This window comes from Pontimicrobium sp. MEBiC06410 (assembly GCF_053601615.1).
In genome coordinates this window covers 1-57,671 of sequence record NZ_JBSHNT010000125.1, presented here as the reverse complement: position 1 = coordinate 57,671, position 57,671 = coordinate 1, and the positions used below count along the sequence as shown (strand labels likewise).

Annotated in this window: 56 protein-coding genes; 37 read left to right on the top strand and 19 right to left on the bottom strand. The window is 35.1% G+C overall.

Going from position 1 to position 57,671, the window contains the following annotated elements; all coding sequences use genetic code 11:
• Positions 1-69: 69 nt before the first annotated feature.
• Positions 70-384, bottom strand: a complete 315-nt coding sequence (locus tag ACVC08_RS01770; RefSeq protein WP_452600763.1) for a S41 family peptidase — start codon at positions 382-384, stop codon at positions 70-72.
• A gap of 419 nt (positions 385-803) precedes the next feature.
• Here ACVC08_RS01770 and ACVC08_RS01765 point away from each other — a divergent pair, with 419 nt between their 5' ends.
• From ACVC08_RS01765 to ACVC08_RS01740, 6 genes are all read left to right on the top strand, one after another.
• The gene (locus tag ACVC08_RS01765; protein WP_452600762.1) at positions 804-1,118 is read left to right on the top strand and encodes a DUF6660 family protein; all 315 of its coding nucleotides are present in this window, start codon (positions 804-806) and stop codon (positions 1,116-1,118) included.
• A 125-nt stretch (positions 1,119-1,243) separates the two neighbouring features.
• Entirely contained in the window at positions 1,244-5,677 is a 4,434-nt protein-coding gene (locus ACVC08_RS01760; RefSeq protein ID WP_452600761.1) for a CusA/CzcA family heavy metal efflux RND transporter, read from the top strand.
• Between the two features lie 20 nt (positions 5,678-5,697).
• Entirely contained in the window at positions 5,698-6,942 is a 1,245-nt protein-coding gene (locus ACVC08_RS01755) for an efflux RND transporter periplasmic adaptor subunit (protein WP_452600760.1), read from the top strand.
• 113 nt (positions 6,943-7,055) lie between these two features.
• Positions 7,056-7,472, top strand: a complete 417-nt coding sequence (locus tag ACVC08_RS01750; RefSeq protein ID WP_452600759.1) for a Fur family transcriptional regulator — start codon at positions 7,056-7,058, stop codon at positions 7,470-7,472.
• 10 nt (positions 7,473-7,482) lie between these two features.
• On the top strand, positions 7,483-9,489 hold the full coding sequence (locus ACVC08_RS01745) for a heavy metal translocating P-type ATPase (protein ID WP_452600758.1): 2,007 nt from the start codon (positions 7,483-7,485) through the stop codon (positions 9,487-9,489).
• Between the two features lie 16 nt (positions 9,490-9,505).
• Entirely contained in the window at positions 9,506-9,922 is a 417-nt protein-coding gene (locus tag ACVC08_RS01740; RefSeq protein WP_452600757.1) for a Fur family transcriptional regulator, read from the top strand.
• A gap of 192 nt (positions 9,923-10,114) precedes the next feature.
• Here ACVC08_RS01740 and ACVC08_RS01735 read toward each other — a convergent pair whose 3' ends face one another.
• The 17 genes from ACVC08_RS01735 to ACVC08_RS01655 all read right to left on the bottom strand — a co-directional run bounded on the left by ACVC08_RS01735 (position 10,115) and on the right by ACVC08_RS01655 (position 29,711).
• A complete protein-coding gene (locus ACVC08_RS01735) occupies positions 10,115-10,915 on the bottom strand; it encodes a M90 family metallopeptidase (RefSeq protein ID WP_452600756.1) in 801 nt (266 codons plus the stop codon).
• A 19-nt stretch (positions 10,916-10,934) separates the two neighbouring features.
• Positions 10,935-11,147 carry a heavy-metal-associated domain-containing protein gene (locus ACVC08_RS01730; protein ID WP_452600755.1) on the bottom strand — a complete coding sequence of 71 codons (213 nt, stop codon included), beginning with the start codon at positions 11,145-11,147 and terminating at the stop codon, positions 10,935-10,937.
• 22 nt (positions 11,148-11,169) lie between these two features.
• Positions 11,170-13,428, bottom strand: a complete 2,259-nt coding sequence (locus ACVC08_RS01725; protein ID WP_452600754.1) for a heavy metal translocating P-type ATPase — start codon at positions 13,426-13,428, stop codon at positions 11,170-11,172.
• A 106-nt stretch (positions 13,429-13,534) separates the two neighbouring features.
• Entirely contained in the window at positions 13,535-14,101 is a 567-nt protein-coding gene (locus ACVC08_RS01720; RefSeq protein ID WP_452600753.1) for a helix-turn-helix domain-containing protein, read from the bottom strand.
• 255 nt (positions 14,102-14,356) lie between these two features.
• Positions 14,357-16,159, bottom strand: coding sequence for an efflux RND transporter periplasmic adaptor subunit (locus tag ACVC08_RS01715; protein WP_452600752.1), 1,803 nt, complete (start codon positions 16,157-16,159; stop codon positions 14,357-14,359).
• Positions 16,160-16,163: 4 nt separating this feature from the next.
• A complete protein-coding gene (locus ACVC08_RS01710; protein ID WP_452600751.1) occupies positions 16,164-16,880 on the bottom strand; it encodes a PepSY domain-containing protein in 717 nt (238 codons plus the stop codon).
• Position 16,881: 1 nt separating this feature from the next.
• Complete coding sequence (locus ACVC08_RS01705; RefSeq protein ID WP_452600750.1) at positions 16,882-17,469, bottom strand: DUF2911 domain-containing protein; 588 nt, start codon at positions 17,467-17,469, stop codon at positions 16,882-16,884.
• A 6-nt stretch (positions 17,470-17,475) separates the two neighbouring features.
• Complete coding sequence (locus tag ACVC08_RS01700; RefSeq protein WP_452600749.1) at positions 17,476-17,958, bottom strand: YybH family protein; 483 nt, start codon at positions 17,956-17,958, stop codon at positions 17,476-17,478.
• Positions 17,959-17,978: 20 nt separating this feature from the next.
• Entirely contained in the window at positions 17,979-18,530 is a 552-nt protein-coding gene (locus tag ACVC08_RS01695; protein WP_062054150.1) for a potassium channel family protein, read from the bottom strand.
• A gap of 530 nt (positions 18,531-19,060) precedes the next feature.
• Complete coding sequence (locus ACVC08_RS01690) at positions 19,061-20,101, bottom strand: T9SS type A sorting domain-containing protein (RefSeq protein ID WP_452600748.1); 1,041 nt, start codon at positions 20,099-20,101, stop codon at positions 19,061-19,063.
• An 81-nt stretch (positions 20,102-20,182) separates the two neighbouring features.
• On the bottom strand, positions 20,183-20,755 hold the full coding sequence (locus tag ACVC08_RS01685) for a DUF3347 domain-containing protein (RefSeq protein WP_452600747.1): 573 nt from the start codon (positions 20,753-20,755) through the stop codon (positions 20,183-20,185).
• 20 nt (positions 20,756-20,775) lie between these two features.
• Positions 20,776-21,228: a heme-binding domain-containing protein gene (locus ACVC08_RS01680; protein ID WP_452600746.1), complete on the bottom strand. Its 453-nt coding sequence runs from the start codon at positions 21,226-21,228 to the stop codon at positions 20,776-20,778.
• Positions 21,229-21,924: a DUF3347 domain-containing protein gene (locus ACVC08_RS01675; RefSeq protein WP_452600745.1), complete on the bottom strand. Its 696-nt coding sequence runs from the start codon at positions 21,922-21,924 to the stop codon at positions 21,229-21,231. It abuts the gene before it with no gap.
• A gap of 28 nt (positions 21,925-21,952) precedes the next feature.
• Complete coding sequence (locus tag ACVC08_RS01670; RefSeq protein ID WP_452600744.1) at positions 21,953-24,238, bottom strand: multicopper oxidase domain-containing protein; 2,286 nt, start codon at positions 24,236-24,238, stop codon at positions 21,953-21,955.
• Positions 24,239-24,240: 2 nt separating this feature from the next.
• Positions 24,241-25,458, bottom strand: coding sequence for a TolC family protein (locus tag ACVC08_RS01665; RefSeq protein WP_452600743.1), 1,218 nt, complete (start codon positions 25,456-25,458; stop codon positions 24,241-24,243).
• Positions 25,455-29,192, bottom strand: a complete 3,738-nt coding sequence (locus ACVC08_RS01660; RefSeq protein WP_452600742.1) for an efflux RND transporter permease subunit — start codon at positions 29,190-29,192, stop codon at positions 25,455-25,457. Before ACVC08_RS01660 ends, ACVC08_RS01665 begins: the two co-directional genes overlap by 4 nt.
• A 102-nt stretch (positions 29,193-29,294) precedes the next feature.
• On the bottom strand, positions 29,295-29,711 hold the full coding sequence (locus tag ACVC08_RS01655; protein ID WP_452600741.1) for an HYC_CC_PP family protein: 417 nt from the start codon (positions 29,709-29,711) through the stop codon (positions 29,295-29,297).
• A 568-nt stretch (positions 29,712-30,279) separates the two neighbouring features.
• Between ACVC08_RS01655 and ACVC08_RS01650 the strand changes: the two genes are divergently transcribed.
• The 31 genes from ACVC08_RS01650 (at position 30,280) to ACVC08_RS01500 (ending at position 57,045) form a co-directional block, all read left to right on the top strand.
• Complete coding sequence (locus ACVC08_RS01650) at positions 30,280-30,735, top strand: HYC_CC_PP family protein (RefSeq protein ID WP_452600740.1); 456 nt, start codon at positions 30,280-30,282, stop codon at positions 30,733-30,735.
• 177 nt (positions 30,736-30,912) lie between these two features.
• Positions 30,913-31,494: a helix-turn-helix domain-containing protein gene (locus ACVC08_RS01645; protein WP_452600739.1), complete on the top strand. Its 582-nt coding sequence runs from the start codon at positions 30,913-30,915 to the stop codon at positions 31,492-31,494.
• 72 nt (positions 31,495-31,566) lie between these two features.
• Positions 31,567-32,139, top strand: a complete 573-nt coding sequence (locus ACVC08_RS01640; protein WP_452600738.1) for a WG repeat-containing protein — start codon at positions 31,567-31,569, stop codon at positions 32,137-32,139.
• A gap of 96 nt (positions 32,140-32,235) precedes the next feature.
• A complete protein-coding gene (locus ACVC08_RS01635) occupies positions 32,236-32,664 on the top strand; it encodes a c-type cytochrome (protein ID WP_452600737.1) in 429 nt (142 codons plus the stop codon).
• On the top strand, positions 32,664-33,848 hold the full coding sequence (locus ACVC08_RS01630) for a porin (RefSeq protein WP_452600736.1): 1,185 nt from the start codon (positions 32,664-32,666) through the stop codon (positions 33,846-33,848). The genes ACVC08_RS01635 and ACVC08_RS01630 overlap by 1 nt, the downstream gene beginning before the upstream one ends.
• A gap of 21 nt (positions 33,849-33,869) precedes the next feature.
• Positions 33,870-34,175, top strand: coding sequence for a hypothetical protein (locus ACVC08_RS01625; protein WP_452600735.1), 306 nt, complete (start codon positions 33,870-33,872; stop codon positions 34,173-34,175).
• 327 nt (positions 34,176-34,502) lie between these two features.
• Positions 34,503-34,724 carry a heavy-metal-associated domain-containing protein gene (locus ACVC08_RS01620; RefSeq protein WP_452600734.1) on the top strand — a complete coding sequence of 74 codons (222 nt, stop codon included), beginning with the start codon at positions 34,503-34,505 and terminating at the stop codon, positions 34,722-34,724.
• Between the two features lie 20 nt (positions 34,725-34,744).
• The gene (locus tag ACVC08_RS01615) at positions 34,745-34,963 is read left to right on the top strand and encodes an SHOCT domain-containing protein (RefSeq protein WP_452600733.1); all 219 of its coding nucleotides are present in this window, start codon (positions 34,745-34,747) and stop codon (positions 34,961-34,963) included.
• 18 nt (positions 34,964-34,981) lie between these two features.
• Positions 34,982-35,260, top strand: coding sequence for a DUF5676 family membrane protein (locus ACVC08_RS01610; RefSeq protein WP_452600732.1), 279 nt, complete (start codon positions 34,982-34,984; stop codon positions 35,258-35,260).
• A 17-nt stretch (positions 35,261-35,277) separates the two neighbouring features.
• The gene (locus ACVC08_RS01605) at positions 35,278-35,988 is read left to right on the top strand and encodes a lycopene cyclase domain-containing protein (RefSeq protein ID WP_452600731.1); all 711 of its coding nucleotides are present in this window, start codon (positions 35,278-35,280) and stop codon (positions 35,986-35,988) included.
• A 10-nt stretch (positions 35,989-35,998) separates the two neighbouring features.
• Positions 35,999-36,517, top strand: a complete 519-nt coding sequence (locus ACVC08_RS01600) for a hypothetical protein (protein ID WP_452600730.1) — start codon at positions 35,999-36,001, stop codon at positions 36,515-36,517.
• Positions 36,518-36,546: 29 nt separating this feature from the next.
• On the top strand, positions 36,547-37,008 hold the full coding sequence (locus ACVC08_RS01595; RefSeq protein ID WP_452600729.1) for a universal stress protein: 462 nt from the start codon (positions 36,547-36,549) through the stop codon (positions 37,006-37,008).
• Between the two features lie 17 nt (positions 37,009-37,025).
• Complete coding sequence (locus ACVC08_RS01590) at positions 37,026-38,417, top strand: NAD(P)/FAD-dependent oxidoreductase (protein ID WP_452600728.1); 1,392 nt, start codon at positions 37,026-37,028, stop codon at positions 38,415-38,417.
• Positions 38,410-39,723, top strand: coding sequence for a Na+/H+ antiporter NhaA (nhaA, locus tag ACVC08_RS01585; protein ID WP_452600727.1), 1,314 nt, complete (start codon positions 38,410-38,412; stop codon positions 39,721-39,723). Before ACVC08_RS01590 ends, nhaA begins: the two co-directional genes overlap by 8 nt.
• 1 nt (position 39,724) lies before the next feature.
• The gene (locus ACVC08_RS01580) at positions 39,725-40,735 is read left to right on the top strand and encodes a type II glyceraldehyde-3-phosphate dehydrogenase (protein ID WP_452600726.1); all 1,011 of its coding nucleotides are present in this window, start codon (positions 39,725-39,727) and stop codon (positions 40,733-40,735) included.
• A gap of 11 nt (positions 40,736-40,746) precedes the next feature.
• The gene (locus ACVC08_RS01575) at positions 40,747-41,808 is read left to right on the top strand and encodes a class I fructose-bisphosphate aldolase (RefSeq protein ID WP_159612831.1); all 1,062 of its coding nucleotides are present in this window, start codon (positions 40,747-40,749) and stop codon (positions 41,806-41,808) included.
• Between the two features lie 11 nt (positions 41,809-41,819).
• Positions 41,820-43,178, top strand: coding sequence for a dicarboxylate/amino acid:cation symporter (locus tag ACVC08_RS01570; RefSeq protein ID WP_159612833.1), 1,359 nt, complete (start codon positions 41,820-41,822; stop codon positions 43,176-43,178).
• Positions 43,179-43,182: 4 nt separating this feature from the next.
• Complete coding sequence (locus tag ACVC08_RS01565) at positions 43,183-44,157, top strand: ATP-dependent 6-phosphofructokinase (RefSeq protein ID WP_452600725.1); 975 nt, start codon at positions 43,183-43,185, stop codon at positions 44,155-44,157.
• 2 nt (positions 44,158-44,159) lie between these two features.
• Positions 44,160-45,428 (top strand): MgtC/SapB family protein, encoded by a 1,269-nt coding sequence (locus tag ACVC08_RS01560; protein ID WP_452600724.1) that lies wholly within the window; start codon positions 44,160-44,162, stop codon positions 45,426-45,428.
• A gap of 1 nt (position 45,429) precedes the next feature.
• Entirely contained in the window at positions 45,430-46,425 is a 996-nt protein-coding gene (locus ACVC08_RS01555) for a 2-hydroxyacid dehydrogenase (RefSeq protein WP_452600723.1), read from the top strand.
• 29 nt (positions 46,426-46,454) lie between these two features.
• Positions 46,455-47,285, top strand: a complete 831-nt coding sequence (locus tag ACVC08_RS01550; protein ID WP_452600722.1) for a universal stress protein — start codon at positions 46,455-46,457, stop codon at positions 47,283-47,285.
• Between the two features lie 3 nt (positions 47,286-47,288).
• A complete protein-coding gene (locus ACVC08_RS01545) occupies positions 47,289-48,149 on the top strand; it encodes an ATP cone domain-containing protein (protein WP_452600721.1) in 861 nt (286 codons plus the stop codon).
• Positions 48,146-49,528 carry an MBL fold metallo-hydrolase RNA specificity domain-containing protein gene (locus ACVC08_RS01540; protein ID WP_452600720.1) on the top strand — a complete coding sequence of 461 codons (1,383 nt, stop codon included), beginning with the start codon at positions 48,146-48,148 and terminating at the stop codon, positions 49,526-49,528. Before ACVC08_RS01545 ends, ACVC08_RS01540 begins: the two co-directional genes overlap by 4 nt.
• A 5-nt stretch (positions 49,529-49,533) precedes the next feature.
• Positions 49,534-49,935 carry a hypothetical protein gene (locus ACVC08_RS01535; RefSeq protein WP_452600719.1) on the top strand — a complete coding sequence of 134 codons (402 nt, stop codon included), beginning with the start codon at positions 49,534-49,536 and terminating at the stop codon, positions 49,933-49,935.
• Between the two features lie 7 nt (positions 49,936-49,942).
• Entirely contained in the window at positions 49,943-51,445 is a 1,503-nt protein-coding gene (locus ACVC08_RS01530) for a thymidine phosphorylase family protein (RefSeq protein WP_452600718.1), read from the top strand.
• 8 nt (positions 51,446-51,453) lie between these two features.
• Positions 51,454-52,347: a ribose-phosphate pyrophosphokinase gene (locus ACVC08_RS01525; protein ID WP_159612851.1), complete on the top strand. Its 894-nt coding sequence runs from the start codon at positions 51,454-51,456 to the stop codon at positions 52,345-52,347.
• A complete protein-coding gene (locus ACVC08_RS01520) occupies positions 52,344-52,994 on the top strand; it encodes a hypothetical protein (protein ID WP_452600717.1) in 651 nt (216 codons plus the stop codon). The genes ACVC08_RS01525 and ACVC08_RS01520 overlap by 4 nt, the downstream gene beginning before the upstream one ends.
• 7 nt (positions 52,995-53,001) lie before the next feature.
• On the top strand, positions 53,002-53,295 hold the full coding sequence (locus ACVC08_RS01515; protein ID WP_452600765.1) for a phosphoribosylpyrophosphate synthetase: 294 nt from the start codon (positions 53,002-53,004) through the stop codon (positions 53,293-53,295).
• Between the two features lie 18 nt (positions 53,296-53,313).
• Positions 53,314-55,413 carry a copper-translocating P-type ATPase gene (locus tag ACVC08_RS01510; protein WP_452600764.1) on the top strand — a complete coding sequence of 700 codons (2,100 nt, stop codon included), beginning with the start codon at positions 53,314-53,316 and terminating at the stop codon, positions 55,411-55,413.
• A gap of 6 nt (positions 55,414-55,419) precedes the next feature.
• Positions 55,420-55,782, top strand: coding sequence for a DUF1304 domain-containing protein (locus tag ACVC08_RS01505; RefSeq protein ID WP_452600716.1), 363 nt, complete (start codon positions 55,420-55,422; stop codon positions 55,780-55,782).
• A 6-nt stretch (positions 55,783-55,788) separates the two neighbouring features.
• On the top strand, positions 55,789-57,045 hold the full coding sequence (locus ACVC08_RS01500; RefSeq protein ID WP_452600715.1) for an MFS transporter: 1,257 nt from the start codon (positions 55,789-55,791) through the stop codon (positions 57,043-57,045).
• A gap of 285 nt (positions 57,046-57,330) precedes the next feature.
• Here the strand turns inward: ACVC08_RS01500 and ACVC08_RS01495 are convergent, their stop codons facing one another.
• The gene (locus ACVC08_RS01495) at positions 57,331-57,528 is read right to left on the bottom strand and encodes a TlpA family protein disulfide reductase (protein ID WP_452600714.1); all 198 of its coding nucleotides are present in this window, start codon (positions 57,526-57,528) and stop codon (positions 57,331-57,333) included.
• Positions 57,529-57,671: the final 143 nt, after the last annotated feature.

Sequence of the window (57,671 nt, the reverse complement as noted above, 5' to 3'; positions counted from 1 at the left end):
CTACAGCTTTATGTTTAAATTCTTTGGTGTAAAAATTTCGTGGTTTTGACATTGTTATTTTATTAAAGTTTATAAATATATAAACTCGCTTCTTACTGTCCTGTCAAATATAGCATGTCCACTTTTTTCTTGAGCAATAAAAGAATACAGTAACCCTGATACTTCAACGTCTCCTCCTCCATTAAATCGTAAATCTATAATTAAGTTTTCTGCTTGTTTGTTTTTAACATCTTTAAATACTTCTTCAAACTTTCTTTTTAATTTACTGTATAAATTAGCAGTAGGATCCTCGATCCAATTAAAGGAGTTTAACTGAAAATAATAAGTTTTATTTCCTTTATTGAAATAAGTATTTATTTGGTTGCCTAATTGTTTTTTATGCAACGGATATACACTATTAAATTTTTCTTGAAGTGTCTTAAAATCATAACCAACAATTATTTTTTTTACAGGAAGTTATGAAAGACGAGTTGTTAACGGCATAGGGCATAATTTGCCGCAGGAAGCACCAAGGGAATTCTTCAAAGCAATCAATAAATTGATGCTGAACAATACTTAAAAAAGTCTGATTGAATAATTTGAAACCAGATTATCCGTTTTGAAACTAAGATTTACGTATGTAAGAGGTGTTGTCTTTATTACTTTAGATCTATCCGTAATGATTATCAAGAATATCAAAAAAATATTTCTTAGTCTGTAATAGTTTATTCAATTCTTTTGGATGTTCCTGCTATTTAATACATTTTAGAATTAACTTAGATTTTGCACAACTTGTGCATTTGTTAATTTCGTATCTTTGTATTGTGAAAATAGCAACACTCATATTATCCTTTTATATACTATCACTAAATGCTGTCCCATGTAGTGATACTGGTATACCTGCAAATGATTCTAAAGTAGAATTTGCTATGGATGTAGATATGGATCATTCGCACAATGATGTTACAGATTCTTGCTCTCCATTTTGCACCTGTCACTGCTGCCATGTACATACCATAGATTTTAGACTATCAGGATTTGAGCCAATCGTTATGGACTTCCCTTTCGAACCCATTATCCATTTCGATAACATAGGCAAAGAATATACCCACTCCCTACTACAACCACCCCAGGTTTAATTCAGTTTTTAGGACAACTACATCCTTTTTAGACCCTTCTGCCCGATAGGTCTGAACTTTCATTGCGTTGATTTTGCCCCATGCAAACTTCAGCGAAAAGTTTAACTGAATTAATTTTTTTCATAATGATCAATAAAATCATTTTATTCTCCATCAATAATAAATTTATTGTTGGACTACTGACATTGGCGCTTATCATAATCGGTATTTGGTCCATGTCTACCGTAAATCTGGGGTCGGTGCCAGATATCACAAACAACCAGGTACAGGTCATTACCGTATCTGAAAACCTTGCTACCGAAGACATTGAGCAATTCGTGACCTATCCCGTGGAACTGGCCATGGGCAACTTGCCCAATGTAACCGAAATCCGTTCCATTTCCCGTTTTGGACTTTCCGTAGTGACCATCGTCTTCGATGATGACATGGGCATTTACAAACCCAGACAATTGGTACAGGAGAAGCTGAACGAGGTTAGGGAAAGCATCCCAGAAAAATTCGGGAATCCTTCCATGGGACCGATTACCACTGGTTTAGGAGAAATATACCAATATACCATAAAACCAAAAAAGGGCTTTGAAAGCAAATACTCCCCTACCGACCTACGTACCATCCAGGATTGGATCGTAAAACGCCAAATGACACTCTTGGATGGTGTTGTGGAGGTCAACTCTTTTGGTGGCAACATAAAACAATACGAAATAGCCATAAACCCCGAAAAGCTAAATGCCATAGGTGTTTCCATATCCGAGGTATTTGCTGCTTTGGAAAGGAACAATGTCAATACAGGAGGTGCCTATATTGAAAAAAGCAAAATGGCAAACTTCATTCGAGGGGAAGGACTCATAAGGTCTTTGGAGGATATCAAGGCTATTTCCATCAGGAATGAAAATGGCCTACCAATTACCATAGGAGATGCTACGGAAAAAGTTCAATTTGGAAGCCAGGTTCGTTATGGAGCCTTTACCCAAGATGGTCGTGAAGCCGTAGGTGGAATGGTATTAATGATGAAAGGAGCAAATCCTAACAAAGTTATTACCAATGTACAAGAACGAATGCAAAACGTTGAAAAATCACTACCCGAAGGATTAGAAATTAAACCGTTTTTAGATAGAAGTAATTTAATAGAAAGAACCACTAGTACTGTAACCCAAAACCTTTTAGAAGGTGCTCTTATCGTCATTTTTGCATTGGTCTTTTTGCTAGGGAGTTTAAGAGGCGGATTAATTACAGCTACAACAATACCACTGTCATTACTTTTTGCCTTTATCTTAATGAAACAATTTGGAGTTTGGGCAAATTTAATGAGCTTAGGAGCTATTGATTTTGGAATTATTATAGATGGTGCTGTAATTATTATAGAAGGAACGGTCTATGAAATTCAAAAACGGATACGTTCTGGCAAACTCAAATTCAATCAAGAGATTATGGATAAGGTCGCTTATGATGCAGGAAGCACTATGATGGGATCTGCCTTTTTCGGACAAATCATCATTCTTATTGTTTTTGCTCCTATTCTTTTCTTAACTGGTATTGAAGGAAAGATGTTCCGTCCAATGGCATTCACCTTTGGATTTGCCATGATTGGAGCTATTTTCCTCTGCTTAACTTACGTCCCAATGATGTCTGCTTTATTTATGAAACCTGTTAAAAACAAAAATAATTGGTTTGGTAAATTTGAAAGCTGGTTGGAAAGCATCAGTGATAAAATTATAGGAAGCATCCAAAAAGCCTATTTGCCACTTTTAAAGGGTGCGTTAAAAGCAAAGACCCTAGTTGTTGGGGCTGCTGTGGCTTTACTTATCGTTTCAGGGTTTATATTTTCAAGAATGGGAGGCGAATTTGTCCCTCAATTGGATGAAGGGGACCTTGCCATGCAAGCCTTATTACGACCGGGAACAGGGTTAACAGAAGCTATTGATGTATCAAACAAAATAGAGAGCATACTCATTGATAACTTTCCTGAAGTAAAAACAGCTGTGGCGAGAATTGGGGTAGCCGATATTCCTACCGATCCTATGCCTATGGATATTGCCGATATGTTCATCATCCTGGAAAAAGATATGGACAAATGGACGTCTGCAAGTTCAAAAGAAGAATTAATAGATAAAATCAAGGATAAACTAGATAGTGAACTTACAGGTGTAAACTTGGTGTTTAGCCAACCTGTAGAATTGCGTTTTAACGAATTGCTAACAGGCGTTCGGGAAGATGTTGCTGTAAAACTATATGGTGAAGATTTAGAAGTACTTTCCCAAAAAGCCGAGGAAATGGCAGCTATTATCCAAACCGTTCCAGGTGTTGGGGATGTAAACGCAGAACGCACATCAGGTCTACCACAAATGACCGTAAAATTCAAACGAAAAAAGATGGCACAATACGGGCTCGACATAGAGAAAGTAAACGATTATATAAGTGCGGCATTCGCTGGTGGTAATGCAGGTGTTATTTTTGAAGGAGAAAAACGCTTTGATATGGTTATCCGATTTGATGAAGAACACCGCAAAAGTATCGAAGATTTACGTGCTTTATATGTTGATTTGCCCGATGGCACCCAAGTTCCCATCAAAGAAGTAGCAGACATAAGTTATGTACCAGGACCTATGCAAATATCTCGTGACAATACATTTCGCAGGACTTACGTAGGAATAAATGCAAGAGGGCGTGATGTGGAATCTGTAGTAACCGATATTCAACAGAAGCTAGATGCGGAATTAAACCTTCCACCAGGCTATTATATTACTTATGGAGGGGAATTTGAAAATCTCGTACGTGCTAAAAACCGGCTAACCATTGTTGTACCCATAGCACTGTTTTTAATCTTTGTACTCTTATATTTTGCCCTAAAATCTTTTTCACAATCCATAATGATATACATCGCTATCCCACTGGCAGCTATTGGCGGCATATTTGCCCTGTGGTTAAGGGATATGCCATTCAGTATTTCGGCAGGCGTAGGTTTTATAGTGCTATTTGGAGTTGCCGTACTCAACGGGTTGGTACTTATAAACCGATTTAATTCCTTAAAAGAAGAAGGTGTAACAAGCATACGAGAAAGAATATTAACAGGAACCAAAGAAAGAATACGACCAATTATGTTAACAGCAACTACAGATATTTTAGGTTTTATGCCTATGGCATTTTCATCATCGGCTGGTGCCGAAGTACAACGACCATTGGCTACTGTAGTTATTGGAGGTATGTTAACGGCGACTTTACTAACATTAATTGTACTTCCAATTTTATATACATTCATTGAAAAAAGAGGAGAAAACAAAGGTAAAAAGAAGCTTTCATCATTAAAACCAAGTACTATAACTACCGTTTTAATCATAGGATGTGTATTGAGTTTTACTATTCCTGTTTCTGCTCAAGAAATTACATTGGAAAATAAAATAACCCTACAGGATAGTCTGCCAACAATAAGCTTAGAAAAAGCCAAGGAAATGGCCTTTACCAATTACCCAAGTTTAAAAGCCGCAAAACTTGGAATTGAAGGCGAAAAAGCGATGCGAAAAACAGCCTTTGATTTTGGAAATACCCAAATATTTACAGGAAAGGAAGAAGTAGGCAATGGAGATAAAGGCACATTCAACACCATTGGAGTGCAACAGCAAGACATCAACGTGTTTGGAATTGTTCCCAAATTAAAGTTGCAAAAGGAACGTATCCATTTAGCAGAAAATCTTGTAAACTTAACCGCCCTAGAAGTGGAACGCGAGGTAAGTAGGTCTTGGGCAAATGTATATACAAAACGAAAAACATATTTAGTATATAAACAAATGGATTCCGTTTTTCAAGATATTGAGAGAGCGGCCAGAATAAGGTATGAAACCGAAGCCTCTTCGAATCTAGAATATTTGGCAACATCCAATCAAGCCAATGAGGTCAAAATTCAAAAAGAACAGGCTTTTAGGGAATACAACAAAGCATTGCAACAGTTAAACCAATGGTTTGCCAGTGATACGTTCTACAGTGCACCAAATGCTTCATTGGAATCTTTAGAAGCTCCGTTTGATTATAGCGCGACATCCTTGGAGAACCATCCGCTACTTCAAGCCTCAAAGCAGCAAATACAGGTAGCCAAGGCATTTACCAGGGTACAAAAATCTGAATTTTTGCCAAAGTTTCAGGCGCAATACGGCAGACAACAAATTAACGGGCAATCAGGATTTTATCAATATCAAGTAGGGGTACAAATTCCATTGTTTTTCGGTGCCAATTTAGGAAGAGCGCAAAAGGCAAAAATTGACAAAAAAATAGCAGAAGAGAATTTTTATACCGAAAAGCTAAAGGTAAAAACAGCCTATGAAAATATGCGGGAAGATTTTATAAAATGGAAAACGTCGTGGGATTATTATAAAAACAAAGCACTACCATTGGCCAAAGAACAGCAAAGAGGTACCATATTGGCCTTTAAGGAAGGAGCCATCAACTACGTGGCTTTCTTACAGAATATCCGAGATGTTATCCGTATAGAAATAAGTGCTTGGGAAGCTTTTAACAGCTACTTGGACAGTCGTTACCAACTCGAATATTACCTAAAAAATTCTAACTAAAATTTAAGACAAACAATAAGATGAAAATACAAATAATAAAGATTTTAATGTTAACTCTTGTGTTAGCCCTTTTTATGGGGTGCAAGGAAGAGGTTAAGCAAAACGAAGACCAGAAGCTTTCCAACACAGAAGAAGCCCATGACCATAAAGAAGGAGAAGAACATGAAGAAAGCGAAGAAGGTTCTGGAGAAGAAGGTGAAGCAGTGCATTTATCCGAATTAAAATTCAATAGCTTAGGCATTAAAGTTGGCTCTTTACCAACAAAATCGCTTTCGGGTGTGGTTAAAGCTAACGGACAATTGGAGGTCCCACCTCAATATGAAGCTACAGTAACTGCCATTTTGGGCGGTAACGTAAGTGGCATTAAAGTCATAGAAGGTGATAAAGTGCGTAAAGGACAGACCTTAGCATACCTTTCCCACCCCGACCTGTCCCAGATCCAAACCAATTATATTAAAACCTTTAATAAGATGCAGTTTTTGGAAAAAGAATACGAACGCCAAAAACGATTATATGAAGAAAAGGTTGGTTCAGGGAAGACGTTTCAGCAAACAGAAGCAGATTATCTATCGATTAAAGCAGAGGTAAAAGGCTATGAATCGCAGTTACGACAATTGAATATAAGTCCCTCAAAAATAAGGAACGGTGAAATTTACGAATATGTTCCTGTAACAAGCCCTATTGCAGGTTATATAGAGAAAGTAAAAGTTCAAATGGGGCAATATGTAGCACCACAGACTCCTATGTTTGCAATTGTGGATAATGAGCATATTCATGCGGATTTGATGGTCTTTGAAGAGGACATCCATAAAGTTAAAAAGGGGCAAAAAATTTCTTTCACATTAGAATCGGTGTCCAATAGCAACCTTACAGGTGAGATCTATTCCGTAGGAAAACAATTTGAGCAAAACCCAAAAGCAGTGCACATACATGCCGAAATCGATAAAAAAGAAGATTTCCTTATCCCCGGAATGTACATCAATGGAAAAATAAGGACTGGTGAGGCACCAGTGATGGCCTTACCAGAAGACGCCATTATAGAAGAAGGCGGAAAGCCGTTCATTTTTACAGCTCAAAAACATTTAGAAGACGGAGAAGTTGAATGGGAGTTAAAACCGATTGAAGTCCGCACAGGAATAACCGAAGATGGCTGGGTGGAAATAAAGCTACTGGAACCTCTTTTGGAAAACACGCAGGTAGTATTCAACAATGCTTACTACCTGATATCGGAAATGCAAAAAGGCGAAACATCACATAGTCATTAATAAAATATAAAAATTGATTTTGATTATTTGGTAAGGGTCTGTTCGATAGCTTTCCATAGAGAAATAAACAACAGACCCATTTCAAAAAATCATTACGGATAACAACTAATAAAATGGAAAAAATAGCAATAATACTTGAAAATAAAGAGATTCGTCCCACAGCAATGCGGCTATTAGTATATCAGTTATTAGAAAAAAAAGAGAATGCCTTAAGCTTGGGTGAACTGGAAAAAAACTTTGACACCTCAGAGCGAAGCACCTTATACCGCACTATAAAAACATTTGAAGACAAAAGTATTGTACACGCTATAGAAGATGGCACAGGTATTATAAAATATGCTATTTGCAAAGACCAATTTACATCTAAGGAAAATAACGACCTGCACCTACATTTTAGATGCAACACATGTCAAGAAACGGTTTGTTTGACGGATTATAAAATCCCGCAAATCAATCTACCGAAAGGTTATGAAGCAGAAGACATGAATCTTATTGTAAAAGGTATTTGTGAAAAATGTAATATGAATTAAAAATTAAAGTATGATAAACAATAACGAAAAACATCACAAAGAAGGAGGGCATCATCATGACCATGGTGGTATTTTTGGAAAAAACACGGAGCTCTATTTTGCAATTTTAAGTGGTATTTGTTTAATCACAGGATATTTACTGGAAAAATATGGAAGTACTTCAAGCAGTATTCCTTTTGGATTATATATTTCAGCTTACTTTTTTGGAGGGTATTTTACCCTAAAAGAAGCCATTACAAAAATCTCAAAAGGTGAGTTTGAAATTGATTTTTTAATGCTCGTAGCAGCGGCAGGAGCAGCTTATTTGGGAGAATGGGCAGAAGGTGCTTTGTTACTGTTTCTTTTTAGCTTGGGGCATGCCCTAGAAAATTACGCTATGGGAAAAGCAAAAAAATCCATTGCAGCCCTTACCGATTTAGCCCCTAAAACCGCATTGTTGAAAAAAGGAAAGAAAACCGAAGAAGTCGCTATCGAGACCTTAAAAATTGGAGATATCATTGTTATTCGTCCTAACAGTAAAATTTCGGCAGATGGTATTATTGTTAGTGGATCAAGTAGCATAAATCAGGCACCTATTACGGGAGAGAGCGTTCCTGTAGATAAAAAGTCCATAGAAAACCTTGATACAAATTATGAGAACCATAACAATATCCCCAAAGAAAGCCGAGTGTTTTCAGGAACCATAAATGGAAACAATGTTTTAGAAGTAAAAGTTATTAAAGAAGCACAGGACTCTACCTTAAGCAGATTGGTAACCATGGTTCAAAATGCACAAGAGCAAAAGTCGCCTACGCAATTGTTGACCGACAAATTCGAAAAAATCTTCGTGCCTTCGGTTATCCTGTTGGTCATCCTACTCAATTTTGCCTTTCTAGTCATTGATGAAACTTGGAACGAAAGTCTATATCGCTCTTTAGCGGTCTTAGTAGCAGCAAGCCCTTGTGCATTAGCCATTTCAACACCATCGGCAGTACTAAGTGGGGTGGCCAGGGCAGCCCGTGGAGGGGTTCTGATAAAAGGAGGGCGTCCGTTGGAAGATTTAGGTTCTTTAACTGCCTTGGCATTTGATAAAACGGGGACTCTTACCGAAGGGAAACCAAAATTGACCGATACCATTGGTTTTGACGGTACCAAAAAAGAAGACTTACTAAAAGTAGCTATTGCCGTTGAAGAATTAAGTGACCATCCATTAGCCAAAGCAGTAGTTAGAGATGGGAAAATGAAATTATCCCCAGATGTGAATATCCCCAATGCGAGTAATACAGAAGCTATACAAGGGAAAGGCATCAAAGCAGAATATCAAGGCAAACTCGTTTACATTGGTAATCTAGAGCTGTTTGATAATATAGACAATGGTGTTCCGAAAGAAGTGGTTGAAAAAGTACATTCATTGGAAGGAGAAGGAAAGACAACAATGTTGATAAAACTTGGAAATGAATTCATAGGCATGTTGGGGTTAATGGATACGCCTAGAGAAAAAGCAAAAGCAACCTTAGTACAACTAAAGAAAATAGGCATCAAAAAAATGATTATGCTTACAGGCGACAACCAAAAAGTAGCAGATGCCGTAGCCCAAGAAATAGGATTGACTGAAACTAGGGGAAGTTTACTCCCAGAAGAAAAGGTTGAAGCTATAAAGCAACTGGCTTTGCAAGAAAAGAGGATAGCGATGATTGGTGACGGAGTAAACGACGCACCTGCCATGGCAAACAGTACCGTAGGCATTGCCATGGGAGCTGCCGGTAGTGATGTGGCATTGGAAACTGCTGATATCGCATTAATGGCAGATAAATTGGAGGTTCTGCCTTTTGCCATTGGCTTAAGTAGAAGCGCCAAATCCATAATAAGGCAAAATTTATGGATAAGTCTTGGAATTGTAGCCCTACTTATACCATCTACCATTATGGGATGGGCAAGTATAGGAATTGCCGTAGCTATCCACGAAGGTTCAACCTTAATTGTAGTTATTAATGCATTACGATTGTTAGCGTATAAAAAGAATAAAGAAAATCGTTGAAAATATTTACACTAAAATGGATGAGAACAGCGAAATATTAATAGATAAGGGTATTAAACCTACTAAAATGAGAATTGGCATTCTTCAATTCTTAATGTTACAAGATACCGCCGTTGGTTTACAAAATATAAGAGCAGCTTTCTTAAAAAACAGATTTCCAAAAAAATTAGCAAATAGGACAACCTTTTATAGAGTTGTAAAAAAATTTGAGGAAAAAGGCATAGTTCATCGAATAGATGATGGTACAGGAACAATAAAGTTCGCCATTTCCAAAAAAGAAAACGATATACATTTGCACTGTATTAATTGTAATACCACTAAATGTTTAGAAAACCAAATATCAAAAGAAAGTTTACCAAGAGGGTACGAAATAGCCGAAATCAATATGGTTATTAAAGGTTTTTGTAAAAAATGCCAAAAAAAGAACAATTAGGAATAGTTTTAAACAATTTATAATTAATTTTTTCGTACCTAAAACATATTCAATCAAACCACATACTGAATATCTTGAATCCTTTCAAATCTTTCTTTTTACCATAACAGAATTCTGTACAAAAAAGAATCTATAAATATGAATCAAATAAAAAAATCCTAATAGATTTTTTTATTTGATTCATATTGACCTTTACACTTTTGTTATCTCACTTTTACTTTCTTTAATTAGTTTTTGGTTAAAACATAAAGTAAGCATTTTATAAATTTTAGGATGCTTCTTTTTAAGTAAATCGGGACGTTCAAAAAAATATTCTGAAGCTACAGCAAAAAACTCAGCTTGATTAGTCCCTCCATATTTTCGAATATCGGAATGATTGTTATTTATCGCTTCCATTTCTTTATGAATTAAATTTAACCAAGGTATTGCGTATTGATGTTCTAATAGTCGTTCTGGTATACCGTCTGTTCTATCGTCTAACTTATCAATTAAATGAATAAATTCATGTATACCAGTATTGCTCTTATCGGTTGTGTTTTTAAAGCCATGATACAATGCTTTTTTAGACAGAATCATTTGCTTCTCAAACCGTCCATTCCCGACTACTCCGCCAATATTACGCGTTTTATCCTTAGCTCCAAATTGCATATCCTCATTAAAATTATCTGGATATAATAGTATTCCACTTAAATTGGTGTAATGCCATTCTTTAAAGCCAAAAACAGGTATTACTGCACTCGCAGCAATTAAAACTTTGTCTAATTCTTGCAATTCAAATTGTACACCATCTATATAGACTTCGCCTAAAAATTGCATCATTCGTTTCTGAAAAGTTACTTGTTTTTCAGTTGAAAGATTACGGTAGTAGAGCACATTATCCAACAACAATTCGTGCCAATGCTTTGGGAAAGGTTGCACCTTTTGTCTCTGTGCTTTTCTATAAAAGTGGACAACCAAAAGAAGAATGACACTTAAGAGAATAACGTAACTCATATTAATATATTTAAAGATATTACTCTAAGGACTCTGCCTTAAATCCTACTTTTTGCAAAGTAGCTTTTACATCTTCTTCTGAGGCACCATCACTTTCTACTGTTAGAATTTTATCTGGATTGGTAGTATCAACTTCCCAGCTTTCAACACCATCTTGTTTGTTAAAAAAAGGGGTTACTTTTGATACACAACCACCACAATTGATATTTGTTTTAAATTTTAAAGTTTTCATAATTTTGAATTTGTAATTTTTATTAAAGTTTTACGCGTTTAAGCCTTAAGCTATTTAGAACAACAGATACGCTACTGAAAGCCATTGCCATTCCTGCTATCATTGGGTCCAATAAAAATCCATTTACGGGATACAAAACGCCTGCTGCAATTGGAATACCAATGAGATTGTAAATAAATGCCCAAAATAGATTCTGACGTATACCCAAAACAGTTCTCTTTGACAGTTCCAACGCTTTGGGAATGGATTGCAAATTGGAAGTTATCAAGGTCATTTTGGCAACGTCCATTGCAATATCAGATCCTTTTCCCATTGCTATACTTACATTGGCCTGTGCTAAAGCGTGGGAATCGTTGATACCGTCACCTACCATAGCTACTATTTTTCCATCTGCTTGTAATTTCTCAACAAAAGCGGCTTTTTCAGAAGGCATTACACCACCTTGGTAATTGGTAATTCCTACTTGTTTCGCAACAGCAAATGCCGTTTTTTTGTTATCACCTGTAAGCATATAAACCTCAACACCGCTTTCTTTAAGTATTTCTATAGCCCTTTTTGAAGTTTCCTTTATTTTATCTGCAATGGCGAGTATCGCTAAAACTTGTTCTTCATTACCAAAGAAAATAACCGTTTTTGCCTGTTCTTCTAGACCTTCTGCTGTTTGCTTTAAAAAATCATCGATTTGAATATTCTTATCATGCATTAGCTTAGCGTTTCCTACATGATATTTTGAACCGTTTTCTGTTTCAGCTTTTACTCCTTTTCCTGTAATACTTTCAAAAGACACAACTTCAACTTTTTCAATATTTTCATCTTTTAAATGTTTAACTACTGCTTCTGCCAAAGGATGTTCGGATTGTGCTTCTATTGCCAAAAGTACTTGCTCGTATTTGTCGTTATTTTCGAGTTTATCGTTCCAAAATATATCCGTCACTAAAGGTTTTCCTTCTGTAATTGTCCCAGTTTTATCTAAAATAACTGTATTTACTTTATAACCGAGTTCTAAACTTTCAGCATCTTTTATAAGAATATTGTTTTCGGCGCCTTTACCAATTCCTACCATAATGGCAGTAGGTGTCGCTAAACCTAAAGCACAGGGACAGGCAATAACCAATACTGCCACTGAAGTTAATAAGGCTTGAGAAAATGCATTTTCGCCACCAACAAACATCCAAACAATAAATGTAATAATAGATATACCCAATACAATAGGAACAAAAACACTAGCAATTTTATCGACCAGTTTCTGGACAGATGCTTTACTTCCTTGAGCCTCTTGAACCATTTTAATGATTTGAGATAGTAAGGTTTCTCCACCTACTTTTTCGGCAATAAATTGAAAACTTCCTTTTTGATTTACTGTACCTGCATATACTTTATCGTCCTTTCTTTTTTCTACAGGTATGGGTTCGCCTGTAATCATACTTTCATTTACATAAGAACGTCCTTTAAATACTTGACCATCTACAGGAATCTTATCTCCAGGACGAACTAAAATTGTTTGACCTACTTGAACTGAGGTAATAGGAATTTCTTTTTCCTCTTCATTTTCAATAATTATCAATGTTTTTGGCTGTAAACCCATCAACTTTTTTATAGCAGAGGATGTATTTGATTTTGCCTTTTCTTCCAACAGTTTACCTAAGGAAATAAAGGTTATAATTACCGTAGCTGCTTCGTAATATACGTGAGGTTCAACACCACGTTTTAACCAGTACTCAGAAAAAAAAGTATTAAACATACTAAAAATGAAAGCAATCCCTGTACTTAAGGCCACTAAAGTATCCATATTTGCTTTACCGTGTTTAGCCTGTTTGAATGCATTAATAAAAAAGCTACGTCCAAACCAAAAAAGAACAGGAATGGTCATTACCAAAGAGCTCCATTTCCCAGGTTCCCAATTCATAAAGAACATTCCTAATATAAAAATGGGAAGTGTGAGAATGGCAGACCAAATAGTACGATTCTTTATATCTTGATACTTTTTTTGTTGAAGTTCTTCTTGTATTTCAGAAGGGTTATCGGCATCAATAATCATATCATACCCCACTTCACGAAGTACTTTTTGAAATTGATTAGGGTTTAACTCCTTTTCATATTCCACAAGAACAGAACTATTTGCAAAGTTTACATTAGCACCCAATACACCTTCTGTATGTTTCAGTACAGATTCAACGCTAGCTGCACACGATGCGCATGTCATTCCTATAACTGGGAATGATTTTTTCACACTTTGTTTAAAGCTTTTTTCTTTAGCTTTAAAAACGTTAGAAGTCTCCATAATCTATTTTTAATTTGTGCATTACAAATATCCAGATTAAAGGATTTTAATACGTTGTGTTATTTGCTGAATGATTTGTAAAATTTACTTGTTTCTATTTTTACAACTAAATGTCATCTAACGATTTTCTGTTTTGTGTACTACTCTTTTTAAATTGTGTAGGCGTCATTCCCGTTACTTTTTTAAACTGATTGCTTAAATAGGCAACACTACTATAATGCAATTTATAAGCTATTTCGCTTAGGGTTAACTCATCATAGACTATGAGTTCTTTAACACGTTCAATTTTTTGGTGGATAATATACTGCTCAAACGTGATACTTTCTACCGATGAGAATAGGGAACTTAAATATTTGTAATCTAATTTTAGTTTATCACTAACCAAATTTGCCCAAACAATATCACTTTCATCATTAGAATAGTGAATGGCATCAACTACAAGGTTTCTCATGCTTTCGATGAGCTGACTCTTTCGGTTGTTTATCAAACTAAATCCTTCTTTTTTAAGTTCAATAGACAATGTATCTATTTTCTCTTCTCTAAGTGGTAAACTCAATTCTACTTCGCCTAACTTTATATTTTTGTATGGTAGATTCAATCCATGTAAAATCTGTGATACAGAGGATATACATCTTGGACATACCATATTTTTTATATGAATAATATAACTCATTTTTTGTTTAAAATAGCTTCAGCCCAGCTTTTGAAAGGGAATAGTAATATGCGGCTATAGCAGCAATTATAAATATTATAATGATAGCTAGTATACCTATAATTTTATCTTTTCTTGAAATATTACTTTTTACTTGACGCTTGTTCTTTTCGGATTTTCTTCTATTTCTTCTACTTTCACTCTTCATCAATTTTCTTTAAAACTTAAAAGCTTTAAAATTTTTATTAAGACAGGCTATTTAAATCAATGTTTGCTTTATTCTATAGTCGCTTTTACTTCACCACAGGTTAACATGGCTTCTCCGTAATAAGGGTTCCTAATTTCTTTTTCTAAACTCAACCAGTATGCGCCCTTGTTATTATCTGCCATTGGGCAGAATTCGCTATATACTTTTTGGTTAATTCCAAAAAGCTTTACACTGCTTATCATATGAGCGGAAAGATGTTTAAAATGTCCTCTTTGTGTTGTTATTTCCAGGCTATTTTCAATAGCATTGGCTGAAGCTTTCAATTCCTTTTGAATAGTCATCCAATGGTTATGTGCTTTTTCATCAGATAACAATTTCATATCCACTTTTTTCAATGACTGGTTTATTTGTTTTCCTACTAGTTGGGAGCCATTGGCATCATCATTAACCAAGGCATCTTTTAAAAGGATGTAATCATCGAAAACCTGTTTTAACTGTTTTTGAAATTTATTAGACACATCAATCCTTTCGTTCATTTCTGAGTGATTGGTTTTTTCCATTTTATCTCCTGCATTATCACCTTGCATTCCCAAATGCCCTTCGTGACCAGTCATAGTTTTGCCTCCTTCTGCATTCATCATAGATTTTTTACCCTGTAATTGAGCTGCTGCATCCACGGTAAATGTCCCATTAGTTACTACTTCATCTCCGTTTTCAAGTCCTTCTAGAATGGTATAGTTCTCGCCATTGGCATTGCCTAACAAGACTTCTCTCATTTCAAAAACAGACTCATTTGGTTTTGTTTTAACATATACAACAGAACGTTCTCCTGTCCACATAACGGCTGTAGCAGGTACTGTCACTATACTTTTAGAGTTAGATTGAATTCCTCCAATTATCCCTTCAACAAACATCCCTGGCTTAAACTTGTCTTTTTTATTATTTAATACAGCTCTTACAACTATAGTTCTGGTCGCAGAATTTAATAGTGGGTCAATGAATGAAATTTTTGCATCAAAGACTTCATTACGGTAGGCGTTTGTGGTTATTTTAATTGTCTGTCCTTCTTTTAGTAATGCAATTTGATTTTCATAAGCATCAAATTCTGCCCAAACGGTATTAAAGTTTGCAATCTTATATAGTGGTTGACCTTGCTTTACATAGTCGCCTTCTTCTACCATCTTATGAGTTACTGTTCCAGAAACCGTGGCAAATACAGGAAAGTATTCTTGTACCTTACCTGCATTTTCAATGGTATTAATTTGCTTTTCTGAAAGCTTCCAAAGTTTCAATTTATTACGTACTGCCTTATAAAGTTCGGGTTGTGATTCTTTTAGTGATGAAGCGGTTAGTAGTTCTTGCTGTGCTGCAACTAATTCTGGCGAATAAATGGTTGCCAAACGCTGACCAGCTCCAACACGTTCTCCCGTAGAATTAACGTATAGTTTTTCAATTCTTCCTCCAAAATAGGTTACTTGAACGGCATTGGATTCTTCATTAGTCATAATCTTACCAGATAACTTTAAAGAATTATCTCCCATTTGTCCTTCTCCCACAACGGATGTTTGGATATTAGCCAAAGCCATTGCATTTTCGGTCATTTTAATTTCGTTGGCATTAAGACCGTCTGCTCCAGTTTCAGCGGGAATCAAATCCATTCCGCATATAGGACAGTCACCAGGTTCTGGTTGCATTATTTGTGGATGCATTGAACAGGTCCACATTTGATTAGAAGCAATTTCTTCCGAATGATTATGGTCGTCTGTAACCTTGTTTGTTGCAGTATCAGCAGAACCTCTACCGAATATTAGAAAGCCGCCTAAAAGGCCAACAATCAACGCAACGCCGATATAAATGGTGTTCTTATTCATAATGTTATTTTTTATGTTTTGTCTTTTTTATTATTTTTCTAATAGTAGGCGAACTTGTATACCACAGTAAAAATCCGCTGAGTACTGTTATTAATCCTAAAAGTGAAAAAGCTCTTAGAATTATTGTGTTAAAATTATCTCGCCCTTGATAATCCATCGTGTGCGTCATCCATAGAAAATCAAACCAACGCCAATCTCGATGGCGTATTGTTTGAAAAGCTCCATTTTCAATTGCCACGTAAGCTTTAAGATTTTCATCAGCTCTATATGAAATCTCATAAACTGGCAGAGGCTTTCCTCTGTATTCGTGATGACCATCTACAGATTCAATTCTTTGTATTTTGTCTAATTTTAAGTCAGCCAACATATACCGCTCTGCTACTTTGATTGCTTCCTGTTCGGTAATTCCATTCTTTTTATTGCCTGAAACCGCATTGTACAAATTGTTCTCATTTATCCAATAATAGGGTTCGCCGGCTATTTCCAACAGTTCCAAGTTTTGAATTGGTTCTTTTAAATTTAGTTGAGCAGTACCTAATAAATTATTAAAGGACGTTTGTTTTGGTTTCTCCTTTTTAAATTGGTCCCCGTGAATCTCATCAATATCCGTCCAACTAAAGTATATCCCACTAATCGTCCACATTAGGAATTGAATACCTAAAAAGAGACCCAAATAACGATGTGCTTTTCTTATTTTTAATGCTGTATGTCTATTTACCATCTTATTGGTTTAATTTGAAAGGAACGCTAATTGTCACCTTTTCCCAAGCAAGAGAAATAGTACCTTCTGTTTCACTTAACTTATTTACTTTATATTCTAAATGCTCCGTAATTTCATCTGAAATAATTGGTGTCACCTTAAATCGTATTACATCATCTTTTTCATCATAATCATCTTTTCCATGCTGATTCCAATTTTTATTAATCATTATAGTCCAATCTTCTTTTGATGGAATTGTAAAAAACCCATATTTACCTGCAGAAAGTTCTTTTCCATCGATGGTTAAATCTTTATTAGTTTCTAACCAAGTGGCCATATGTGCACCTGCTTGCCAAACATTATCGTAACCAACTAATCCACCGAAAATAATTCGCCCCCTAACTCCGGGCGATGAATAATCAATATGAATATGCGCATCACCAACCATTGCCATAGTTGAAGTATGTGGACTTAATACTTTCTTTGGTGGCTTCGATGAAGTTTGAGTTTTTGGTTGCTCTAGAATTGTTTCAGTTTTTTTCGTTTCTTGCTTACAAGACACAAAAAGAAACGTGCATAATAATAGGGTAAAAAGAATACGTAGTCTCATATGATTTTATTTTTTATTTCTTGAAGAAGAATGTGTTTTGATGATTTTCCATTCACCATCCATTTTCTTTAAAATTGAAGTTGCTACCCCTTTTTTCTTAATAGTTCGAGAATTCCCCTTATCATCTGGATTTAAGACAATAGTATAGATATATGTTTCTGTAGTAAATGCATAGGGTACATCTACTTTCACATCAATCTCATAATCTGAAAAAGTAAAGCTTTTAAAATGCCCCAATTCTGGACCTAGATGATGTTCTATATAATGCATATAAGAACCTTCTACACCTCCGGATTCAAATACTTTAGAATCTTCGGTAAACAACTCAAATGTTCCTTCGGTCGTTAAGTTTTGTAAAGCGTTCTTGTATGATTTCATTACTTCGATAACGTCTTGCTTATCTGTCGTATCCTTACTGTTTTGTGCATTGGTAAAATTGACTGTTGTAATGAGAATAGTTATTAGTGTAATTAATTTAAGTACTTTCATAATTATAGTTTTTAAAAGGGTTATTTGTTAACGTGTATTCTATTAATATTGGCAATACCAAAAACCAAAACAAAAAAGCTCAAGAATACTTCCATCATTACCAAGAGTTTACCAGAAATTGTTAATGGTACTATATCACCAAAGCCAACTGATGAAAATGTGATTAAGCTGAAATACATAAACTCAAAGAATTGCATAAAAAATGAGCCATTAAGTGATGTGGCAGATTTAAAGTTTTCAGAATTTAGCACGTACAGCGCTTGATAATCTGCTGAAAACGAAAGGATAATCAAAACAATTAATACAGCAAATAATGTAAGAACATGTGTAAGTTGATGACTTTCGCCTATTATTTTGCTTAACTGTATAAAAGTGAGCCTCACAATAAAGACCGTTTTGACTAAAGCCAACACAACAATTAAAAGAGGTAGAAATAAGCTATCAGGATTTTCATTAGCCCATAATGCATAACTTAACGACAAAGCAGTAACAACACTAGCAGTGAGTAATACTTTTTTAAAAAGCTGTTCATAAAAGCCTGTATTTTTTGATGTGTTTGTTATGTCTTCCATATTCACTTTATTAATCCTCTAATCAAATAATTGAAGTGCCAACGCACCAACAGTTATTATAATCAGTATTGCATATATTATATAATTGAACCATTTTTTAACTACAGATTTCTCTTCTTTGCGATGGCATCCGTCTTTGCAACAATTTTTCATTATTTTATTTTGTTATCGTTACATTTTTAAATAATACCTGAAAATGAGAGTTAGACAGTATTCCATCAATCAAAAAAATAAGTCCTTCTCTCAAATTCAAGTATCTTCCACTAAACTTCTCTTTTTCAATTATCTTGTGCCTGACACGGGAAGGAACTAACACTAACCATCAACATTGTTTTCCTTCCCACGACAGGGCTTTTACTATTCCGAAAAAACACCTTTCTTCTTACTGTTAACTAACGTTATGTATATGAAAAATAGCAGAGCAAAAATGCTTTTATTTTCAGTTTAGCAATAAAATAGTAGAAAAGCACAAACTTTGTAGTTTGCACTTAACTGCTATTTTTTTATACTTTGTTAACAAACGTTGTGTTTTATTCTTTTAAAAATTTAATTGTATCTCCTCCATTTTCAAATTTTAAGAAGTATAATCCATTAGAATAGTTCCTAACGTCAATCTTTTCATTAGTATTAATACTTCCTTTTGAAATGTCTGAACCAATAACATTATAAATTCTATAATTTTCTGATTTAGTCAATCCTTGAATTTGTATATAATCAACCGAAGGATTTGGAAATATTTTCACTGATTTTTTAATGATAATATCATTAGTCGATAAAGTACTTAAAGTTAATTTTGAAACTGTACCAGTGGTTTCTGCAATGTATAGTATGTCGTTGTCAATAATTAAATGCCACGGTTCTTCTACAGTTACAACATCAGTTGTAGTAGGTGTGGTTGCTGTGATGTCAATTTTAGAAATTTTATTTCCATCAGATTCAGCAATATATAGGTCATTTCCGTTGAGTACGATTCCAGTGGGGTAAGATAATCCCGTTACAACATCAGTTGCAGTAGGTGTGGTTGCTGTGATGTCAATTTTAGAAATTTTATTTCCAAGAGATTCAGCAATATATAGGTCATTTCCGTTGAGTACCATTCCAGTGGGTCCATTTAATCCCGTTACAATATCAGTTGCAGTAGGTGTGGTTGCTGTGATGTCAATTTTAGAAATTTTACCTCCATATTCAGCCATATATAGGTCATTTCCGTTGAGTACGATTCCATCGGGGGAAGATAATCCCGTTACAACATCAGTTGCAGTAGGTATGGTTGCTGTGATGTCAATTTTAGAAATTTTATTTCCATTATACTCAGCAACATACAAGTCATTTCCGTTGAGTACCATTCCACTGGCTCCAGATAATCCCGTTACAACATCAGTTGCAGTAGGTATGGTTGCTGTGATGTCAATTTTAGAAATTTTATCTCCATTAAACTCAGTAACATACAAGTCATTTCCATTAATTTCCAGTCCATTAGGGAAAGATAATCCCGTTATAATATCAGTTTGTGCAGTAATATTAATGTAATTTAAAAATAGAATTGTCGTTAATAAATAAATTTGTTTCATTTTGTAAATAATTTAATTGTTGATATTTGGTTTTAATGTTTACTAATAAACCAGTATGATAGATTGATCCCTATAAAGTTTCTATTGAATAGTCTTTTGTACTTTACCACATTTAAGCATTCGACTTCCGTAATACGGGTTTCTAACTTCGTTACTTGTACTTAACCAAGCACTACCCTTATCATACATTGGGCAAAACTGCTGGTAAAGCGTATTCTTGGTACCAGCTATAGCAACCATATCTGTTATGTCTTTACTTAATGTCTTAAAATGTTCTCTTTGATGACCTATTTCACTTTTTGAAATATGCTCCGCGTGTTCTATAGCATCTTCAATGATATCTGTCAACTCTTTTTGTTCAGCTGAAGTATAATTTGACTTATTAAATGCTTTTAATGATAATGCTAATTTAGAGCCTACTGTAGCTGCTTTTTTAGAATCATCAGCTACCAATGCATCCTTTAAGTTGAAATAATCACTTAAAATCGCTTCAAATTTTATATCACTTTTCTTATTCATCATTTTACTGTGCTTCATTCCATCATTGTGCTCACTCTTTTTTTCCTTCTTACCATGGTCATGATTATGTTGTGCATTGGTTAAAGAAACTGTCATCAATAGCATTATCGCTATACTCATTTTTAAATTTTTCATCTTTTTAATTTTTATATTATTTATAAACTATCTTTTAATTGTGTTATCCAACTGATTATCTCTTCTTTCTCGGATTCTGAAAACATTGCTTCTTTATGAATCAAAGTGTAAGAATCTAAAGGCATTTCACCACTTTCAATCTGTTTAATAATAGACCTTAGTTTACTTACTTTTCTTCGATTTGAAAGAGAATCCCACTCATTAAAGTTTAACTCTGCTTTTCCCTCTTCAATATGGTCTTCTAGAAACCAAGCTATTGGCTGAATTTTATTGTACCAAGGATATTTTGTGTTGTTACTGTGACAATCATAGCAAGAGACTCGCAACCTTTTTTGAATGGGTTCTGGAACATTATGCACCAACATAAAATCGGTTTTAGGCGTAACGTTACTTTGGTTGTAATCTACAGGCATAAATTGTATGCCTACAAAAGCAATCAACAAGATTATTGCTATGATTTTTAATACCTTCATTTAGTTAATTTCTTTCTCTACTTTACCACATTTTAACATTCTACTTCCGTAGTAAGGGTTTCTAATATCTTTACTTTTACTCAACCAAGCTGTACCGCCATCGTACATTGGACAAAACTGCTGGTATAACGTGTTTTTTGTCCCTGTAATGGCAACCATATCGATTACATCTTTACTTAATGTTTTAAAATGCTCTCGCTGGTGGGTAATATCGCTTTTAGCAATATGTTCTGCATGCTCTACTGCATCTTTAATAATATCATCTAAATCTGCTTTTTGAGTGTCTGATAAATTTGAAGCAACATTAAGATTTTTTATTGTTGTTGCTAGTTCTCCACCAAGTTCTTTGGCTTTAGCATTATCATCTGCAACTAGAGCGTCTTTAAGATTAAAGTAGCCATTTAATACCGCTTGCGAACTACCATCACCACTCATTGCCATATCTTTTTTATCTCCTTTGTGATGACCGTCATGGTTATCGTGATTCATTTTTGAATGATCCATATCTTTTTTCTCATCGTTGTGAGCACCGTCATGATTGTCATGATTCATTTTTGAATGATTCATATCTGCATTCATCTCCGAATGGTTTTTATGTGTACTACTTTGTTCTTTTTTGTTGTCTTTACAAGACATTACTGTTAAGGTTAAAAATGCTATTGCAACCATACCTAATGTTAATTTTAATTTTCTCATTTTGTTTTAATTTATAATTTGTTAATTGTTAAAATCGAGCTAATAATCCACCACCCCAACCATATCTGTTGTTGTAGTTTCCTTGAATTGAAAAATTACGTGAGAGGATGTATGAAAGACCTACCAACCATTGGGTTTCACTTTCAAAGGATTTATTATCCTCTAAATCATTGACCCATCCAAAGTCTGCTCTATATTCGTATTCGCCTTCCAGAAAAATTCTTGGAAAAATCAATAACTCCCTATCCAGACGTATTCTTGGGCGTAGCTGATTATCCATACTCACATCTACATTGAACCTGTAAGGTGTAAAGTACTTTACACCTATAAGACCAACTGTGTTGAACTTATCATAGGAGTCAGGCACTTCGGTTTCGAGATTAACACCTACATAGAGACGTACCCAATCATTGAGATATCTATTGTAATTTACTTCGGCTTCGAGATTTTGATTGTAATCGAACTCTGTTCTTAATCCAAATTCGTTACGGATATTACTAGAGGTTAAAAAAAGCTCATTAAAGTTTGACCCTGCACGAACCAATCCCCACGAATAATAAAGATCTGTTTCATCTACTAGTTTTTGCGCAGGAAATTCTTTCATCCTTTCGTCTCTTGGTGTATCATAACTAAATACCCTAGCCATACCTCCCATCATATGATATAGTACATGACAATGAAAAATCCAATCACCAACTTCTTCATTATAAAATTCTATGACCACTTTTTGCATCGGTGGTACATTAACAGTATGTTTTAATGGCGAACGTTCTCCATTTTTATTTATCACCCTAAAGTAATGTCCATGAAGGTGCATTGGGTGATGCATCATTGTTAGGTTGTTCAATGTTATTCTAGTAACCTCACCGCCTTTAATTTTAATATTATCTGTTTCTGACAATGGTACTCCATTCATACTCCAAACATAGCGTTGCATATTTCCAGTCAGGTTCAACAAAATGTCGTTTACGGGTAAGTTAGCTTTGAATGCGGTATTTTCCTTTGCCGTCAAAAAATCATAATTGAAATAGGTTTTACGTGTTCTGTAATCAAAAGACGCGGTATCTTTCTGCATCATAGACATATCGTGACCCATATGGTCATTTGTCTTCATTTCCATTGGATTACCCATTTTACTATCTTTCATAGTCATTTGTCCGTCCTTCATATCCATCTTCATTCCATACTTTTGCATTAATAACTCTGGTGTTTTCTTCTTTTGATTTCCTATTATCGCAGGCGCTCCCATCTTCATGTCCATTTTTGCCATTTGCTTCATCATTTCGACTTTGTTGGGTCTATCGATTACCGTCGCAGAAAAAAGTTCTCCATTTCCTAAGCGAATTGAAGTATTACCAGAACCATCCTGAGCTGTAGCAACAATTTCTATAGCTCCTTTTGGGATAGTGATTATTACATCATACGTTTCGGCTATGCCAAATAGAAATCGGCTTTTGGATACCGGTTGTACGTCAATACCATCACTAGATACCACCATCGGGTTTCCGCCACCAAAATCCAACCAATAATAGGTAGAGGCCGATGCGTTGATGAAGCGAAGACGTACTTTTTCACCTGGCTTGAATTCTGGATACTCCGCCATTTTTTTACCGTTGGACAAAAATGTGGGATAATAAATATCTGAAATATCTGCTCCTTCCATACGATCTCTCCAAAATTTGAATTGTGCTCCTAATGCCCCTTCTTTAATTACTCTACTTAATGGTACTGATGTTCCTTTCTTTACCTGATACCAGTCATTACCTCTTTTTAGATTCCTTAAAACATTCAATGGTTTTTCATCGGTCCAATCTGATAACATCACGACCAAATCTTTATCATATTCCAAGGTTTTTTCTTTTGGGTGAATGATAATAGACCCATAAACACCCTTTTGCTCTTGTAACATCGTATGGGAATGATACCAATACGTACCCGATTGGTTGATTGGAATTCTATATTGAAAAGTGGTTCCTGATTCAATTGGTGGCGTATTTAGATATGGAACGCCATCGTAAAAATTTGGAAGGATTAAGCCATGCCAATGTACTGATGTTTCTTCATCCATTTTATTGATTACATTAATGATTGCAAGATCACCTTCCTCAAATTCCAAAACGGGCCCAGGAATACTTCCGTTTATAGTCATGGCTTTTGCAGTAACATCCCCAAGTGTCATTTTATTTTCTTCAATGGTAAGGTTGTACTCCTTAACAGGTCTACCTTCTTCTTTTCTATCTTCTCCGTTTGTACCTACTTGAGCAAAAGTAAAAGAGGTAAATAGTAATAATATGATTATATTTATTGTCTTCATTTCTATTGTGTTAAGTAATTAATCAATGCATATTGCACATAATACCCTTTAATGGATTCAATAAGATTTATTTGAAATTTTAACTGTAACTCTTGAACATCTAAAACGTCATTGAAATCTATAGTTCCTGTTTCATAGCTTTTAATCAGGATTTCTTCAGCATCATTCGCTTGCTTTAAATTGTCTGATTGAATATTGAATTTTATCCTCGCATTCGTTCGATTGTATTTTGCATCTGCTAATAATGTTTCTAGTTTATTTAGCCTATCTTCTTTTTGGGACTGTATTTGTAACTGCTTCAATCGATTCTGTTTTGTTATAGACTTATACTTATTGTTGAAAATTGGAATCGAAATGGAAACCATAGGCATTACAATGTCCTTTCCGTTGTCAATAAAACTCATATCTGGTCGCTCTGAAACTGGTACGTAATCTAACCCAAAACCAATATTAGGAGCACTTTCTTTCTGGTTTAACAATTCTGATTGTTCAATCGATTCGTACAACTTGTCATACTTTAACAATTCAGGATTTAACTGAAGAGTTTTGGCTGATATTAATGCATCCTCATCTGGAATGAACATCTCGTCAACAACAATTATCGTAATAGTTTCATCACGATTTAAGAGATTGTTGAAGGCCACTTGTTCAGCAAGATAATCTTGCTCCAACACATCTTTTTTCTGTAAAAGCTCATTTTGTCTTATTTGAAGACGCAATACATCTACTGCCGATGCCTTACCAACTTCTACCGAAGTTAATGCCAAACGTTCATAAGTTTCTAAAAGCTTAATATTTTTATCTAAAACACGTTGTTTTGCTCTAATGGCATACAGCTTGTAATAAGATTGAGATACCGCTAGAGCAAGTTTTCTTTTTGCTATCTCTATATCTACAAACTGAGCTTCTGCCATTGAATTGGCATAATTTTCTCTAGCTGCAATGGTTCCAAACCAAGGTAACATCTGCTTAACTGAAAAACGTGCGCGTTGCGCTCCTGTCCGAGTTTCAGGCTCACTTACAAAATAGCCAGCACTTATTTGAGTATCTGGTAAGGTATTGGCTTCATTAACTTTTTCCTCTGCTATGTTATAGCGCAACTCGAAAGCTTGAATTTCGGGGTTGTTATCTTGAGCTTCCTTAATATAAGTTGCTAAGTCTTGTGCATTTCCTTCCGCTAAAGCGAAAAAAAGGATTCCTATTAATATTATATATCTCATTTTGTAGCTCGTTTTAATTGAAATTCTTGTTTCCAGCTAAATAATACTGGTACAACAAATAAAGTCACCAAAGCAATAAGCATTCCTCCAAAAGATGGGATAGCCATTGGTATCATTATATCACTACCACGACCTGTTGAAGTAAGTACAGGTAATAAAGCAAGTATGGTTGTCGCCGTTGTCATTAAACAAGGACGGATACGCTTTTCTCCAGCCTCTATTACCGATGCTCTAATTCCTTTCTTGTCTTTAGGCTTATTTTTTTCAAAGGTTTGTGTTAAATAGGTTGCCATTACGACACCATCATCGGTTGCAATACCAAATAGAGCAATAAAACCGACCCAAACGGCAACACTTAAATTAATGGTATGCATTTGGAAAAGGTCTCGTAAATTTTCACCAAAAAAGTTAAAGTTTAAAAACCAATCCTGACCATAAAACCAGATCATTAAAAATCCTCCGGCAAAGGCAACAGCAATTCCTGTAAACACCATTAATGATGTCCCAACAGAACGAAACTGGAAATAAAGAATAAGAAAAATAATTGCCAATGCTAGTGGTACTACTACACCCAGGGTTTTTTCTGCTCTTAATTGATTCTCGTAAGTTCCAGTAAAACGATAGTTAATGCCTTTAGGAACGATAAGTTCGCCACTATCAATTTTAGATTGGATAAGGGCTTGTGCATTCTCTACTACATCTACTTCTGCAAAACCATCAAGTTTATCAAAAAGCACGTAACCTACTAAAAAAGTATCTTCACTTTTTATTACTTGCGGTCCTTGTTCGTATCTAATCGTAACTAATTCGCTTAATGGTACAGGAGTTCCTTTTTCTACAGGAACATAAATGTCTTTTAAATCATTCGGGTTGGCTCGTAGTTCTCTTGGATAACGTACACGAATGCCATATCGCTCTCTACCTTCAACAGTTTGTGTAAGTACCATACCCCCAATAGATACTTGAATAACTTGCTGTACCTGTTCTATGGTAATTCCATATCGTGCCAGTCGATCTCTGTTAATGTCTAAAAGTAGGTAAGGTTTCCCAACTATTCGATCTGCAAAAACGGCTTCTTCCTTTACTCCTTCAGCCTGTTTTAAAATGTCTTCTAGTTGAACACCAAAAGCTTCAATCTCATTTAAATCTTGACCTTTCACCTTAATACCCATAGGCGCACGCATTCCAGTTTGAAGCATAACCAAACGCGTTTCAATAGGTTGTAATTTTGGCGCTGAAGTAACTCCCGGCAGTTTTGTTACCTTTACAATTTCTTTCCAAATATCGTCTGGGGATTCAATTTCTGGTCTCCAATTTCTATAGTATTCTCCGTTATCATCTGGTATTAGTTGCAAACGGTGAACCAAAAACGGGTCTTTGGTCATAGAAACATCATATTCAGCCTCTTCATTAATTTCGCTATTAGGGTTTACTACTAAACTTCCATCCTTTAAAACAAATAATCCATCTTCATTGACTTTAAATCGTTGTCTTTCTCTTTTATCATTTAGGATGTATTCCGACTTGTACTGAATCACATTTTCATACATTGATAATGGAGCAGGGTCTAATGCTGATTCTGTACGACCAGATTTACCTACAACGGTTTTAATCTCTGGTATACTGGCTACTGCCATATCCAATTGTTGTAATACGCGTTTATTTTCTTCGACCCCAGCGTGAGGCATAGAGGTTGGCATTAAAAGAAAAGATCCTTCATTAAGTGATGGCATGAATTCTTTGCCTGTATTACGCATAATTAATACTCCAAAAACAACTATGGCTGTCGGTACCGAAAGAAATAATAACTTATTACGTAATGCCCAATTTAAAATTCGTACATAATATTTTCTAAATAGTGTAAACACACCTAGTAAACCAAAACAGATTAGACCTACAAAGATTAAGTTTATAAATATGCTGCGATCGACTCCTAATGGTCGCCAATATTCTGCTAATAAAAAAATGATAGCAAAGGCAGATACGAATATGTTAATAGTATTAGCACGTTGTGAAGTAATCTTTTCCTTTAAAGAAAGAATACCTACTACTCCAAAAGCACTCAATATTAAACCAAGAGGATATCCTAATATTAATGCTAATATCCCACCAATAATCAATACCCCATTTAATATAAAACTAAATGATTTTTTTACACTTCGTTTCTTAAAGAAATAGGCTGCAAACGGTGGTATTAAAAATAACGCCACAATTAGTGAAGCTGTTAAGGCTGATGTTTTAGTAAATGCCAATGGACGGAACAACTTTCCTTCGGCTCCAATCATTGTAAATACAGGGATAAAACTTATAATAGTAGTCATTACCGCAGTAAGAATAGCACCAGACACTTCGGCTGTGGCATTATATACTACTGTATTCATTGGTAGGTTCTGGTCATTTTCATCTATATGGCGTAGCACATTTTCGGAAAGAATAACACCTACATCTACCATTGTACCAATAGCTATGGCGATACCAGATAAAGCTACAATATTGGCATCTACATTAAATAATTTCATTGATATAAAAACCATCAATACAGCCACAGGCAGTAGTCCTGAGATTAATACTGACGCCCTTAAGTTGAAAACCATAATGATAATAACAAAAATGGTTATCAAAATTTCTAGAGTCAATGCTTCATCAAGAGTCCCTAATGTTTCCTGAATGAGTTCAGTTCTATCATAAAAAGGAACAATAGTCAATTGTGATGTCCTTCCGTCACTCAAGATTTTTGATGGTAAACCAGAACTTAGTTCTTTAATTTTTTCTTTAACATTATTAATAACGGCCATAGGGTTGGCTCCATAGCGAGCAACCACAACACCACCTACAACCTCTGCGCCTTCTTTATCTAAGAGACCTCTTCTTGTTGCAGGACCGTGAGAAACTTTAGCTATATCTTTCAGGCGTATAGAAGTAAAATCTTCTGAGGTGACTACTGCATTTTCTAAGTCGGAAATAGATTTGACATATCCCAAACCTCGAATTAGATATTCTGCCTGATTAATTTCTAATGTTTGCGCACCAACGTCTTGATTACTTTGTTTTACAGCTTTAACAACCTCGTTCAATCCAACTTTATACTGTTTCATCAATTCAGGATTGACATCCACTTGATATTCTAAAACGTAACCACCTATTGATGCTACTTCTGAAACACCACTTGCTGAGGATAGTGCATATTTCACGTAGAAGTCCTGAATACTTCTTAATTCTTGTAAGTCCCAACCACCGGTAACATTTCCGTTTTCATCACGACCTTCTAATGTATACCAGTAAATCTGTCCGAGACCTGTAGCATCAGGACCTAGCGCGGGGTTTACTCCTTCTGGTAATAATCCCGCTGGTAGTGAATTTAATTTTTCTAGTATACGACTTCGACTCCAATAAAATTCTATATCCTCTTCAAAAATGATATAGATGCTCGAAAAACCAAACATTGAGGAACTACGTATGGTTTTTACCCCAGGAATTCCTAACAAGGAAGTAGTAAGTGGATAAGTGATTTGGTCTTCAATATCCTGAGGAGAACGTCCATCCCATTTGGTAAATACGATCTGTTGATTTTCACCAATATCAGGTATGGCGTCTACAGCTACAGGGTTACGTGGCATAGAACCAGTATTCCATTCGAAAGGCGCATTTACAACACCCCACGCCACAAATAAGGCTAGTAACAAAACTGCTACTAATTTATTTTCTATTAAAAATTTGATGCTTTTATTTAGCATATAAATGAATTTTAAGTAATTAAAAATTTGGTCTTAAAACAAAAGACAAGCAGTTTAGTCCAAACAAGTTAATGTTGGACTACAGTATTAATTACTTAAAAATCAAATAAGGAAAGTTTGGTCTAAAATTTGAACGTCCCTGACCAAAGGAGGAGGAGAATAATTTTTAAAAGCAATATTTTCCGTTTGTTGTTCTGCAAACAGATTTATGTATGAATAGATGAAAGCAGCAACTAATAGTTGTTGCTCCTTATCTAATTTGTCTAAAGAAATTTTCAAATCATCTTGACCATCAACAACCAACTGCTCATCACTACAACAGTCTTTCTTACTGATATCACACTCTTTTGAAGATGTTTTTTGTTGAGTTTCCATACCACAAGACTCAACTTTACCAAGCACCGAAGTATCTACTAAAACATCACCACAATAATGGCTTTCAATTGTGAAAGACATTGTTGTGGCAAACACTAAAAGTGCCATACAAAAGGATGCTATTTTATATAAATACTGCTTCATTGATTTTGCAAATTTACAAAAAAAATCAACACTTTAATTTTGTTTAACAAAATTTTAAACTCTTTATATAAATAAAATACTTAGAAACTGTTTACCAAATTGATTAAATACAATAATATTCTCTACAAACTCTTTAATTTCTATATTAGGTTACCGTTATCAAAATTAGAAAACACATCTTCATTAACATTTATAAATACTTTCAATGATATGCAAATACAGCTCCATCAAACCCTCTTTTATTTAGAAGAAACTTTAAAACAAGGGGAGGTTTTTAAGTTTTACTTTTTGATAAAAACCTATGGAAAAAGTTTCATATTTAAAAAGGTAAGTATAGTCATTTTAGGGATTTATGAACCATACAATTGCAATTGCTAAAATTATATTTAATATTTTCTTTATAAATTAAGTAATTAATTCTATAAACATATCAATCTGTACTCAATTATAATCAAATATCATATTTCTATTTAACCTTTAGATTTATATTTGTATGAATGCGATTTTGCTTAACACTCATAAAAACACTAAAATAAACTTGTTGATCATAAAATATTATTTTATTTAAATGTTAAACAAAATTTATTACATTTGTAATGTGAAAACATTTTTTACTAAAATATTGTCTTTCTTTTTGGCAGCATTTATATTGCTGTCGACCATATCTTTTTCAGTAAATATGCATTTTTGCTGTGATAACTTAGTGGATATGGCTTTTTTTAGTAAAGTACAAACCTGCAAAGAAAAAGTTCAAAAAGAAGATAGTTCTTTAAAAAAATGTACCTCTTTACAGGAAAAAGAGTGTTGTGAGAATCAGACTGTTCTTATAGAAGCAGCTAGTGATAGCTTCAAAAAATCAACTACAGTTCTAGAATTTGATAATTTAGTTTTCTTAAAAACATTTATTTATTCCTACATCAACCTTTTTGAAGGACTAGAAAAAAACATGGTTCCTTTTAAGTACTATGTCCCTCCCTTGTTTTCCAAGGATATATATATTCTACACGAGACTTACTTAATTTGATTTTCTACATCGCAGTAAAAACCCTTTGACTGCACAATTAATTATAGTCAAAGCATAGCTATTGGCTATAAACTGTTGCACCCAATTTCCAACAACATTATTTACGCATTATGCAGTAAGCGTGCATTTACATAATTAGTTATTGAGTGACATCTTAATAACAATACCTTTTTAAATATGATACAGCCAAAAGAATTTTGGATTAAAAACATGGTATGTAGTCGTTGCTTAAAAGTAATAAAGCAAGAGCTACAAGAATTAGGAATAACTGTCCTTTCTTTAGAACTAGGGAGACTTTTAGTAGAAGCACCTGGAATAAGCGATACACAAATTAACCAAGATGTCGCTAAAGTACTTCATGCAAATAACTTTGAGATTGTTAAAAGTGAAGAAGATATGCTTGTTGAAAGAATAAAAATTATTCTTATTGAACAACTTGTTGAACTTCCATTAACCCTAAAGATTAAGACTTCGGAACATTTATCATCAACCCTTCACCGAGATTATAAAGCATTGAGCAAACTGTTCTCATCTAAGGAAAAGACCACCATTGAAAAGTACTTTATACGATTAAAAATTGAAAAAGTAAAAGAACTCATTCAGCTTAAACAACATTCCTTTTCTGATATAGGCCACTTATTAGATTACAGTAGTGTAAATCACTTATCTAGGCAGTTTAAAGATGTGGTTGGAATAAGTATGACAGATTATAAAAACACAGAAAATTGGAAGCGGAATAATTACGATGAAATTATATAGATAAAAAAGAAAGTTATGCAGATAAAAACCTGCAACAACCTCTAGTTTTATCAAATTAAAAACTCATTCAAAATGAGAACAATCCTCCTCACATTATTAATTATCCCAATGCTAGGATTTGGGCAAACCTTAGAGCATATTGACTTTATCTCCCCTTTTCACGACGGTCTAGCAGCTGTAAAAAAAGGAAATGAATGGGCATTTATTGATCAAAACGGTTCAATAATTATTGACTTTAGAGGTGATTTGATACAGACCAAAACAGACGAGGGCAACTATCCTGTGTTCAGTAATGGTAAATGTATTATAACACATCAAAAGGATGGTATACTCTATTATGGCTTTATTGACAAAAAAGGAAAAACAAGTATCAAACCACAGTTCCTAAATGTCTCGAATTTTCAAGGTAACAAGGCCTTAGCATTAATAGTTCATAAAGAGACCATAGGTTACAATGATATCTTAAAAAAAGATGTGGTCAACTACCATTATTATGAAGTGGTCATTGATGAAAACGGAAATGTTATAGACCATCTAACTCAGTTAGCTATACATATTCCTCCAAAATATACTAAAAGTAAAACTCCACCAATCATCACTTCTAAATTTATTTCAGACAGTCTAATTTATAGTAAAGAGCAATGACAACAAATGGAACTTAAAAAAGATACCACGTTGAATCCTATTCTAGTCGAATCTTAAGATATTTAAAAAAACAGTAACACACTAAATCATAATCAAATGAAAACAAAAAAGCTTTTTTTCAGCATAACTCTACTGGGGTTAATTTACCTCTTGACAGTAGGGTTTATTAATTCTTCTAAAAGAGAATATACCTCAATAGAGCAAGACAAATGGGTGGCTCCAGCAAGTGCTGATAAAATAAAAAACCCATTGAAAGGCGATGCAAAAGCTACTGCATCAGGTAAAAAGATATATAAAATGCTATGCTTTGTTTGCCATGGACCTAAAGGAAAAGGTGGTGGTATGGCAGGCACAGGACTTACACCAAAGCCAGCAGACTTAACCAGCGACACTTTTCAATCACAATCAGATGGAGCAATCTTCTGGAAGATAGAACAAGGACGTTCACCAATGCCCTCATATAAAACTTCAATCCCAGAGAAAAAACGCTGGGAACTTATTAACTATTTAAGAACCCTAAAATAATGAAAAAGACACTAGTATTTATTGCAATTGTTGTTTTGAGCTATTCCACTTATAGTCAAACATATAACAATTTTAAAATAGACAGCACTAAAACCTCCGAGCCATTTAAACCAAGTAATACTCAGTTTATGATTAGAGGGTATGGACATACAGGTTTAAATACTTTAAGCAATAGTGAAGAAACAGAATCATCATATGTTGGCTCTGCCTTTGCTCCCATTTTTTTATTCAAGCATTCAGATAGATTTATGTTTGAGGCTGAGTTAGAGTTTGAGTTAGAAGGTAATGAATTAGAAGTTGGTTTAGAATATGCTAATGTAATGTATGTTCTCAACAAAAACATGACAATTCGAGCTGGAAAGTTTTTATTGCCTTTTGGGACATTTATGGAACGCTTACATCCTGCTTGGATAAACAGGCTTCCTACAAGACCTTTAGGTTTTGGTCATGATGGTATTGCCCCTTCTTCCGGCATAGGGGTAGAACTTCGCGGAGCTTTTGATTTAGGAGGACCAAAATTAAATTATTCTGTGTATTCTACTAATGGTCCAAGATTAAAAGATGGTAGTGATGAACCAGAAGAAGCAGGAATGCTTCTATTCCAAAATTTTGAAGATAATAATAACAGTAAAGCCTTTGGAGGTCGTATTGGATTATTGCCTTTTGCAGATTCTTCAGCAGAGATTGGCTTTTCTGCATATTCAGCAAATAAAGTTGGGACTAGTGATTCTGAATACAAAAATGTTGGAGCATTATTGTACGCAATTGATTTTTCCTATATAAAACAAATTCCTGCCCTTAAAGGTTTTATTGATATTAAAGGGCAATACAATAATTCCAATATTGATGATGCCACTTATATTGAGATAGAGAATGATATAGAAGAAGAATATACCTTCGATAATAAAAGCAACTCATTTTATACTCAGCTTAGCTATCGTCCAACAATGGCTAGTAGTGACTTTCTAAAAAAACTGGAAGTGGTAGGAAGGTATTCAAACTTTAATACTCCTGAAGGTGCCGAATGGGAAGAACAGTCTGATCAATATGCTTTTGGCCTAAACTATTGGTTAAGCTGGAGGTCTGTGATAAAAGTTGCATACCAGACAACAGATAGTGCTGGAGGTCACGATGGAGGTGGTAAAACTAACGGCTTCTTTGTACACTGGGCTATTGGATTCTAATAAACTTATAAAACAACAATTATGAAAACAATATATAAAATATTCATAGCAGGAATAATGCTATTTATTACAGGAGGAGTAATAGTAAGTTGTTCTTCAACAAAAGACACTTATGCAGCTGCAAAAGACGTTGAAGACGAATTTAAAATTGAAAAATCTGGTGCTCAAATGTGGGGAGAAGCTTGTAACAGGTGTCATCTAGCACCTTCGCCAGCAGATTATAATGATACTGATTGGGCTACAATAAGCTTGCATATGAGAGTTAGAGCCAATTTAACAGAAAAAGAAATTACAAAAATTGAGGCCTTTCTAAAATCTTCTAATTAACAACTAAAATATATTTCTTTCCATTTTTTATTTGCATGTAAAGGAATGTATCTAAAATAAAAAACAATGAAAAACAATCACTGGATATGGATGGTCATCGGATGCGGACTGCCGTTACTTTTTATCTTTTTAGCACCTTCTTTCGGTATAGGTGGAGGCTCGTCCCTTTTCATCTTTATACTATTCATGTTTGCTATCCACTTGTTTATGCCCCATGGTTCACACGGACATGGAAGACATAAACATAACAATCAGAATGATCAGGATAATAAACACAACCATTCAGATGAAAAACACAAAAAGCATCAACATCATTAAAAAACATCTATGATAAAACAAAAATTTCAAATAAGCGGAATCAGTTGTGGCGGATGTATTTCAAGGGTCAAGAAGATATTGGAAGAACATCCTAATATTGAAAAAGTAGAGGTTTTTTTAGCACCAAAAGGCGCCACTATTATTTCTATGAACGAAACGCTCTCTGTTCAAGACATACAAAAGCAACTAGATAAATTAGGGGAATATACAATTACAAAAATAAATCAATAACAATTTTAAAATTAAAAATTATGCATTTATACAACGGACACTTTGGTGGAATGCACCTTATATGGTGGATTATATGGATTATACTTCTTGCTTGGATATTCTTTATTCCTGCAGATATTCCATATCAAAAAAACAAAGAAGAAAACCCTCTGGATATTTTAAAAAAACGCTTTGCAAAAGGTGAAATATCTAAGGAAGAATTTGAAGAATCGAAAAAGATTTTAAAATCAGACAGCTAATTAAAAAACTATAAAATTATGTACCGATTAAACATAAAAAAACTGGGATTTGCCTTTGGTCTTACTGGAGCACTAATTTACCTAGGCTGTATGATCGTAATGTCGACTGCAGGAAAGGAAGGAACAATCAACTTTTTTAACAGTCTCTTGCACGGCTTAGACACTACAAATATAATCAGAATGGATGTTCCTCTATGGGAAGCTGGTTTAGGAATCATACAAACCTTTATACTTGGTTGGCTTGTTGGCGCCTGTATTGCGGCATTTTACAATGCACAAATTAAAATAAAAAGATAGAAAGCTTGTAAGATCTTATGCAGTACGTTTGGTTTACATGGTCACTAATTATTCTTGCGCTTTGGGCAATAATCTATTTCTTTAAAAAAGATTTGAGAAAGGAAATGCTCAAAATGAGCTACATTACAATGCCTTTTGGTTTCACAGAGCCCTTGTTTGTACCAGAATATTGGTTGCCTCCGTCACTTTTTGACTTGGCTGAAAAAACAGGTTTTGATATAGAAAGCCTCATTTTTTCTTTCGCCATAGGTGGTATTGGCACTGTACTTTATAATATTGTATTTAAAAGAGGCCTTGTTGAAATACCACATAGTGAACGCAGCCATAACAGGCACCGTTTACATATTTATATACTTTTTATACCAGCATTCATATTCAGCATTCTGGCGCTATTTACATCGCTCAATCACATTTATTGCGGCATCGCCGCTTTGTTTCTTGGTGGTTTAGCGACACTTTATTGTCGCCCAGATTTAAAAAGAAAGATATGGGTGGGAGGCATCCTGTTTACGGTATTGTACTTCATCTATTTTGGAAGCATCCTACCATTCTATCCCCAATACGTGGAGTTGTACTGGAATCTGGAGAACCTTACCCATATTCTTATTCTAGGAATTCCCATCGAGGAATTATTGTTCGCCTTTACCTTTGGAATGTATTGGTCTGGGTTATACGAACATCTGTATTGGCATAAACTAATAAGCTTAAATAAAACTCATAATCAATAAAAATTAAACAATGAAACGAAGACATTTTAAACAACAGAACAATGAACCTATGGTAGCAACAGTAGAAAATCCAAGCGGAAAAATCTACAAACTATTAGCCAACTTTTTATTTTTGATTTTGGCCTCAATAATACTGCTTTCGTGTTCCAATCAGAAAAAAGATAAGGCTGAAACAGCTACGCTTGCAGTCACGCAAACAAAACCCATTCAAATGAATTCAGTTGTTGTTTTTCAAACAACTTATGAAATTGTACCAAACGATAAAGTGTGTATGGTAAACGATAGGTATATGGGAGTTGAGCAAATACCGATTGATGTAGAGGGTATAACTTACTATGGGTGCTGCCAAGGCTGTGTTGAAAAACTTCAGAAGAACATAGATAATGTCCGCTTTGGTAGCAATCCAATCGATGACACAAAAGTAGATAAGGCCAAGGCTGTAATTGTTCAGGATAAAAGTAAAGGAAGCGTTTTCTATTTCGCTTCAAAACAAGATGCCCAAAACTTTATAAATAAAAATAAAGCTTAAGATATTTCTATTAGTAAACCATAAAAATCATGAAAATAGTATTGGCAATAGATGGCTCAGATTTCAGTAAAGCAGCTATTGAGCAACTTAACAGAATAACCATGCCACCAAATACAGAGATTCACCTTATAAACGTTTACGAATTTCCCACGGCTTTAGAGCCAGAATTAATGGCTACGGGTGGCAGCTTAAACCATTATTTTGAAGAATTCATAAACGGTGCTCAAAAATTGGGAAACAAGATTGTTATGGAAGCTAGCGATAACCTCAAGAGTATAAATAAAACACTTACCATAACTACCAGCGTTGTAAGTGGGTTACCTAAAATTGCCATTCTAGAAAAGGCTGAAGAATGGGATGCCGATTTAATAGTAGTTGGCTCTCAAGGTCAAGGTGCTCTCTCACGTCTATTATTGGGTTCTGTATCACAATATTTAGCCACCCACGCTAAATGTTCGGTAATGATTGTAAGAGATAAAAATAACAGTTAGAGTATCCAGAATAAATAATGGAAGACAACCACATACATAATATACAATCAAAATCGGCTTGCAAAATAGCGGACAATATATGCCTACCAGATACCAATTGGCCACGCGTGGTTATTGTAGGGGGTGGTTTTGCAGGTTTGGCCTTGGTAGAAAAGCTAAAGAACAAAAAAGTGCAAGTGGTTTTGTTTGACAAAAACAATTTTAATCAATTTCAGCCATTACTTTACCAAGTAGCTACTAGTGCACTAGAGCCTGACAGTATTGTGTTTCCCTTTAGAAAACAGTTTAATGGTTATAAAAATGTGGTTTTCCGATTAGCAGAAGTAGAAGAAATTCAGTCTTCTTTAAATGTTGTTAAAACCAATAAAGGAAGTATTCATTATGATTACCTCGTATTAGCCACAGGAACTACTACTAATTTTTTCGGTATGGATTCCGTTGAAGAAAATAGCTTAGGGATGAAGGATATTAGAGATTCCCTAAACATTCGTCATATGATGTTGCAAAATCTCGAACAGGCCGCCATCACTTGTGATGATGAAGAACGTGATGCGCTGACCAATTTTGTGATTGTTGGAGGTGGACCTGCAGGTGTAGAAATGGCAGGGGCATTAGCAGAATTCTGTAAATATATTCTTCCCAAAGATTATCCAGAGTATTCATCCTCAATAATGAATATTTATTTGATCGAAGCAGGAGAAAAGCTGTTAGGCACAATGTCGGATAAAGCATCGTCAAAAACCCTAAAATACTTAATGGATCTTAATGTAAAGGTGCTTCTTAATGAAGCCGTTACTAATTACGATGGCAATAATGTTTCTACAAAAAACGGAAAGAGTATTCTAGCCAAAAATCTCATTTGGACAGCTGGGGTTAAAGGTCAGTTTCCCAAGGGCATTGACTCAAAGCATGTAGTTAGGGGCAACCGCTTAAAAACAGATTCGTTTTTAAAGGTAGAAGGTTACGAAAATATTTTTGCTATTGGCGATATAGCAGCTGTTACTACCAATAAAGCACCAAAAGGGCATCCACAGGTTGCGCAAACGGCAATACAGCAAGGTAAATACTTGGGTACTGCATTATTAAAAATAATTAAGGGTGAAAGTGTAAAACCTTTTGAGTATAAAGATAAGGGCTCAATGGCAACCGTAGGTAAGTGCAAAGCAGTAGCCGATTTAGGCAAATTCAAATTTGGTGGTTATTTCGCTTGGCTACTCTGGTCTATCGTTCACCTTATGTCCATTAGCTGCTTTAGAAATAGATTGATGGTTGGTTTTAATTGGGCGGTAAGCTATTTCACTTACGAAAAGAGCAACCGCCTGATTATTAGAAATTTCAACAAACCATCAGAATTAAAATCCACAATCAATTCGCAACCCGCAGTAAAAAAAATAACAATCAATGATTAAAAGTACTGCATATAATAGCGTCTGGACCATTACGAATAAAGTGTTTAGTAACACAGGAATTGTACTTTTAATAGCAGTAACAATAGCTATGCTTTGGGCAAATTCACCTTGGCAAAGCACCTACCAAAATATTCTAAATACTACTATTTCATTTAGCATCGGTAATTTTCAATTGACCGAACCATTACTGCTCTGGATTAATGATGGATTAATGGCTCTGTTCTTTCTTCAGGTTGGTTTAGAATTAAAAAGAGAAATATTAGGTGGAAAACTATCAACACCTCAAAATGCAGTATTGCCTATTGGTGCCGCTATTGGGGGAATGGTTTTTCCAGCCCTTATATATTTTAGCCTTAATACTAGTGGCGAAGCATCACAGGGTTGGGGAATACCTATGGCCACCGACATTGCTTTTTCTATGGGTGTACTGGCTCTTTTCGGAAAACGCTTACCCATTGCATTACGTGTCTTCTTAGTAACACTCGCCGTCGTTGATGATTTAGGCGGTGTAATGGTGATTGCACTTTTTTATACTTCTGGTATATCCACTATGGATTTATTTCACGCCTTTCTTTTCTTTGGATTACTAATTATTGGCAATTATGCTGGAGTACGAAAAACTTGGTTCTATGCCATTATAGGAATAGGTGGTGTTTGGCTAGCTTTCTTCTTCTCAGGAGTACACCCTACCATTGCTGGCATACTAACAGCCTTAGCTATACCAGGTCGTGTAAAAATTAACGAGGCTACATTTTCGCAACGCCTTGCTGCATTACACAAAAAGTTCAAACAAGAAAAGCCCGTAAAAGGTTCGCTGATTTCTCATTCCCAATTAGAAATACTCGAAGAAATTAAAGTTACAAGTTCAGAAGCTCAAACACCACTTCAAAAACTTGAAAATGCCCTAAATCCATTTGTGAATTTTATCGTACTACCACTATTCGCTTTTGCTAATGCTGGTATTCACCTACATGGCAAAGTGCTGGAAGTACTTACCCACCCAATAAGTCTAGGAATAGGGTTTGGTCTCATACTCGGGAAATTTATTGGTATCGTCTTATTTTCAAAAATTTTGGTCTTTCTAAAATTAGCGAAACTTCCTAAGAACATTACATGGTATCACATCTACGGCATTGCCTTTTTAGCTGGTATCGGGTTTACAATGTCCCTTTTTATAAACGAATTGGCATTTGCCGATGAGGAATTTATCTATACCGCTAAAGTCGGCATTTTATTTTCTTCATTAATTGCAGGCATTATCGGTTCCATCATTTTAATAAAAAATCAAACACTTAAAACAATATAATATGAAAAAAATAGCAGTAATAGGCTATGGAGTAATAGGAAAAAGAGTGGCCGATGCCATCAATCTACAAGACGACATGAAGCTTTCAGGAGTATGCGATATCATAAGCGATTGGCGCATTCAAAATGCGGTAAGAAAAGAGTACGATATCTATTCAGCAACTGATGAAGCTGAAGACAAAATGAAATCTGAAGGCATTACAGTAAAAGGAAATATGCAAGAACTTTTAAATAAGTCAGACCTTGTTGTGGACTGCACGCCTAAAAAGATTGCGGCTCTAAATGTGACAATCTATAAGGAACAGAACATCAAATTCATATTACACGGTGGCGAAAAACACGAAACCACGGGGCATTCCTTTAGTGCCGAAAATAATTATGAATCGGCATTAAATAGAGATGCGACCAGAGTAGTCTCTTGCAATACAACCTCTATATTAAGAACGTTAACCGCGTTAAAAAGAGCTGATTTATTGGATTATGCCAGAGGGACGCTTTTAAGAAGAGCTACAGACCCTTGGGAAAGTCATTTGGGTGGTATAATGAATACAATGGTTCCCGAAAGAGATATCCCGAGCCATCAAGGTCCGGATGCTAAAAGCGTTGACCCAGAATTAGATGTGATTACTTCTGCGGTAAAAGTTCCAGAAACTTTAAGCCATATGCACTACTGGAATGTGAAGTTAAAAAAGCAAGCCTCGAAAGAAGAAGTTTTAAATGCTTTTAAAACGTCTAGTCGTATAAAGTTTATTCAATATGACCAAGGCCTAGTCTCAAACAATACCATTAAAGAAATGTTTTTGGATATGGGAAGACCTTGGGGCGATATGTACGAAGTTGCACTTTGGGAAGATATGCTAAAGGTAGTGGGAGATGAACTCTTTTATGCCTATATCGTGGATAACCAAGCTATAGTAATACCAGAAACTATAGATGCTATAAGAGCACTTACAGGAATTGAAACCGACGGAACAAAATCCATATCTAAAACCAATAAAAGTTTAGGAATTTAATTCTAATTAAAATGAAAACAAACAAGAACATTGTAGAGTTGTTGGGCGAAAAAGCCTCCTACTATTTAAATCACGTTTGTGAAAAAATCACGAAAGACGAATTACAAACACCAAGTAATAAAGGTCTTGATAACGTTTTTATTAATAGCAATAGAAATCCACAGGTTCTACGCAGTCTTTCACAGTTGTACGGTCACGGAAATCTGTCAGGAACTGGGTATTTAAGCATCCTGCCTGTTGACCAAGGCATTGAGCACAGCGCTGCTTTCTCATTCTATAAAAACCCAGATTATTTTGACCCAGAAAACATTATTAAGCTCGCTATTGAGGCGGGCTGTAATGGAGTAGCATCAACGTTTGGGGTTTTGGGATTAAATGCCAGAAAATATGCCCATAAAATACCTTTTATTGTAAAGATTAACCACAATGAATTGCTAACCTACCCAAATAAATACGATCAGACTCTATTTGGGAAGGTAAAGGACGCTTGGAATATGGGTGCAATTGCCATTGGTGCAACTATCTATTTTGGCTCAAAAGAAAGTAACCGTCAACTTAAAGAAATTTCAGAGGCTTTTGAAGAGGCTCATAGTTTGGGTATGGCAACCATTTTATGGTGCTACACCCGAAACGAAGCATTTAAAACAGAAAAAGAAGATTACCATGCTGCTGCCGACATAACTGGTCAGGCAAATCATTTAGGCGTTACCATACAGGCCGATATCATCAAACAAAAATTACCAACCAACAATTTTGGTTTTAAACATATCGATTTCGGCAAATACAATGATGAAATGTCTGAAACGCTCACTACAGAACACCCTATTGATTTATGCAGGTTGCAAGTAGCAAATTGTTATATGGGAAAAATAGGATTGATTAATTCTGGAGGAAGCTCTAATGGCGAATCAGATTTAATCGAAGCTATTACAACAGCAATTATTAATAAGCGTGCAGGAGGTTCGGGCTTAATATTAGGAAGAAAGGCTTTTCAGAGACCTTTTAGTGAAGGAGTAGAACTATTAAGATTAGTTCAAAGTATTTATTTGAATACAGAAATCAATATTGCTTAACAAAACAGAAAATGTTTGAAACAGAGATAAAATCACTAAAATCATTTAACGCTTATTTGGTAAAACTGACAGAAAGCCGCCTATGGTTAAAAGTTATCATTGCCTTGTTCCTCGGTGTTGGATTAGGTTTGTTCTTGAGTCCCCAAAATGGCTGGATCTCTAAAGAAACGGCTGATGTGATAGGCAATTGGCTCGCACTTCCCGGCGTACTTTTTCTAAAGTTGGTTCAAATGATTATGATTCCATTGATTGTGGCATCTATCATTACTGGTATCGCTAGTAATGATAAGGATAATCTTAAAAAACTAGGTGGAGGCGTGTTACTTTACTTTTTGGGTACTACCGTAGTTTCGGTAACTCTAGGTACTGTACTATCACAAATCTTCAAACCAGGTCGTTTTTTACACCAACAAGCATCATTAGAACACAACAAAATAACTAACACTGCAACAGAAGATGCTGAACTTTCTTTTGGACTCGACACCATTCCTGATGCTATATCAAACCTACTTCCTGACAACCCTTTGGCATCAATGGTAAGTGGGGAAATGTTAAGTATCGTGATTTTTACAATCATTATAGGAATAGCCGTACTATCGCTTGAAAACTCTTTACTACGCCCAGTAAAGCTTGTTTTAAGTGCTATACAAGAAGTCTGTATGACAGTAGTAAAATGGTCAATGCTTCTAGTACCTGTTGCCGTTTTTGGTCTTATGGCTCAACTAACCTCTAGTGTCGGATTAAGTTCCTTATCTGGTTTAACATACTATGTGGGAGTCGTAATTCTTGGTCTTTTACTATTGGTAATTTTCTATTTAGGACTTGTTACACTATTGGGAAAAACAAACCCGTTTCAATTCCTAAAAAAAATTCGAGATGTTCAACTATTAGCTTTTTCAACAACAAGCTCAGCAGCTGTAATGCCCTTGTCGTTAAAAACCGCCGAAGAAGAATTGAAAGTAGATAAGACTATTAGCAATTTTATTATACCTATCGGTGCAACCGTCAATATGGATGGAACTGCACTCTATCAAACTATAACTACTCTTTTTATAGCTCAAGCCTACGGCTTGGAAATGAGTTTACTTAATATTATTGTAATCATCGTTACCATTGTTGCCGCATCAATTGGTACACCAGCTATTCCTGGAGGTGGTGTAGTGATACTCGCCTCGGTTTTGGGAAGTGTTGGCATTCCATCAGAAGGTATTATCATAATTATTGGTGTAGAAAGACTATTAGGTATGTTCAGGACTGCCGTGAATGTTACAGGAGATTTAACAGCTTGTATAGTGTTCAATACTCTATATGGTAAAAACCGGCTATTAGTTGGTATTGAAAGTAAATATAAATCAAGTTTTAAACTATAAATCAATGAATCCTAACAAAATAAAACATATAAGCATATTTACATCTGGAGGCGATAGCCCTGGAATGAATGCTGCTCTCTACGCCATTGTAAAATCTGCTGAAGCAAAGGGTATAAAAGTAAGTGGTTTTAGAAAAGGATATGAGGGATTGATAGATGATGATTTAATTCCATTAAAATCACACGACTTACAAAAGTCAATGCATAAAGGAGGGACAATTTTAAAAACGGCACGAAGTAAACGGTTTATGACTCTTGAAGGTCGTAAAAAAGCATTACTAACCTTAACAAAAAACAAAATTGACGCTCTAATTGCCATAGGCGGTGACGGCACATTTAAAGGTCTATTGGCTTTTTCAGAAATATGTGATATCCCTTTTATTGGTATTTCAGGAACCATTGATAATGATCTCACTGGAACGGATTACACCTTAGGCTTTGATTCTGCTGTAAATACCGCTATTGAAAATATTGATAAAATACGGGATACCGCCGAATCCCATAATCGTGTATTTATTATTGAAGTAATGGGAAGAGATTCAGGATATATAGCAATTCATTCAGGATTAATGATAGGTGCCGATGCCATACTAATTCCTGAAAGCGCAAAAGACTTTATATATCTACTGGACAAGGTTGAAAAATATGATAGTGAAGATGCTTTCCTTATCGTCGTTTCTGAAGGTGATGAAATAGGTGCCGAACTTGTTTCCTCAAAAATAAAAGAAATCAATCCCAATGTCGATGTACGGATTACAAAACTTGGCCACGTACAGCGAGGTGGAAATCCTTCTGCTTTAGATAGAATGCTGGGTATAAGGCTTGGAGTGGCAAGTGTAAATACTCTTTTACAAGGTAAAAAAAATGTCATGGTCGGTTTTTTAAACAATCAATTGCACCTAACCTCATTTAAAGAGGTGGTGAAGCAACATCAAGTAAATACTGAATTATACGAACTTTTAGAACTATTTGGAAAGTAGAAATGATAGAAGCTTTAAAAAATATCAATCCATTTATCCTCGGGCTACTCATAAGCCTAGGCATTGGTCTTATTCTGGGGTTAGAACGCGAGTATGATAAATTGAAGGAAGAACAAGGTTTTGCAGGTATAAGAACCTTCCCTATTGTTGCCATTATTGGTTTTATCTTGGGAAGTCTATCCATAACCTATACACCTTGGTTGGTTATCATTATTTCATCGGCATTCCTATTATTTCTATCGTTAAGCCATCTTTCTATAGTCCAAAAACATGCTATGACAGGTATTACTACCAATTTAGCACTATTTGCCACATTGATTCTGGGAGTTATGGTTGCTAATCATTTGCACAAAGAAGCTGTTGCCACTGCAGTAGTAATTGTTACTCTGTTATCACTGAAAACAACTTTTAATACTTTCATAAAAAACATTACTTCAGAAGAGCTTTTTGCCTTTATTAAATTTTCAATTATTTCACTTCTTATTTTACCTTTTTTACCAAATCAAGATTATGGTTCAGAAGGCTTACTAAACCCTTTTGAGATTGGGGCAATAATAGTGATTGTCTCTTTTCTGAATTTCATCGGCTACTTCCTTGTAAAATATGTAGGATCCCAGCGAGGAATCTTGCTTACTGCCATTTTGGGCGGTCTAATTTCAAGCACGGCTGTATCCTGGATCTATGCATCACGAAGCAAAGAATCCCCAGAACTGTCAAAACAATACGCTGCAGGTATTATTATAGCTTCTGCCATTATGTTTCCAAGACTTGCTGTATTAGCCTATATCTTCAACAATACCCTAATTGCATTTTTAGTCGTTCCTTTCTCCATCCTAACATTTATTTGTTTGGTTAGTGCCCTCTTTTTTATGAAAAAAGACAATGAGATTACCGAAACAGGAATTAATCTTGGTAATCCACTTAATATCTGGAATGCACTTGGTTTTGGAGCAATATATATAGGAATAGCATTTGCTGTTTTTTACGGCAATCAGTTTTTTGGTGAAAAAGGACTGTACTATTCTGCACTCATTGCTGGTCTCGGCGATACAGATGCCATAACTATTAGTATGTCAAAATTTGGGGTTTTAGAAGAAAAATTTGCTCTCGCAACAAATGTTATTCTTACCGCGACCATAAGCAATATGATAGTAAAACTAGGCATTACCTATTTTAAAGGTTCCAAAAAAACAAGAAAACTAGTAATGCTAATTTTTGGAAGTGTCATTATAGTTGGCATAATATATATATTAATACAATTAAGAAATTAAAATGAGAACAACCATATTCAGTACACATAAATTTGATAAGCCTTTCCTTGAACAGGCAAACAATGGAAAACATGAATTAAACTTTCTAGAATTTAGACTTACAAAAGAAACAGCAAGATTAGCGAAAGGATCCAAAGCTATTGCCCTATTCTCAAACGATGATGCCTCTTCCGATGTCTTAGATATATTGAATCAACAAGGAATTAAGTATATCGCATTACGCTCAGCTGGTTTTAATCACGTTGACCTTGAAAAAGCAAATAAATTAGGCATAAAAGTTGCTAGAGTTCCTGCTTACTCTCCATATGCCATTGCAGAGCATACTTTAGCTCTCATCTTAGCCCTTAACCGAAAAATAATAAGAGCACACAACAGAGTTCGAGAACAAAATTTCTCGCTGAACGGGCTTACAGGATTTGACCTAAACGGCAAAACAGTAGGTGTTATTGGTACAGGAAAAATAGGAGCAGTACTCGTAAAAATACTGCACGGTTTGGGATGTAAGATACTAGCCCACGATGTTTCTGAAGATAAGAACCTGATAGATTTATATGATATCATATACACCAACTGTACCACCATTTGCAAACAGGCAGATATAATTAGTCTGCACGTTCCATTGACACCATCAACCAGGCACTTAATAGACACAGAACACATAACACTAATGAAAGAAGGCGTTATGCTCATTAACACAAGCCGAGGTGGTTTGGTTGACACAAAAGCCGTAATTGAAGGATTAAAATCTGGCAAAATTGGATATTTCGGGATGGATGTTTATGAAGAGGAAGAAGGTCTGTTTTTTGAAGACCACTCTGATACCATTTTACAAGATGATGTAATTGCCAGATTGATGACCTTTAATAATGTTCTTATCACTAGCCATCAAGCTTTTTTAACCGAAACTGCATTAAAAAATATCGCAGATACCACGATATACAATTTAGACTGTTTTGAAGAGAAAGTCCCTTCTGGAAATGAAGTTACTCTAAACTAAAAATATATAAACCTATAAATCATCAAAAAATGAAAAACATATTAATACCAACCAATTTTTCAAAAAACTGCCACAAAGCAGCACAACTAGGCATTGAAATGGCCAAGTTGTACGATTCTGAAATTCACTTTTTACATCTTATGAAAACCCCTGTAGATTGGGTAAAACTGGATAAAGAAAAGGAAAAACAATATCCCGAAACATTAAAGCAAATAGGTAAAGTAAAATCAGCATTACGTGAACTGGAAAAAACAGCAGAGCGTAATGACCTAAAATGTCGAACGTTTTTACAATTTGATGCTGGCCAAGGTGATATTATAGATCATTCAGGCCATTTTCATCACGATTTTATCATTACAGGAAGTAGTGGTACTAAAGGCGTTATAAGAGAAATTACAGGCAGCAATGTTGAACAAATTGTACGAAAAGCCAATGCTCCCGTAATTGTTGTAAAAGATGAAGAAGTCAACTTTCCTTTTAAGAATATTGTATTTGTTTCAAATTTCGAAGAGGATATAACTGATGCTTTTAAACAGGTAATATCCATTGCTAATAAATGCGATGCTCGCATCCATTTATTGCGTATTAATACCGAGACAGATTTCAATAATATTAAACTTGGCCTAGAGCCTATTGAAAAAATGTTACAAAACTTCCCGAAGTTAAAAAACTATTCAATGGCTGTCTATAATGAACCCTCAGTTGAAACAGGAATCAATACATTTCTAGAACAACATCCTACAGATTTAATAGCCATGGTCACACACGGTAAAACAGGGTTTTTAAGCCTATTTTCAAAGAGTATTGCCGAAGGTGTCACTAATCATTCCACTTTACCTGTAATGACCATACATATTTAAACAATGGGCAACTCAATAAACATAATAAAACACTCTGGAGATGTTGTTCCTTTTAATGTTGACAAGCTCAAAAATTCATTACGACGCGCTCAAACAAGTGAGGAGATAATTCAAGAAATAATAACTCAAATTGAGCCTACAATTTACGAGGGAATTACTACGAAAAAAATCTATCAAATGGCTTTTAAAATGCTTAAAGATAAATCACGAGTAAGTGCCTCAAAATACAAACTCAAAAAAGCCTTGATGGAATTGGGACCTTCGGGATTTCCGTTTGAAAAGTTAGTAGGCAAACTACTGGCACATGAAGGATTTGAAACAAAAGTTGGAGTTATTGTACACGGAAATTGTGTACAGCACGAAGTAGATGTAATAGCCCAAAAGGACAATTCTCATTATATGATTGAATGTAAATACCATAGTGACCAAGGGAGGTTTTGCAACGTAAAAATACCCTTATATATCCATTCAAGATTTTTAGACATAGAAAAGAAATGGAAGTATCAAAAAGGTCACGAAGCAAAATTTCATCAAGGTGGAGTGTACACCAATACCCGCTTTACCACGGATGCTATACAATATGGTAAATGTGTTGGGTTGCTAATGACCAGTTGGGATTATCCATTGGGAAAAGGTCTTAAGAACAGAATAGACCTATCTGGTTTACATCCACTCACAGCACTAACAACAATCACAAAACAAGAGAAAACTATGTTACTCGAAACTGGGATTGTACTTTGTAAAGAGCTTTACGAAACACCTAGTTTATTGAATAAAATTGGAATTGAAAAATCGAGACATAAAAAGATTTTAGAAGATTCTGAAGAACTATGTAAAACAAAATCAAATAACAGAAAAAAATGAACAACACTAAAATAAATATTCACTTTTTGGGAGCGGCAGGCACCGTAACCGGTTCTAAATATTTAGTGGATACAGGAGAAAAAAAGATACTTATAGACTGCGGGCTTTTTCAAGGACTAAAAGAATTGCGTCTAAAAAATTGGGAATATCCACCAGTTGAAGTTTCAGAAATTGATATGGTTTTGCTCACACACGGTCACATGGACCACACAGGATATCTGCCTCGATTAGTAAAACAAGGGTTTAATGGTTCCATTTATGGTACTAATCCTACTTTGGACATCGCAAAAATAATCTTGAACGATAGTGCTAGAATACAAGAACAAGAAGCAGAACGTGCTAATAAAGAGGGGTATTCCAAACACAGTCCTGCAGAGCCTTTGTACAATTTAAAGGATGTAGAAAAAACCATTCCGCATTTTAAAGGTATTCCTCAAGCACAATGGATTCCATTATTTGATGGTATCAGAGCCCGATTCCAATATAATGGTCACATTCTTGGAGCAACCTACATCGAATTGGATATACATGGTAAACGTTTTGTGTTTTCAGGAGATATAGGCAGAACCAACGACTTACTTTTATATCCACCATTAAAACCAAAAAAAGCAGATGTACTATTTATGGAATCCACCTACGGTGGTAGATTTCATCCAGATGAAGTAGAAGCCCTTCCGCAGATTGAAAAATTGGTTAATGATACCATAAACAGAGGGGGAAGCTTATTTGTTCCAAGCTTTTCAGTAGAACGAGCCCAATTGATGATGCTCATCTTTTGGAAATTACTAAAGGAGAATAAAATACCCAAAGTACAAATGATAATGGATAGCCCTATGGGAGCAAATGTACTCGAACTGTTCCACCGCACCAGAGATTGGCATAGATTAGAAGCTAATGAATGTGATGAAATGTGCTCACACTTTACCGTAGTTAGTAGTTATCGTGAAACAATGGAGCTAAGAACCGATAACAAACCAAAAATTGTCATTGCCGGAAGTGGAATGCTTACTGGCGGAAGAATGCTCAACTATCTTGAAACCCAAGCACAAAACCCAAACAATACATTGTTATTTGTGGGCTATCAAGCTGAAGGTACTCGTGGTAGAAAATTATTAGAAGGGGATAAAGAGTTGAAAGTGTACGGAAAATGGGTGCCATTTCATATGGAAGTTGCAGAAATTGAAGGACTCTCGGCACATGCAGACCACGCCGAACTTATAAATTGGATGAGTAAAATAAAAAATAAGCCGGAGCGGATTTTCATCGTACACGGCGAAAAAGAAAGTGCAGAAGCCTTACAGAAAGGCATCAAGGAAACCTATAATTGGGATGCAGAAATTCCACAACTGTATAATATTGAAGAAATAATACTTAATTAACAGATATGATCGAATTAATAATTGGGATACTACTAGGATTTTTCATTGTATTACTTGCGATGAAAACGGGCTTTGACAAGGACAGCAGTTTCTATCCAGTATTATTGATTGTTATTGCTTTTTACTATGTTCTTTTTGCTTTACAGGCTAACAATACTTACGAAATTATATTTGAAACGAGCATTGCTTTCCTATTCTCAATTATAGCAATATTAGGACATCACAAGCACATAAAAATCGTAGGTATTACACTGATATTACACGGCATCTATGACCTTTTTCAAGGAAATATTGTGTTTTCAACAACCCCACCTCAATGGTGGCCACTGTTCTGTTTGGGAGTTGATATAACTCTTGGTATTTGGGTACTTTGGACTTCTTCAAGATTATTAAAAATAAAAAAATAAATGTATTATGGAACAACACTCAAACGTATTAAAATACAAACATATAGGAATTTATACCCAAAACGAGAATGTGGTGTACATGCGAGAGGATTGCCACGTTTGCATATCAGAAGGCTTTGAAGCCTTAACCAGGATTAGGGTATCAACTACAACCAATTCAATTGTTGCAAGTCTTAACATTATAAATTCCAATATCCTACTACCTAATGAAATAGGTCTATCTGATGCGGCAGCTAAAAAATTGAAGATTTCTGACAACGACACCTTGCAGGTTTCCCATTTGGAACCTATTGAATCATTAAGCCACGTTAGGGCAAAAATCTATAACCAAAAATTGGATTATAATGCCTACAACCAAATCATAACCGACATCGTTGAAGGCGACTATTCTAACATCCATCTTTCAGCATTTATAACAGCCTGTGCAGGTGACCGAATGGATATTGATGAAATATCCGACCTCACAAAAGCTATGATTACCTCTGGAAAGCAATTGAATTGGAATAAAGAAATCGTTGTTGATAAACATTGCATAGGTGGCTTGCCTGGAAACCGAACCACGCCCTTAGTAGTGGCCATAGTAGCTACTTATGGACTTACAATGCCAAAAACGTCCTCACGGGCTATAACTTCTCCTGCCGGCACAGCAGATACTATGGAAGTTCTGACCAATGTGACACTCTCTTCAGAAGAAATAAAGACCGTAGTAGAAAAAGAAGGTGGTTGTTTTGTTTGGGGTGGTACTGCTCAACTAAGCCCTGCCGATGATGTCCTCATTAAAATTGAAAAAGCCTTGGACATTGATAGTGAAGGTCAACTCATCGCCTCAGTTTTATCTAAAAAAGCTGCCGCAGGTTCAACACACGTAGTTATAGATATTCCTGTGGGAGAAACTGCTAAAGTTAGAAGTACAGAAATGGCTGAAAAACTAAAGAATCATATGGAAACCGTAGGCAACGCTGTTGGACTTAATGTAAAAGTTGTTATTACAGATGGTACACAACCCGTTGGAAGAGGTATAGGTCCCACTTTAGAAGCTATCGACATATTAAAAGTTTTAAAAAATGAGGCAGATGCTCCCAAAGACCTTAAAGAACGAGCTATGCTTTTGGCAGGTGAACTTCTTGAGCTTTCAGGTAAAGTATCTTTAGGCTCAGGTCGTCAAACGGCCATACAATTATTGGAATCTGGTAAGGTTTATGAAAAGTTTCTTGCCATCTGTAAAGCCCAAGGACGTTTTATCGAACCTGTATTGGCACCTTATAAAGCAGAAATTAAAGCAGAGGCTTCAGGAACTTTGAAATGCATTGACAATCGAAAGATAGCGAAGCTCGCCAAACTTTCGGGTGCACCACAGTCTAAATCTGCAGGAATTTTATTGAATGTACATTTAAACGAACAAATTGAAAAAAACCAATTACTGTATACCCTCTATGCAGAATCACAAGGCGAATTAAATTATGCCTTAGACTACAAGAACAATCATAACGACATTATAACTATTAAATAAAGAGTAAAATGAAAACTATACTATTCAGCCTTCCTGGAAACGAGGAATTAACAGAGTTAATGGCTACAAAAATAGACGCTGAAGTGGGAAAGACTACTTTACGAAAGTTCCCTGACGGCGAATCCTACACGCGCATATTATCCGATGTAAAAGACAAATGTGTGGTTTTGATCTGCACCCTACACGACCCTGATGAGAAATTATTACCACTATATTTTTTAAGCCAAACAGCAAAATCATTAGGCGCAATGTGCACCTGTTTGGTTGCACCCTATTTAGCATATATGCGACAAGACAAAATATTTAATGAAGGTGAAGGCATTACCTCTACCTATTTTGGAAAGTTAATTTCTGGTTTTGCAGATAGTATAACCACTGTTGACCCTCATCTACACAGGATACACTCATTGAGTGAAGTATACCACATCCCAAACAAAGTTATTCATGCTTCAGATGCTATTTCGAAATGGATACAAGAAAATATTGAAAATCCTGTATTGATTGGTCCCGATTCCGAAAGTGAACAATGGGTTTCTGAAGTTGCCAAAAATGCAGGTGCACCATTTACTGTGTTACAGAAAGTACGTCACGGCGATAGAGATGTTGAAGTTTCGGTGCCAGACATTGATAAATATAAAGATGCTACACCTGTTTTGGTTGACGATATTATCTCAACCGCTCGTACAATGATTGAGACTGTAGGCCACTTAAAAAGGGCTGGAATGAAACCGCCAATATGTGTGGGCATTCACGCTGTTTTTTCAGGTAATGCCTATCAAGACCTAATGGATTCAGGTGTTGAAAAAATAGTGACCTGCAATACCATTCCACACCCATCAAATACTATTGATTTGAGCGATATTATGTCGAAAGAGGTAAAGAAACTAATGCATCATATATGAAAAAACTAAGCTTCATACTATTTTTTATCCTATTCAATCTCACAATCTATGGACAAACTAAAATGCTTATTGAACAAATTTCAGGCAGAACGGTAGTACGTGAAAATTTTGATAAAGATGGTACGTTGCTTAACAAGCAGTCATTTAAGGCGGGAGAAATAATAAAAAAAGACGGATATTATAAAATTGAAGTTGCAACAGAGTTATTCGATAACAAGAAAATCAATATCGAGAAATACATAACAATTTATCAATGTAAACCTGATGAAACAAGTATTATGGTAATGGCATTCCCTTTTACAAAACCCAATTCTAAAGAAACCGAAATCAATAGTTCAACTACAAACTTTACTGAACTCTACGATTTAGGCAGTTTAAAGGATATTGAGCTAGAAATGAGTTTCAACTCTGACTTACTGAACTTTTTTGGCTCTAAAAGTCTTATTAAAATATATAACCGTCAATTGAAAACTAACAAAGCAAACATGCAAATCGAATCAAAAATAAATATTAAAGCCTATGCAATAGGTATCCGTATCAAACAACTCAATTATACTGTTATTGAGCAATTAAACAATAACAATTTATTGATGTTTCAAAAATTCACTGAAACGGATGGCAGCTATTTTACAATGACTTATGATTAAAAATAAATTGAAAAATTACGATACACTCATAGAGGCCATTAATGATTTAAAGCAAAGAGGTTATAGTTACGATTTTAACATAAAACCTACGTGCTTAAAATGCGTCTCGCTTAAAATTGAAATTAAACCTGAAGATTTTAAAATTGATGAAACCCATCGTTTTGAAGGAATGAGTAGTACCGACGATAATAGTGTACTGTACGCTATATCATCTAAAGATGGTATTAAGGGCACTTTGGCAGATGCCTATGGAGTCTATGCTGAAAACATTTCTGAAGCAATGAGAAAAAAATTACGATAACACTTAAACACTATAATGATGGAAAACCACGAACACCACAATCACGAAAAAATGAACCATTCTAAAATGGACCATTCAAAGATGAAGCACAAAAAAGAAGATCACTCTAAAATGAACCACGGAAGCGGTGGTCATTCTGGTCACAATCCTGGTCACGGACAGATGGGTCACGACCATCACAAAATGATGATTGATGATTTTCGCAAACGGTTTTGGGTAACACTTGCACTTACCATTCCAATTCTATTCTTATCCCCAATGATTCAAGAATTTTTTGGATACGAATTTTTACTTCCAGGAAACCCATATATCTTATTTGCACTTTCTTCTGTAGTCTATTTCTATGGTGGCTGGCCATTTCTTAAGGGATTTGTTTCCGAAGTAAAGAAAGGTTCACCAGGGATGATGACCTTAATTTCTATGGCTATTAGTGTCGCCTATTTTTATAGTACCGCGACTGTTTTTGGCTTGAAGGGAGATGATTTTTTCTGGGAATTAGCAACACTAATCGCGATAATGTTATTAGGACATTGGATAGAGATGAAAAGTGTATTGGGCGCATCAAAAGCCTTACAGCTTTTAGTAAGTATGATGCCTTCCGAAGCTCATAGAGTAAAAGGTGATGCTATAGAAGATATTCCTTTAGAAGATTTATTAAAAGACGATGTGATTTTAGTAAAGCCAGGCGAAAAAGTTCCTGCTGATGGTATTATAGTCGATGGTTCGAGTTATTTAAACGAATCGATGCTCACAGGAGAATCCAAACCAGTAAAAAAAGATGAAAATGATAAAGTAATTGGTGGTTCAATAAACGGCAATAGTGCCTTAAAGGTTAAGGTAGAACATACAGGTAAGGATAGTTATCTCAACAAAGTAATCAAAATGGTCGAGGAAGCACAAAAGACCAAATCTAAAATGCAAAACCTTTCAGACAGGGCTGCAAAATGGTTAACATACATTGCTTTGGCTATTGGTTTTGGGACATTGGCAGTTTGGCTCATTTTAGGCTTTCCATTTGTATATGCCTTAGAGAGAATGGTAACGGTTATGGTTATTGCTTGCCCACACGCATTAGGACTTGCTATCCCGTTAGTTGTCGCTATATCTACAGCGGTATCTGCACAAAATGGTTTATTGATAAGGAATCGAACAGCTTTTGAAGAATCCCGAAAAATATCAGCTTTATTATTTGATAAAACCGGGACGTTGACAAAAGGTGATTTTGGTGTCACAAGAGTTGAGTCGGTTAAACAAGAATATTCAACAGAAGAAATTTTAAGACTTTCTAGTGCTTTGGAACAGAGTTCAGAACATCCTATAGCCGTTGGAATCATAAAAAAGGTCAAAGAAGATAATATTACCATTCCTAAGCCAGAAAATTTTAATGCCATTACCGGCAAAGGTGTAGAGGCAAATGTAGAAGGAAAACAAGTTAAGGTGGTTAGTCCTGGTTATTTAAGAGATGAAAAAATAGATATCCCAAAAGACGCCTATAGTGATGCTGCCGAAACAGTAGTTTTTGTCATAATAAATAGGGAATTAGCAGGATATATTGCTCTAGCCGATGAAATACGACCAGAATCTGCCGAAGCCATAAAGGTTTTTAAAAAGAATAATATTAAAGTTTTGATGGCTACAGGTGATAATGAAAAGACGGCAAAAGCAGTAAGCGAAAAACTTGGGCTAGATGGTTATTATGCTGAAGTATTACCACACCAAAAAGTAGAAATCGTAGAAAAACTTCAGGCACAAAATGAGTTTGTAGCAATGACTGGTGATGGAGTAAACGATGCCCCTGCGCTTGCCAAAGCTAATGTTGGAATTGCTGTTGGTTCTGGAACGGATGTAGCTGCCGAAACAGCCGATATTATTTTGGTCAACAGCAATCCAAAGGACATTGCCAATTTGATATTATTTGGAAAAGCAACTTACAATAAAATGATTCAGAATCTGATATGGGCAACGGGATATAATGTGGTAGCCATTCCTTTAGCTGCTGGAGTGTTGTATTCTTCTGGATTTGTATTGGGACCAGCCATCGGAGCAGTATTCATGAGCTTAAGCACGATTATAGTAGCAATTAACGCACAACTACTAAAGAGGAAAATAAGTAAATAAAGATTTATGGCAATACTTTCAAAAATACTAATCGTTTTAGTTGCCTTGGAGCATTTTTACATTTTATATATAGAAATGTTTTCTTGGGAGCATTTAGGCAAAAAAACATTCAAGGAAATTCCAAAGGATCTTTTTAAACCCACTAAAGCTATGGCAGCAAATCAGGGTCTGTACAATGGTTTTTTAGCTGTCGGTCTCTTATGGACGTTGTTTATCTCTAACCCCATTTGGTCTAACAATATCGCATTATTCTTTTTAGGCTGCATTATCATTGCTGGGGTATATGGCTCTTTATCGATTTCTAAAAAGATACTGTACACACAAGCAATACCAGCTGCAGCTGCTTTTATATGTATTCTCTTAAGCTAATTTAAAATGAATAAGAGTAGAAATATCAAAATGATTGTACTCATATTACTATGTCTATTCATTGTAATGCTTGGGTATGGGATTCTATTACCTACCCTTCCTTACTACACCGAAAGATTGGCTTTAAAAGCTAATTTAGATACAGATTTAGTTAATTTTCATGTTGGTCTCTTAACGAGTATTTATCCATTATTTCAGCTCCTATTCGTAGTACTTTGGGGAAAACTATCAGACAGGTATGGTCGAAAACCTATTATCATAATCGGTCTTATAGGCTTTGTTATAATGCAATTACTTACTGGTTTAGCGACTTCGCTTACAATGCTCTATGTAGCACGTATTTTTGGTGGTATTTTTACCTCTTCTGTTATTCCCGTAAGCAATGCTTACTTAAGTGATATTACCTCAAAAAAGCGAAGAACAAAAATAATGTCTTGGTCTGGTGTAGCGGTAAGTTCTGGTGTTATCTTTGGACCTGTACTTGGCGGCCTTCTTTCCCAAACTAATCTACACTTAGATTACTCAATTGGGCAATTGCATTTCAATCGTTTTTCAGTCCCTTTTCTGTTTGCTGCACTATTAGGATTTACTGTTCTTCTTGTTGTGTTGAAACAACTTAAAAACACAAGTAAAATCAGCAAGTTCACAATTCAAAAAGTAAGTTTACGATTCACATTCACCAAATATTTTGTCATATTACTGGTTTTGTCATTTATCATCCAATTTGTAGTAACTCTTTTTGAAACAGTATTTTCAATCTATGGAAAAGATGAACTAGGATTTAACAGTAATCAAGTCGGAATTGGGTTTATGCTATGTGGTTCTGTAATGGCAGTTTTACAACCAGTTTTTGCAAGTTATGGAGAGAAGGTTTTATCTACTAAAAAACAAATTGCTCTAGGGTTGTTAATAGTAGGAATATCTTTAATTGCCTTTCCTTTTTTCAATAGTGAGTTTTTAGTTTATGGATTAATTATTGTGTTTGCTGCCGGAGGTGCGATGATAACACCTAATTTGCTTTCTGCGGTTTCACTAATATCAAATAAAAATACTGGGAGAAACATTTCCATACAGAGTTCAACCAACAGTATTGGTCAGATCCTAGGTCCCATTTTAGGGACTTGGCTGACTGCAGGTGGGTTTTATTATCCTTTTATAATTGCTGGGAGCATTGTTTTGGGAGTCATAGGAGTTCTGTTCTTTCTCAAAACTCCATACGAAGGTGAAGATGATCTTAACCACACTTCAATTATGGAAAACTAAACCTTTAAAGCTCAAAGTATTTTGTACAAGTTAATCGATAAAATTTTAAATAGATTTGTAGCAAATGACTAGACAAAAAGTATAGCAAAGGCAAAGCGCCTTATAGTTGTAATAAAAAACCTACTTATAGCACTAAAAAGTCCATTTTACATCTATAATATTCTCAAGTTTATTTATAAACTAAAAAACAAAAGCCCTTAAAGGACTTTTGTTTTTTAAATTAAAGAGTTAATCAACGGTTACTATTGTTGGGTATAGTCTATATTCTTACTAATACAATTAGGCCTATATACCTTCTTTAATAAATAAATCAATTAATTTATCATCAGATGGTCTAGGTGCATTTGCTGTCACAATTTGACCTTTAGGGTTAATTAAGATGAATCTTGGTATTCCTTTTATTTTATAATCTCTAATAAATTGAGATAAAAACTCATTATCTGCAATTAACTGTATTCCTGTTAAATTTAAGTCTGAAACCATTTTTTGGACATGCTATATTTGACAGGACAGTAAGAAGCGAGTTTATATATTTATAAACTTTAATAAAATAACAATGTCAAAACCACGAAATTTTTACACCAAAGAATTTAAACATAAAGCTGTAGAGCTTAGTTATGCAAAAG

Coding starts and splice junctions, on each gene's coding strand:
- ACVC08_RS01680 (WP_452600746.1), bottom strand. CDS start 21,228: ATGAAGGTATTAAAAATCATAGCAATAATCTTGTTGATTGCTTTTGTA.
- ACVC08_RS01660 (WP_452600742.1), bottom strand. CDS start 29,192: ATGCTAAATAAAAGCATCAAATTTTTAATAGAAAATAAATTAGTAGCA.
- ACVC08_RS01595 (WP_452600729.1), top strand. CDS start 36,547: ATGAAAATAGTATTGGCAATAGATGGCTCAGATTTCAGTAAAGCAGCT.
- ACVC08_RS01520 (WP_452600717.1), top strand. CDS start 52,344: ATGAAAAAACTAAGCTTCATACTATTTTTTATCCTATTCAATCTCACA.
- ACVC08_RS01535 (WP_452600719.1), top strand. CDS start 49,534: ATGATCGAATTAATAATTGGGATACTACTAGGATTTTTCATTGTATTA.
- ACVC08_RS01745 (WP_452600758.1), top strand. CDS start 7,483: ATGATAAACAATAACGAAAAACATCACAAAGAAGGAGGGCATCATCAT.
- nhaA (WP_452600727.1), top strand. CDS start 38,410: ATGATTAAAAGTACTGCATATAATAGCGTCTGGACCATTACGAATAAA.
- ACVC08_RS01505 (WP_452600716.1), top strand. CDS start 55,420: ATGGCAATACTTTCAAAAATACTAATCGTTTTAGTTGCCTTGGAGCAT.
- ACVC08_RS01760 (WP_452600761.1), top strand. CDS start 1,244: ATGATCAATAAAATCATTTTATTCTCCATCAATAATAAATTTATTGTT.
- ACVC08_RS01620 (WP_452600734.1), top strand. CDS start 34,503: ATGATAAAACAAAAATTTCAAATAAGCGGAATCAGTTGTGGCGGATGT.
- ACVC08_RS01720 (WP_452600753.1), bottom strand. CDS start 14,101: ATGAGTTATATTATTCATATAAAAAATATGGTATGTCCAAGATGTATA.
- ACVC08_RS01570 (WP_159612833.1), top strand. CDS start 41,820: ATGTTTGAAACAGAGATAAAATCACTAAAATCATTTAACGCTTATTTG.
- ACVC08_RS01715 (WP_452600752.1), bottom strand. CDS start 16,159: ATGAATAAGAACACCATTTATATCGGCGTTGCGTTGATTGTTGGCCTT.
- ACVC08_RS01575 (WP_159612831.1), top strand. CDS start 40,747: ATGAAAACAAACAAGAACATTGTAGAGTTGTTGGGCGAAAAAGCCTCC.
- ACVC08_RS01610 (WP_452600732.1), top strand. CDS start 34,982: ATGTACCGATTAAACATAAAAAAACTGGGATTTGCCTTTGGTCTTACT.
- ACVC08_RS01555 (WP_452600723.1), top strand. CDS start 45,430: ATGAGAACAACCATATTCAGTACACATAAATTTGATAAGCCTTTCCTT.
- ACVC08_RS01665 (WP_452600743.1), bottom strand. CDS start 25,458: ATGAGATATATAATATTAATAGGAATCCTTTTTTTCGCTTTAGCGGAA.
- ACVC08_RS01655 (WP_452600741.1), bottom strand. CDS start 29,711: ATGAAGCAGTATTTATATAAAATAGCATCCTTTTGTATGGCACTTTTA.
- ACVC08_RS01700 (WP_452600749.1), bottom strand. CDS start 17,958: ATGAAAGTACTTAAATTAATTACACTAATAACTATTCTCATTACAACA.
- ACVC08_RS01625 (WP_452600735.1), top strand. CDS start 33,870: ATGAAAACAATATATAAAATATTCATAGCAGGAATAATGCTATTTATT.
- ACVC08_RS01615 (WP_452600733.1), top strand. CDS start 34,745: ATGCATTTATACAACGGACACTTTGGTGGAATGCACCTTATATGGTGG.
- ACVC08_RS01735 (WP_452600756.1), bottom strand. CDS start 10,915: ATGAGTTACGTTATTCTCTTAAGTGTCATTCTTCTTTTGGTTGTCCAC.
- ACVC08_RS01710 (WP_452600751.1), bottom strand. CDS start 16,880: ATGGTAAATAGACATACAGCATTAAAAATAAGAAAAGCACATCGTTAT.
- ACVC08_RS01685 (WP_452600747.1), bottom strand. CDS start 20,755: ATGAAAAATTTAAAAATGAGTATAGCGATAATGCTATTGATGACAGTT.
- ACVC08_RS01725 (WP_452600754.1), bottom strand. CDS start 13,428: ATGGAGACTTCTAACGTTTTTAAAGCTAAAGAAAAAAGCTTTAAACAA.
- ACVC08_RS01695 (WP_062054150.1), bottom strand. CDS start 18,530: ATGGAAGACATAACAAACACATCAAAAAATACAGGCTTTTATGAACAG.
- ACVC08_RS01525 (WP_159612851.1), top strand. CDS start 51,454: ATGAAAACTATACTATTCAGCCTTCCTGGAAACGAGGAATTAACAGAG.
- ACVC08_RS01530 (WP_452600718.1), top strand. CDS start 49,943: ATGGAACAACACTCAAACGTATTAAAATACAAACATATAGGAATTTAT.
- ACVC08_RS01730 (WP_452600755.1), bottom strand. CDS start 11,147: ATGAAAACTTTAAAATTTAAAACAAATATCAATTGTGGTGGTTGTGTA.
- ACVC08_RS01495 (WP_452600714.1), bottom strand. CDS start 57,528: ATGGTTTCAGACTTAAATTTAACAGGAATACAGTTAATTGCAGATAAT.
- ACVC08_RS01650 (WP_452600740.1), top strand. CDS start 30,280: ATGTTAAACAAAATTTATTACATTTGTAATGTGAAAACATTTTTTACT.
- ACVC08_RS01750 (WP_452600759.1), top strand. CDS start 7,056: ATGGAAAAAATAGCAATAATACTTGAAAATAAAGAGATTCGTCCCACA.
- ACVC08_RS01630 (WP_452600736.1), top strand. CDS start 32,664: ATGAAAAAGACACTAGTATTTATTGCAATTGTTGTTTTGAGCTATTCC.
- ACVC08_RS01645 (WP_452600739.1), top strand. CDS start 30,913: ATGATACAGCCAAAAGAATTTTGGATTAAAAACATGGTATGTAGTCGT.
- ACVC08_RS01635 (WP_452600737.1), top strand. CDS start 32,236: ATGAAAACAAAAAAGCTTTTTTTCAGCATAACTCTACTGGGGTTAATT.
- ACVC08_RS01565 (WP_452600725.1), top strand. CDS start 43,183: ATGAATCCTAACAAAATAAAACATATAAGCATATTTACATCTGGAGGC.
- ACVC08_RS01640 (WP_452600738.1), top strand. CDS start 31,567: ATGAGAACAATCCTCCTCACATTATTAATTATCCCAATGCTAGGATTT.
- ACVC08_RS01545 (WP_452600721.1), top strand. CDS start 47,289: ATGGGCAACTCAATAAACATAATAAAACACTCTGGAGATGTTGTTCCT.
- ACVC08_RS01510 (WP_452600764.1), top strand. CDS start 53,314: ATGGAAAACCACGAACACCACAATCACGAAAAAATGAACCATTCTAAA.
- ACVC08_RS01755 (WP_452600760.1), top strand. CDS start 5,698: ATGAAAATACAAATAATAAAGATTTTAATGTTAACTCTTGTGTTAGCC.
- ACVC08_RS01560 (WP_452600724.1), top strand. CDS start 44,160: ATGATAGAAGCTTTAAAAAATATCAATCCATTTATCCTCGGGCTACTC.
- ACVC08_RS01675 (WP_452600745.1), bottom strand. CDS start 21,924: ATGAGAAAATTAAAATTAACATTAGGTATGGTTGCAATAGCATTTTTA.
- ACVC08_RS01540 (WP_452600720.1), top strand. CDS start 48,146: ATGAACAACACTAAAATAAATATTCACTTTTTGGGAGCGGCAGGCACC.
- ACVC08_RS01605 (WP_452600731.1), top strand. CDS start 35,278: ATGCAGTACGTTTGGTTTACATGGTCACTAATTATTCTTGCGCTTTGG.
- ACVC08_RS01670 (WP_452600744.1), bottom strand. CDS start 24,238: ATGAAGACAATAAATATAATCATATTATTACTATTTACCTCTTTTACT.
- ACVC08_RS01740 (WP_452600757.1), top strand. CDS start 9,506: ATGGATGAGAACAGCGAAATATTAATAGATAAGGGTATTAAACCTACT.
- ACVC08_RS01580 (WP_452600726.1), top strand. CDS start 39,725: ATGAAAAAAATAGCAGTAATAGGCTATGGAGTAATAGGAAAAAGAGTG.
- ACVC08_RS01500 (WP_452600715.1), top strand. CDS start 55,789: ATGAATAAGAGTAGAAATATCAAAATGATTGTACTCATATTACTATGT.
- ACVC08_RS01550 (WP_452600722.1), top strand. CDS start 46,455: ATGAAAAACATATTAATACCAACCAATTTTTCAAAAAACTGCCACAAA.
- ACVC08_RS01690 (WP_452600748.1), bottom strand. CDS start 20,101: ATGAAACAAATTTATTTATTAACGACAATTCTATTTTTAAATTACATT.
- ACVC08_RS01705 (WP_452600750.1), bottom strand. CDS start 17,469: ATGAGACTACGTATTCTTTTTACCCTATTATTATGCACGTTTCTTTTT.
- ACVC08_RS01590 (WP_452600728.1), top strand. CDS start 37,026: ATGGAAGACAACCACATACATAATATACAATCAAAATCGGCTTGCAAA.
- ACVC08_RS01600 (WP_452600730.1), top strand. CDS start 35,999: ATGAAACGAAGACATTTTAAACAACAGAACAATGAACCTATGGTAGCA.